This is a genomic window from Flavobacterium panacis (genome assembly GCF_024649945.1).
Lineage (GTDB): Bacteria > Bacteroidota > Bacteroidia > Flavobacteriales > Flavobacteriaceae > Flavobacterium > Flavobacterium panacis.
This window is the reverse complement of sequence record NZ_JANKMS010000001.1, coordinates 346,028-403,698: the sequence shown is the minus strand read 5'-3', so window position 1 is coordinate 403,698 and position 57,671 is coordinate 346,028. Positions and strand designations below refer to the sequence as shown.

General features: G+C 36.2%; 47 protein-coding genes (1 of these 47 cut by a window edge). 21 read left to right on the top strand and 26 right to left on the bottom strand.

Annotation, left to right across the window (positions count from 1 at the left end; all coding sequences use genetic code 11):
* Window positions 1-388: the 5' portion of a hybrid sensor histidine kinase/response regulator transcription factor gene (locus tag NQQ59_RS01870; protein WP_144213070.1), read on the bottom strand. The gene continues 3,662 nt to the left of window position 1, outside the view; only the first 388 of its 4,050 coding nucleotides appear in the window; the start codon lies at window positions 386-388; the stop codon falls past the left edge of the window.
* Between the two features lie 767 nt (window positions 389-1,155).
* Here NQQ59_RS01870 and NQQ59_RS01865 point away from each other — a divergent pair.
* From NQQ59_RS01865 to NQQ59_RS01840, 6 genes are all read left to right on the top strand, one after another.
* Entirely contained in the window at window positions 1,156-4,098 is a 2,943-nt protein-coding gene (locus tag NQQ59_RS01865; RefSeq protein WP_144213068.1) for a SusC/RagA family TonB-linked outer membrane protein, read from the top strand.
* Window positions 4,099-4,108: 10 nt separating this feature from the next.
* A complete protein-coding gene (locus NQQ59_RS01860; RefSeq protein ID WP_144213066.1) occupies window positions 4,109-5,716 on the top strand; it encodes a RagB/SusD family nutrient uptake outer membrane protein in 1,608 nt (535 codons plus the stop codon).
* 25 nt (window positions 5,717-5,741) lie between these two features.
* Window positions 5,742-6,809, top strand: a complete 1,068-nt coding sequence (locus NQQ59_RS01855) for a SusE domain-containing protein (protein ID WP_144213064.1) — start codon at window positions 5,742-5,744, stop codon at window positions 6,807-6,809.
* A gap of 297 nt (window positions 6,810-7,106) precedes the next feature.
* Complete coding sequence (locus tag NQQ59_RS01850) at window positions 7,107-8,204, top strand: glycoside hydrolase family 53 protein (RefSeq protein WP_144213061.1); 1,098 nt, start codon at window positions 7,107-7,109, stop codon at window positions 8,202-8,204.
* 3 nt (window positions 8,205-8,207) lie between these two features.
* The gene (locus NQQ59_RS01845) at window positions 8,208-9,236 is read left to right on the top strand and encodes a glycoside hydrolase family 53 protein (protein ID WP_257698115.1); all 1,029 of its coding nucleotides are present in this window, start codon (window positions 8,208-8,210) and stop codon (window positions 9,234-9,236) included.
* A 204-nt stretch (window positions 9,237-9,440) separates the two neighbouring features.
* Complete coding sequence (locus NQQ59_RS01840; RefSeq protein WP_144221462.1) at window positions 9,441-11,876, top strand: DUF4982 domain-containing protein; 2,436 nt, start codon at window positions 9,441-9,443, stop codon at window positions 11,874-11,876.
* Window positions 11,877-12,037: 161 nt separating this feature from the next.
* Here NQQ59_RS01840 and NQQ59_RS01835 read toward each other — a convergent pair whose 3' ends face one another.
* From NQQ59_RS01835 to NQQ59_RS01825, 3 genes are all read right to left on the bottom strand, one after another.
* A complete protein-coding gene (locus NQQ59_RS01835; RefSeq protein ID WP_144213059.1) occupies window positions 12,038-12,502 on the bottom strand; it encodes a VOC family protein in 465 nt (154 codons plus the stop codon).
* A 38-nt stretch (window positions 12,503-12,540) separates the two neighbouring features.
* Window positions 12,541-13,014 carry a GNAT family N-acetyltransferase gene (locus NQQ59_RS01830; protein WP_144213057.1) on the bottom strand — a complete coding sequence of 158 codons (474 nt, stop codon included), beginning with the start codon at window positions 13,012-13,014 and terminating at the stop codon, window positions 12,541-12,543.
* A gap of 88 nt (window positions 13,015-13,102) precedes the next feature.
* A complete protein-coding gene (locus NQQ59_RS01825; RefSeq protein ID WP_144213055.1) occupies window positions 13,103-13,741 on the bottom strand; it encodes an HAD family hydrolase in 639 nt (212 codons plus the stop codon).
* A 324-nt stretch (window positions 13,742-14,065) separates the two neighbouring features.
* On the opposite strand from NQQ59_RS01825, the gene NQQ59_RS01820 reads away from it, so the two are divergent.
* On the top strand, window positions 14,066-14,527 hold the full coding sequence (locus NQQ59_RS01820; protein WP_144213053.1) for a cupin domain-containing protein: 462 nt from the start codon (window positions 14,066-14,068) through the stop codon (window positions 14,525-14,527).
* A 19-nt stretch (window positions 14,528-14,546) separates the two neighbouring features.
* Window positions 14,547-15,428, top strand: a complete 882-nt coding sequence (locus NQQ59_RS01815; RefSeq protein ID WP_144213051.1) for a dihydrodipicolinate synthase family protein — start codon at window positions 14,547-14,549, stop codon at window positions 15,426-15,428.
* An 87-nt stretch (window positions 15,429-15,515) separates the two neighbouring features.
* On the opposite strand, the gene NQQ59_RS01810 is transcribed toward NQQ59_RS01815, so the two are convergent.
* Window positions 15,516-17,015 (bottom strand): S41 family peptidase, encoded by a 1,500-nt coding sequence (locus tag NQQ59_RS01810; RefSeq protein WP_144213049.1) that lies wholly within the window; start codon window positions 17,013-17,015, stop codon window positions 15,516-15,518.
* Window positions 17,016-17,072: 57 nt separating this feature from the next.
* Here NQQ59_RS01810 and NQQ59_RS01805 point away from each other — a divergent pair, with 57 nt between their 5' ends.
* The 4 genes from NQQ59_RS01805 to NQQ59_RS01790 all read left to right on the top strand — a co-directional run bounded on the left by NQQ59_RS01805 (window position 17,073) and on the right by NQQ59_RS01790 (window position 24,688).
* Complete coding sequence (locus NQQ59_RS01805) at window positions 17,073-17,453, top strand: hypothetical protein (RefSeq protein ID WP_144213047.1); 381 nt, start codon at window positions 17,073-17,075, stop codon at window positions 17,451-17,453.
* Between the two features lie 253 nt (window positions 17,454-17,706).
* Window positions 17,707-18,957: a PKD domain-containing protein gene (locus NQQ59_RS01800; RefSeq protein ID WP_144213045.1), complete on the top strand. Its 1,251-nt coding sequence runs from the start codon at window positions 17,707-17,709 to the stop codon at window positions 18,955-18,957.
* Between the two features lie 139 nt (window positions 18,958-19,096).
* Window positions 19,097-21,697: a glycosyl hydrolase 115 family protein gene (locus NQQ59_RS01795; RefSeq protein WP_144213043.1), complete on the top strand. Its 2,601-nt coding sequence runs from the start codon at window positions 19,097-19,099 to the stop codon at window positions 21,695-21,697.
* Window positions 21,698-21,982: 285 nt separating this feature from the next.
* Entirely contained in the window at window positions 21,983-24,688 is a 2,706-nt protein-coding gene (locus NQQ59_RS01790; protein ID WP_257698114.1) for a glycoside hydrolase family 2 TIM barrel-domain containing protein, read from the top strand.
* Window positions 24,689-25,217: 529 nt separating this feature from the next.
* Here NQQ59_RS01790 and NQQ59_RS01785 read toward each other — a convergent pair.
* The 6 genes from NQQ59_RS01785 to NQQ59_RS01765 form a co-directional block, all read right to left on the bottom strand.
* Entirely contained in the window at window positions 25,218-26,006 is a 789-nt protein-coding gene (locus NQQ59_RS01785) for a cation transporter (protein ID WP_167443817.1), read from the bottom strand.
* Window position 26,007: 1 nt separating this feature from the next.
* Window positions 26,008-28,188: a TonB-dependent receptor gene (locus NQQ59_RS01780; RefSeq protein ID WP_115887008.1), complete on the bottom strand. Its 2,181-nt coding sequence runs from the start codon at window positions 28,186-28,188 to the stop codon at window positions 26,008-26,010.
* A gap of 73 nt (window positions 28,189-28,261) precedes the next feature.
* Window positions 28,262-28,585 carry a DUF6660 family protein gene (locus NQQ59_RS25245; RefSeq protein WP_115887009.1) on the bottom strand — a complete coding sequence of 108 codons (324 nt, stop codon included), beginning with the start codon at window positions 28,583-28,585 and terminating at the stop codon, window positions 28,262-28,264.
* Between the two features lie 99 nt (window positions 28,586-28,684).
* Entirely contained in the window at window positions 28,685-29,920 is a 1,236-nt protein-coding gene (locus NQQ59_RS01775) for a hypothetical protein (RefSeq protein WP_144213041.1), read from the bottom strand.
* Window positions 29,917-30,354: a Rieske (2Fe-2S) protein gene (locus tag NQQ59_RS01770; protein ID WP_115887011.1), complete on the bottom strand. Its 438-nt coding sequence runs from the start codon at window positions 30,352-30,354 to the stop codon at window positions 29,917-29,919. Before NQQ59_RS01770 ends, NQQ59_RS01775 begins: the two co-directional genes overlap by 4 nt.
* Window position 30,355: 1 nt before the next feature.
* Window positions 30,356-31,561, bottom strand: a complete 1,206-nt coding sequence (locus NQQ59_RS01765; protein WP_115887012.1) for a di-heme oxidoredictase family protein — start codon at window positions 31,559-31,561, stop codon at window positions 30,356-30,358.
* 406 nt (window positions 31,562-31,967) lie between these two features.
* Here NQQ59_RS01765 and NQQ59_RS25310 point away from each other — a divergent pair, with 406 nt between their 5' ends.
* The 9 genes from NQQ59_RS25310 to NQQ59_RS01725 all read left to right on the top strand — a co-directional run bounded on the left by NQQ59_RS25310 (window position 31,968) and on the right by NQQ59_RS01725 (window position 43,274).
* Window positions 31,968-32,291, top strand: coding sequence for a DUF6660 family protein (locus NQQ59_RS25310; protein WP_115887013.1), 324 nt, complete (start codon window positions 31,968-31,970; stop codon window positions 32,289-32,291).
* A gap of 174 nt (window positions 32,292-32,465) precedes the next feature.
* A complete protein-coding gene (locus tag NQQ59_RS01760; protein WP_144213039.1) occupies window positions 32,466-36,782 on the top strand; it encodes a CusA/CzcA family heavy metal efflux RND transporter in 4,317 nt (1,438 codons plus the stop codon).
* Window positions 36,783-36,842: 60 nt separating this feature from the next.
* Window positions 36,843-38,132 (top strand): efflux RND transporter periplasmic adaptor subunit, encoded by a 1,290-nt coding sequence (locus NQQ59_RS01755; RefSeq protein WP_115887015.1) that lies wholly within the window; start codon window positions 36,843-36,845, stop codon window positions 38,130-38,132.
* Between the two features lie 261 nt (window positions 38,133-38,393).
* The gene (locus NQQ59_RS01750) at window positions 38,394-38,810 is read left to right on the top strand and encodes a Fur family transcriptional regulator (RefSeq protein WP_115887016.1); all 417 of its coding nucleotides are present in this window, start codon (window positions 38,394-38,396) and stop codon (window positions 38,808-38,810) included.
* 64 nt (window positions 38,811-38,874) lie between these two features.
* A complete protein-coding gene (locus NQQ59_RS01745; protein ID WP_115887017.1) occupies window positions 38,875-39,756 on the top strand; it encodes a bestrophin family protein in 882 nt (293 codons plus the stop codon).
* 28 nt (window positions 39,757-39,784) lie between these two features.
* Window positions 39,785-40,240: an MgtC/SapB family protein gene (locus tag NQQ59_RS01740; RefSeq protein WP_115887018.1), complete on the top strand. Its 456-nt coding sequence runs from the start codon at window positions 39,785-39,787 to the stop codon at window positions 40,238-40,240.
* An 80-nt stretch (window positions 40,241-40,320) separates the two neighbouring features.
* The gene (locus NQQ59_RS01735) at window positions 40,321-42,384 is read left to right on the top strand and encodes a heavy metal translocating P-type ATPase (protein ID WP_115887019.1); all 2,064 of its coding nucleotides are present in this window, start codon (window positions 40,321-40,323) and stop codon (window positions 42,382-42,384) included.
* A gap of 263 nt (window positions 42,385-42,647) precedes the next feature.
* Window positions 42,648-42,926 (top strand): hypothetical protein, encoded by a 279-nt coding sequence (locus tag NQQ59_RS01730; RefSeq protein WP_115887020.1) that lies wholly within the window; start codon window positions 42,648-42,650, stop codon window positions 42,924-42,926.
* Window positions 42,927-43,049: 123 nt separating this feature from the next.
* Window positions 43,050-43,274, top strand: a complete 225-nt coding sequence (locus NQQ59_RS01725) for a hypothetical protein (protein ID WP_115887021.1) — start codon at window positions 43,050-43,052, stop codon at window positions 43,272-43,274.
* 122 nt (window positions 43,275-43,396) lie between these two features.
* On the opposite strand, the gene NQQ59_RS01720 is transcribed toward NQQ59_RS01725, so the two are convergent.
* The 15 genes from NQQ59_RS01720 to NQQ59_RS01650 form a co-directional block, all read right to left on the bottom strand.
* Window positions 43,397-44,275 carry a diacylglycerol/lipid kinase family protein gene (locus tag NQQ59_RS01720; RefSeq protein ID WP_184162634.1) on the bottom strand — a complete coding sequence of 293 codons (879 nt, stop codon included), beginning with the start codon at window positions 44,273-44,275 and terminating at the stop codon, window positions 43,397-43,399.
* A 2-nt stretch (window positions 44,276-44,277) separates the two neighbouring features.
* The gene (locus tag NQQ59_RS01715; protein WP_115887023.1) at window positions 44,278-46,236 is read right to left on the bottom strand and encodes an LTA synthase family protein; all 1,959 of its coding nucleotides are present in this window, start codon (window positions 46,234-46,236) and stop codon (window positions 44,278-44,280) included.
* Between the two features lie 160 nt (window positions 46,237-46,396).
* Window positions 46,397-47,662 (bottom strand): sensor histidine kinase, encoded by a 1,266-nt coding sequence (locus tag NQQ59_RS01710; protein ID WP_223678184.1) that lies wholly within the window; start codon window positions 47,660-47,662, stop codon window positions 46,397-46,399.
* Window positions 47,659-48,333 carry a response regulator transcription factor gene (locus tag NQQ59_RS01705; protein ID WP_115887025.1) on the bottom strand — a complete coding sequence of 225 codons (675 nt, stop codon included), beginning with the start codon at window positions 48,331-48,333 and terminating at the stop codon, window positions 47,659-47,661. Before NQQ59_RS01705 ends, NQQ59_RS01710 begins: the two co-directional genes overlap by 4 nt.
* 392 nt (window positions 48,334-48,725) lie before the next feature.
* Window positions 48,726-48,932, bottom strand: a complete 207-nt coding sequence (locus NQQ59_RS01700) for a GDCCVxC domain-containing (seleno)protein (RefSeq protein ID WP_115887026.1) — start codon at window positions 48,930-48,932, stop codon at window positions 48,726-48,728.
* 1 nt (window position 48,933) lies between these two features.
* The gene (gene merTP / locus NQQ59_RS01695) at window positions 48,934-49,527 is read right to left on the bottom strand and encodes a mercuric transport protein MerTP (RefSeq protein WP_115887027.1); all 594 of its coding nucleotides are present in this window, start codon (window positions 49,525-49,527) and stop codon (window positions 48,934-48,936) included.
* On the bottom strand, window positions 49,524-49,880 hold the full coding sequence (locus NQQ59_RS01690; protein WP_115887028.1) for an ArsR/SmtB family transcription factor: 357 nt from the start codon (window positions 49,878-49,880) through the stop codon (window positions 49,524-49,526). The genes merTP and NQQ59_RS01690 overlap by 4 nt, the downstream gene beginning before the upstream one ends.
* Window positions 49,881-50,090: 210 nt before the next feature.
* Window positions 50,091-51,176, bottom strand: coding sequence for an ACR3 family arsenite efflux transporter (gene arsB, locus NQQ59_RS01685; RefSeq protein WP_115887029.1), 1,086 nt, complete (start codon window positions 51,174-51,176; stop codon window positions 50,091-50,093).
* A gap of 1 nt (window position 51,177) precedes the next feature.
* Window positions 51,178-51,792 carry an arsenate-mycothiol transferase ArsC gene (locus NQQ59_RS01680; protein ID WP_115887030.1) on the bottom strand — a complete coding sequence of 205 codons (615 nt, stop codon included), beginning with the start codon at window positions 51,790-51,792 and terminating at the stop codon, window positions 51,178-51,180.
* Window positions 51,793-51,822: 30 nt separating this feature from the next.
* Complete coding sequence (locus NQQ59_RS01675; protein WP_115887031.1) at window positions 51,823-52,296, bottom strand: DUF6428 family protein; 474 nt, start codon at window positions 52,294-52,296, stop codon at window positions 51,823-51,825.
* 32 nt (window positions 52,297-52,328) lie between these two features.
* The gene (locus tag NQQ59_RS01670; RefSeq protein WP_115887032.1) at window positions 52,329-52,814 is read right to left on the bottom strand and encodes a GNAT family N-acetyltransferase; all 486 of its coding nucleotides are present in this window, start codon (window positions 52,812-52,814) and stop codon (window positions 52,329-52,331) included.
* Between the two features lie 11 nt (window positions 52,815-52,825).
* Complete coding sequence (locus NQQ59_RS01665) at window positions 52,826-53,158, bottom strand: ArsR/SmtB family transcription factor (protein ID WP_115887033.1); 333 nt, start codon at window positions 53,156-53,158, stop codon at window positions 52,826-52,828.
* A 223-nt stretch (window positions 53,159-53,381) separates the two neighbouring features.
* Window positions 53,382-55,559 carry a TonB-dependent receptor gene (locus NQQ59_RS01660; RefSeq protein WP_144213035.1) on the bottom strand — a complete coding sequence of 726 codons (2,178 nt, stop codon included), beginning with the start codon at window positions 55,557-55,559 and terminating at the stop codon, window positions 53,382-53,384.
* A gap of 78 nt (window positions 55,560-55,637) precedes the next feature.
* Window positions 55,638-55,961: a DUF6660 family protein gene (locus NQQ59_RS01655; protein WP_115887035.1), complete on the bottom strand. Its 324-nt coding sequence runs from the start codon at window positions 55,959-55,961 to the stop codon at window positions 55,638-55,640.
* 81 nt (window positions 55,962-56,042) lie between these two features.
* Window positions 56,043-57,251, bottom strand: coding sequence for a hypothetical protein (locus NQQ59_RS01650; RefSeq protein WP_144213033.1), 1,209 nt, complete (start codon window positions 57,249-57,251; stop codon window positions 56,043-56,045).
* Between the last annotated feature and the right edge of the window lie 420 nt (window positions 57,252-57,671).

The window sequence follows — 57,671 nt, the reverse complement described above, 5'->3', positions numbered from 1 at the left end:
TGCCATTTAAAGGTTTGATTTTTTTATTGGTATCGTAATACTTCAATGGACTAAAAGAAGAGCGTTCGGCATTAAAAATAACCGGACCTGCAGTTGTTCCGATCCAAAGATTATTTGCGTAGTCACCTTCAATACAGCTTATTGCATTTCCTTGAATAGAGTTTGGATCCGTATGAATATTACGGTAAATTTTAAAATCGTTCCCATCGTATCTGTTGAGTCCGTCAAAAGTTCCAAACCACATATAGCCATTTTGATCCTGATATATAGATGCAACGGAATTATTAGAAAGTCCAGAAGAAATATCAAGATGCTTGATTGGGAAATTTTGTCCAAAAGCACTTATAGAAAGTAGACTAATAATAAGAAAGGATTTTAGCTTATCCATAAATGTTTTTTAAAATGCTTGCCGCTTTTAACATTAAAAAAATAGAAGCGTACGATCTGAAAGCCGGATCATTTTTAAATCAATAAATGTTGAATCTGTATAGGTTGCGAAAATAGTGATTTATTAGATAAGGTGTAAAAGCAACATTTGTTTTTTAGATGAAATGAAGGATGTAGTTTGTGTTTTTGCATTAAAATTAAACTGTAGGAACTTAATCTTTCCGATTTATTTTTGAAAAAAGGAGCGATTTTATGGTATTAGTTAAAGGATTATTAAATACATTATTAAAGCGGTTAATTATTTCTTTAGTCATTTTTTTAAGGGTAAAAAATTGACAAATATGTTTTTAATAAGCTTTGTAAATGTGCTTTTACGAAATTGTCCCCTTTTATAAATGAATTTTTCCCTGTCTTAAAAACTCGTTGTGCCCTTAATTTGCAATGTCTGTTGATCAGCTACAACGTTTGAAAAATAAAGACTTATTTTTTTGTAGAAAGCGAATCAATAAAACAAACTAATTATCTTAACCAAAACCACTTTAACATGACCAACACTTCAATTAAAATTTACAGGAAAACCTTTTTCTTCTTATTAAAAAAATAGTGTAGAATTAATTTGAGAAGCAGAATATAATCTTAAAAAAAAACAATTACTCCAGAACAGTTTTTTTGCAAACTCACTTTATTATAGATTATAAATTCTGCCATTAAATTGTATTTTATACTAATTAATGAATCTAACTTAAAACCAAACCCAATTAAAAAAGTATGAAAAGAATTAAATCCAAATTTTTACTTTTATTACTCTTGCTGCCTTTTTGTGTTTTTGCTCAGAACACAATAAGTGGTGTCGTTATCGAAAAAGGCACCAATCAGCCCATACCAGGAGTAAACGTAAAAGTATCAGGTGCCAATATTAGTACCTCTACGGACTTTGATGGAAAATTTCAATTACCCGGAGTAAAAGCAGGTAATCAAGTTACATTTTCTTTTACCGGTTTTGTCAATCAAACCATAACGGTTGGCGCCCAAAAAAATCTAAGCATTACTCTTGAAGAAGATACAAACCAACTGAAAGAAGTAGTAGTTCAGGTAGGTTACGGAAGCGTTAAAAAGAAAGATGCTACAGGATCTGTTACGGCACTTTCAACAAAAGATTTTAATAAAGGAAACAACATTACTACAGAAAATCTGCTTAACGGTAGAGTAGCAGGTTTAACGGTGAACTCAACGGGAGCACCAGGTTCTAGTTCTCAGATTAGAATTAGAGGAGGAAGTTCACTTTTTGCAAGTAATGATCCTCTTATTGTAATCGACGGATTGCCTCTTGATAACGCTACAAATACAGGTTCTTCTTCTTTTTTGGCATCATTAAACCCAGCAACTGTTGAGTCGATAACAGTTTTAAAAGACGCATCGGCTTCTGCAATTTACGGTTCTCGTGCTGCAAATGGTGTTATTATTATTACAACAAAAAAAGGAAGTAAAACTTTATCTGTAGATTATAATGTACAATATGCTGCAGGTTCACTGACTAAAACGGTAGATGTTTTTAGTGCAGATGAATTTAGAAGTGTTATCGCAGACAGAAGAAGCGATGATGTCAATAAATTAGGAACTGCGAATACAGATTGGCAGAAAGCAATTTACAGAAATACTGGTACAATAGATCAGAGTTTAGCTGTTAGAGGAAGTTTATTTAATAGTATTCCAACAAGTTTGACTTTGGGAAATACAGACCAACAAGGACTTCGTTTGACTAATAATTTTAAAAGAAACACAGTTGGTTTAGTAATGAATCCAGCGTTTTTGGACAATCATTTAAAATTGAGACTTTCGGCTAATTATACAGACGAAACAAACAGATTTACAGATGCTGTAGAAGGATCTGCTATTGGTTTTGATCCGACACAGCCTATTAAAGTGGAAGGTGCGCCTTATGACGGTTATTTTGAATATACAACTGGTGTAGATGCTAATGGAAATTATCCTTTGGTGGCAACCGCTGCAAGAAACCCTGTTTCACAATTGCTCAATACAAATGACAGAGGAACCAACAACAGGATTTTTGGAAATTTTGAAATTGATTATAAATTTCATTTTTTACCTGCTTTAAGAGCGGTTGTAAATGTTGGTTTTGATGAATCTAATGGAGAAAGAAGAAGATTAGTGGCTGCCAATGCTGGTTCTGCTCCTTCTAATAATAACATTCCATATGGAACAAATGAATATACAGAACAAACCAGAAGAAATAAATTATTAGATGGTTATTTAGTATATAACAAAACTTTTAATGCGTTGAATTTTGAGTTAACGGGAGGATATTCGTATCAGAAATTCCAAAGTTCAAAGTTTGAAACCGGAAACATTTTAAATCCCGATTTGCCATCTACATTTCCTGAAACAACTCTGGATACCGATGTTGTTTTAATAGGATTCTTTGCGAGAACAAATTTAAACTTTAGAGACAAATATTTATTAACGCTATCTTACAGAAGAGATGGTTCTTCAAGATTTGAAGAAGCGAATCGTTGGGGGAATTTTCCTTCTGTAGCTTTTGCATGGAAAATCAAAGAAGATTTCTTTAAAGATAGTCAAACGTTATCTGACTTAAAATTAAGGTTAAGTTATGGAATTACAGGACAACAGGATATTCCTGAGCCAAACGGTTATTTACAGAAATATCAGGTTGGAAGCGGGAATTCTGAATACTATTTTGGTGCAAGTCCAGTTCCCGTTGCACTTCCTTCAAAAAGAACAAATAACTTGAAATGGGAAGAAACTACTTCATATAATGCTGGACTTGATTTTGGTTTCCTAGACAATCGTTTATCAGCGGGACTTGATGTGTATTATAAAGAATCTAAAGATTTATTAGTAAATGCAGCAATCTCTGATGGAAGTAATTTCTCTAATCGTGTGTATCAAAACGTGGGAAGCTTTACCACAAAAGGTATCGAGTTTACGATTAATGCAAATGCCATTAAAACAGAAGATTTTAACTGGAACATGAATTTTAATTTTTCTAAATTCGAAAGAAGAATTAAAAATCTAGTTAACGGAACCGATATTTTTTTAGGAGATAATATTGCAGGTACAGGAACTCCAGGGCAAATTTTCAGAGAAGGTTACACGCCATATTCTTTCTATGTGTACAAACAATTGTACAATAATGAAGGAAAGCCAATCGAGGGAGCATATGTAGATTTAAATGGTGATAATGTCAAAAATGATTCTGATAAATACATTTACAACAACCCAGACCCAGATTTTACATTAGGATTTGCTTCAAACATGAACTATAAAAAGTTTGACTTTTCATTCAACTTAAGAGCAAGTATTGGAAATCGAATTTTTAATGCTGTTGATGCCAGCAGAGCACAATATGATGCTATGGAAAATGGTGGAGTTTTAAGTAATGCTCCATCTCAAATATTGCAAACCAATTTTCAGACGACCTCAAATGTTGTTTTATCAGATCTTTATATTGAGAATGCATCATTCTTGAAAATGGATAATATCACTTTAGGATATACATTTGGAAACTGGCTAAACAGCAAATCAACATTAAGAGTATCTACGGGAGTTCAGAACGTTTTTGTATTGACTAAATACAGTGGTTTAGATCCTGAAATTACAAATAATGGTGTAGACAAAACGATTTATCCAAGACAACGATCTATTTTGTTTGGTGTTAATCTTAAATTTTAATAACGAAATCATGAAAAAATATATAGTAACAACAATAGTTGCACTGACTTTGGTTTTTCAGTCTTGTACAGATGATTTAAATGTAGTTTCTAAAGATGACGACGTTCTTTCTTCTGATGTATTGTTTTCGACACCTGACGGATACAAAAAAGCATTTGCAGGAGTTTACGGAAATCTAACTTTAACAGGCGTACTTGGTCCTGATAATTCTTCACTTGAAGGTGTAGATGCTGGAACAAGTCAGTTTACAAGATGTTTATTGTACATGCAGGAATTAACTACAGATGAATTGGTTTGGAGTTATGAGAATGATGCGGGAACGGCAGAATTACAGCGTAATATCTGGACAGCGGCAAATCCTGTTATCTTAGGAATGTTTAGTAGAACAATGGTTTCTGTTTCTTATGCAAACGAATTTTTACGCCAGAGTACTCCAGAAAAATTAAGTTCAAGAGGTATTACAGATGCTGCTACTTTAGCTGATATTGCATTGTATCGTCAAGAAGTTCGTGTTTTAAGAGCATATGCCTATTACAACATGATGGATTTATTTGGTAAAGCGCCAATGTATACTGAAAATGATCCTATTAACTTTAGAGGACCTGAGTTTAACAGAAAACAGTTATTTGAATATATTGAAACTGAATTAAAAGCTGTTTTACCTGAATTAAAAGCTGCCAGAACAAACGAATACGGAAGATTAGATAAAGCTATGGCACAAATGATTTTGGCTAAAATGTATTTGAATGCCCAGGTTTATATTCAAGCGGATCGTTTTAATGATTGTATTGCAATGTGTAACGCAATTATTGATGGCGGTTATACTTTAAAACCAAAATATCTGGATAATTTCAAGGCTGACAACAATACTTCTCAAGAGATTATTTTCGGAATTCAATCAGATGGAGCAGTTTCTCAAAACTGGGGAGCGACAACTGTTTTAACAAACGGACAAATTGGTGCTTGGGAAAATAATGGAGCCGATTTCGGAATTGGTGGTTGGACAGGAGCACTTAGAATCAGAAAAGAATTTGCTCAAAAATTTGAAGGGGTAAAATTCAGTCAGGATACAAGAAATACAATCGGAAAAGGTGTTGCCGGCGATCCAGGAAAACAAAGATCTATCGATATTGATGATATTGGTGTGAAAACGCAAGGTTATATTTTATCTAAATTTTCTAATAAAACATCAACAGGAGTTAACGGAATTAGTTCTACTTACGCTGATACTGATTTTCCATTATTCCGATTAGCCGATGTTTATTTAATGTATGCAGAAGCTACTTTAAGAGGAGGAAACGGAACAACGACTCAGGCTTTAAATTATGTAAATGCTTTGAGACAAAGAGCCAATTCAAACTCAACTGTTGGAAATATTACTTTAGGCGAATTAACGCTAGATTTTCTTATTGACGAAAGAGCACGCGAATTACATTGGGAAGCACACCGTAGACAAGACTTAATTCGTTTTGGAAAATATACTGGAGGATCTTATAACTGGGCGTGGAAAGGAAACTCTTCAAAAGGAATTGCTATTCCTGCTTATATGAGTGTTTTCCCGATTCCAGAAGGATCTTTAGGAGCCAATAAAAATTTAACTCAAAATACAGGTTATTAATTTTTTTAACTTAAACGATATACAAATGAAACATATATATAAAATATTTATTGCAGTACTTGTACTGGCTGGATTTTCGTCTTGCGAAAACGAAGAAAATTTAATGATTTTAGAACCTCAAGAAGCAGCATTTTCTCTTATAACTCCCGAAAGTGGTTCTTCTACGATTTTAAATAAAGAAACACCAAACAATACCGCTCTTACTTTTACTTGGGAAAAAGTGAATTATGGAACTCCGACAATTGTAACCTATACCGTGCAATTTGCTGCTAGTAATACTGAGTTTGCAGCACCGGTAGATATTACATCTTCTACAAATACTCATGCCACAATTACAGTAGCAGAATTGAATACGAGAGCACTTGCACTTGGACTTACTCCAGATGTTGAAGGGACAATCGATGTGAGAATTAAATCTACTGTTGGCACAACGCTTTCTGAACCAAAACTTTCTACGCCAATTACAATTCAATTGACTCCTTACAGAGGTGTATTCCCTAAAGTTGATTTGTTTTTAGTAGGACCTGGTACCGCAGCAGGATGGAGTGTAACCAGTAATAATATGCCAATTTATAGAGATCCAAAAGAGCCAGCAAAACAATATTATACAGGATTTTTTAATAAAGACGGTTTTAAACTAATTGAACAAATTGGCATGTGGGCTCCAGCTTATGGAACAAACGGTGCGAAAGTACAGTACAGAGCAACAGAAGGTGACACTGATCCAGGTGTGTTCCCAACGGCTGCTTCAGGTTATTATAGTTTTGAAGTTAATCTTGAAGAATTGACATACAAAATCGAACCTTACACAGGGCCAATGACAACGTATGCTACAATTACTTTGGCAGGATCTGTATTAACAGGTGATGATACTGGTTGGAGTATGGATGTTCCTTTAGTGAAATCTGCTTTTGATGGTCATATCTGGAAAGTTACTCAAACCTTAAAAGCCGGAGTAATGAAGTTTAAAGCTAATGGTGGTTGGGATACAAGCTGGGGAGATAATGGCGGAAATATTAATGTTGAGGCTGGAAAATATGAAATCTGGTTCAATGATTTAGATGGACGTTATATGTTTATACCAACTCCATAAATTGAATTGAAAAGAAAGAAGCCTCAATAAGGTTATTTTTGAGGCTTCTTCTCAAGATTTAAAGAAAAGTCGTTTCATTCAATAAAATCAAATCTAATTTGATCTGCTGAAATCTTTTAAAATCTGCGTGAAATATTTTTTACACATCGATTTTTTCACGCAGATTTATATAGATTAGAGCAGATTTAAACAGATATAAATCTAAACTGATGAGAAAAATGGGAAAAAATAGTTTTGCCTAAAGGTTTAAGAAAGTATTTTTTTAATTCAATTGTTCATTAATTATTAATCTTATTTATGAAAAAATATATAAAGATTTTGGGGTTACTGGTTGTAACCGTAATTCAATTTTCGTGCTCCAATAATGATTCTGGAGATGCAGAAGTAGTTAATCCACCAGATGCGAATGATACTTTTATTAGAGCATCAGATGTTTCTTTTCTTCCGCAAATGGAATCTTTAGGAACTAAATTTTACAATAACGGTAAAGCAGAACCGATGCTTACTACATTAAGAAATGCAGGTTGTAATACGGTTAGAATTCGTTTATGGAAAAAACCTGTAAATGGTCGTTCTGGTTTAAGCGAAGTAAAACAATTGGCTCAAAAAGCAAGACAGGCTGGTTTAAGAGTTTGGCTTACCGTTCACTATTCTGACGATTGGGCTGATCCGGGAATGCAGACAACTCCTGAAGAATGGAAAGATTTGTCTTTTGTCGACTTAAAAACCGCTGTAACCGATTATACATCAACTATAATTTCAGAAATCAATCCGGATATTATTCAAATTGGAAATGAAATCAACAGTGGATTATTATGGCCACAAGGAAATCTAATTAACAACGAACAACAATGTCTTGCAATATTAAGCGCCGCAAGTGCAGTGGTTCGTAGTAAAGCACCAAACACCAAAATAATGATTCATTATGCAGGAGTAGATGGCGGCGCAACAGATTGGTTTTTCACTAAAATGAAAAATGTTGATTACGATTATATCGGACTATCTTATTATCCTGTTTGGCATGGTAAAGATTTAAATGTTGTAAAAAATACAATTGATGCTTTAGGAAAGAAATTCAGTAAGAAGGTTCTAATTGCTGAAACGGCTTATCCTTTTACTTTGTTGCATAACGATCAAACAAACAATATTGTTGGAACAAGTGATCAGTTGGTTTCTGGTTACCCTGCAACTCCTGCTGGACAAAGAACTTTTGTGATGGATATAAAAAATATAGTAAAAACATCACAATACGGACAAGGATTTGCTTATTGGGGGGGTGAATGGGTTGCTTTTAAAGGGCCACAATCAACAACAGGTTCTACATTTGAAAATCAGGCTTTGTATAGTTTTGATAATAATGCTTTATCAGTAATGCAAGCTTTCAGTAAAGACTAAAATATGAATAAATCATGTAAACTTATATCATCATTGATGATAGCTGCTATTTTATTTACTTCGTGTAAATCAAAAATGGTAAGCGAAAAAGATTCATTTTCAAAAGGAGCAGATATCGGCTGGTTGCCACAGATGGAAGCCACGGGATATAAATTTTATGATGCAGACGGTTCTCAAAAAGACTGTCTGCAATTATTAAAAGATCGCGGTATAAATACCATCAGATTGCGGGTTTGGGTAAATCCGACTGATGATAAAGCCAGTGGACACTGCAGCCCTGAAGAAACGGTTGTTATGGCGGTTCGTGCACAAAAAATGGGAATGCGAATTATGATCAATTTTCATTATAGCGATTCATGGGCCGATCCTGGAAAACAAAATAAACCTGCTGCATGGGCGAAACATTCTTTTCCAGAATTGTTAACCGATGTTTATCAACATACTTATGATGTCTTGAAAATGTTGAAAAAAGCAGGAGTCACTCCAGAATGGGTTCAGGTTGGAAATGAAATACCAAGTGGAATGCTTTGGCCGGAAGGGCATACAGATAATTTTAATCAGTTGGCGCAATTGCTGAATAAAGGATATGAAGCAACAAAAGCTATAGATTCAAATATTAAAGTTATTGTACATTTAGACGAAGGAAATAAAAACGAAAAATTCAGATGGTTTTTTGACAAAGCAACTGAGAACAATGTAAAATATGATATAATTGGTCTTTCCTATTATCCGTTTTGGCTAAAAACAGATTATAAAGAAAACATCTTAGATTTAGAAAATAATCTAAAAGATATGGTTTCCCGTTATAACAAAGAAGTGATGGTTGTTGAAGTTGGAGGTGATTATACATTAGAAGAAAACACTAAAGAAATGCTTGAAGCTACTATAAAAGCGGTAAAAAGCGTGCCTAATAATAAAGGTTTAGGCGTTATTTATTGGGAACCACAAGGCGAAAAAAGCTGGAGTGGCTATCAACTAAACGCTTGGCTTCCTAATGGAAAACCATCACCAGCATTGGATGCTTTTAAATAATAAATATTAAAATTTACCATTAAGGCATTAAGTTAATTAAGCTTAGCGTTTATTTTGTTATTAAAAATCAAGAGAATTAAGTCAAGCTTTGTGTTAGTTTGATTATTACAAATTAAGAAAGTTAAGCTTTGCTTAATTTTCTTGACAAAGCTTGACTTAATTAACTTAATGCCTTAATGGTGAGAAAAAAAATTAAAACAGAAAATGAAACGAATTTTTAAATCAACATTATTCTTATTTCTACTAGTTTTTTCATCAGGAAAAATGATTTCGCAATCCACTACTATTTTAAAAGATAACTGGCGTTTTTCTAAAGAGGTTAAAGGCGATGCTTTTTCTGTTGATTACGATGCTTCAAAATGGGAAAAAGTTACTGTACCACACGATTGGGCAATTTATGGACCTTTTGATAAAAAATGGGATCTTCAGACTGGAATCATTGAACAAAACGGTGAAAAAGAAGCGACTGAAAAAACAGGAAGAACAGGCGCATTGCCTCACATCGGAACAGGTTGGTATCGTAATACATTTTCTATTGCTCAATTCAAAAAAGGAAAAAAAGCAATTCTTATGTTTGAAGGAGCGATGAGTGAACCTCAAGTTTATTTAAATGGAAAAAAAATAGGAAATTGGGGGTATGGCTACAGCTATTTTTATATTGATATTACCAATGATCTTCTTATTGGGAAAGAAAATGTATTAGCTGTAAAATTAACGAATCTTCCATTTTCTTCAAGATGGTATCCTGGTGCTGGTCTTTACAGAAATGTTAGTGTTGTGGTAAAGGAAGAAGAAAGTTTTGCACAATGGGGAACTTTTATCACAACTCCAGAAACGAAAGGAAACAATGCAGTTGTTGATATAAAAGCTGAGTTTCATGGTTCCAATGCTTCAATGGTAACCGAAATAAAAGATGCTAACAATAAGATTATAGCAACTCAAAAAAGTACAGATTCTAAAGAAGGAAAATTTCATCAGACAATTAAAGTTGCAAAACCGAATTTATGGAGTCCTGAAACGCCTTATTTATATTCTGCAGTAACTAAATTATATGCAGCTGACGGAACTTTAAAAGACGAACAAAACATAAAATTTGGTATTCGATATATTAAATATGAAGCGAACAAAGGATTTAGTTTGAATGGTAAGATAACTAAATTTAAAGGAGTTTGTCTGCATCATGATTTAGGACCTCTTGGTGCGGCAATAAACAAAGCGGCGCTTCGCAGACAGTTGACGATTTTAAAAGATTTAGGTTGTAATGCAATCAGAAGTTCACACAATATGCCTTCTTTTGAACAGTTGGAATTGGCTGACGAAATGGGATTTATGTTTCTTGCTGAAAGTTTTGATGAATGGGCAAAACCAAAAGTAGAAAACGGATATAATCGCTTCTTTAAAGAATATGCAGAAAAAGACATTGTAAATTTGGTTAGAGCTACGCGAAATCATCCTTGTATTGTAATGTGGAGTTCTGGAAATGAAGTTCCAGATCAATGGGGAGCTGAAGGAGTAAAACGTGCCCAATGGTTGCAGGATATTTTTCACCGTGAAGATCCTACAAGACCTGTGACTGTTGGTATGGATCAGGTAAAAGCAACTATGGAATCTGGTTTTGGAGCTTTGTTGGATATTCCAGGATTAAATTACAGAGTTCATCTATATGAAGAAGCTTATAAAACATTTCCTCAAGGACTTATTTTAGGTTCAGAAACTGCTTCTACAGTAAGTTCAAGAGGAATTTATAAATTTCCTGTTGTGCAGGCAAAGAATAAACAATACGATGATTTCCAAAGTTCATCTTACGATCTTGAAGCATGTAGCTGGTCCAATGTTCCTGATGATGATTTTGTGCTTCAAGATGACAAACCTTGGGTTATTGGAGAATTTGTCTGGACAGGATTTGATTATTTAGGAGAACCAACACCTTATGATGAAAAATGGCCTTCTAGAAGTTCTTATTTTGGAATTTCAGATTTAGCGGGACTTCCTAAAGATCGTTTTTATCTTTATAGAAGCAGATGGAATACAAAAGAAAAAACACTTCATATTCTCCCTCATTGGAATTGGAAAGGTAGAGAGGGAGAAATAACTCCGGTTTTCGTTTACACCAATTATGACAGTGCTGAGCTTTTTGTAAATGGGAAAAGCATGGGAATTCAAAAAAAGAATAAGTCAACCCCACAAAACCGTTATCGTTTAATGTGGAATGATGTTAAATATGAACCAGGAACAGTAAAAGTAGTAGCGTTTGATTCTAACGGAAAAATAGCAGCTGAAACCGAGGTTAAAACTGCTGGAGATTCGTATAAAATCGTTTTGGAAGCAGATAGAAAAACTATTAAAGCCGATGGCGAAGATATCTCGTTTGTAACAGTTTCGGTTGTAGATAAAAACGGAATTCCATGTCCAACTGCAACTGATGAGCTTCAATTTAAAGTAACAGGTGCCGCTACGTACAGAGCAGCTTGTAATGGTGATGCTACTTCATTGGAAATGTTTCATGAAGATCATATGAAACTTTTCAGCGGGAAGCTTGTAGTATTGGTTAAAGCAGTTAAAAATGCAGGAGCGATTCAGCTTGAAGTAAAAGGAAATGGACTTCAGACTGGAAAAATTAGTTTAAAGTCAATACTTTAATAAAAATGATTTAAAAAGTCCTATAAGTACAAGTAAAGTACTGAATGTTAAATAGTAATAATTAATTTATAATTCAATAAGCCTGTCTGTAGCTTGGTTTACAGACAGGTTTTTTGTTGATAAGCTATTTTATGCATTTGAATCAAGTTTGAGTATTTTCTTTAATTGATTTGAGAAAATGCATCGTTCATAAAATTTTGAAGTCCTTCTTCTTCCAGTATTTCAATAGAGAATTCACCAAAACGTTTAGGAAGCCATATAATTTTTACACCACTTGGAGAGTTAAGGCTTTCTTTTGAAAGGGCATTTCCATTTTCGTCTTCAGGTTGTATGCCTTTGGCGAGAAGTTGATCAAATATCTTTTCAATATCAGGAGTAGAGTAGCAGTGGCGATAAATAGTACCTTCTCCTTTATCATCCAAAAGTTTTTTCAGGTTTCCGCTTACAGGCTGCACGAGCATAAAATGCTCAAGTCCTAGTCTAACTACAGCATAACTTACATGGAGATCGTCTCGTTCCCAAGTAAATTTTCGTGAGATTTTGGCTCCAAGCATTTCTTTATAGTAACTACAAGCCGTCTCAAGGTCTTTAACCAAAATATCGATATGACTGAATTTAAGTTCCATTGTATAGTGTTTGTGTTTTAAATAATTCGATATTCAATTTAATCTTTGTTTTCAATTTTTAATTCCATGTCTATTCTATGCATGCCTGGAGCATAGTAATCATCGGTTTTCTTTTTGGTTATAAATCCGTATTTTTTAAAGAAACCTTCAGAATGCTGTGTAGTATCAATAATCACTTTCGATTTCGAATCAAGTTGTTTGATTTTCTTCAATCTATAGGATAAAAGTTTCTCTCCAAATCCTTTATTATGAAAATCCTTGTGAACAAGTCCCCATACTAACGAAAAAAACTCATCGCTTTTGGCTTTTGCAAATCCTCCACAACCAATTATCTCCTGATTATATGCAATTACATAATAAGGAATGTCATCGATATCATTTTCGATTCTCTCTAAGAATTTTGTGAAGTCATCAATTTCTTGATGTGAAAAGTAAATAGGGACATTGCTTTTAAATGCTTCTATGCATTTATTTTTATCTGTATTTAGATATTCTCTAATTGTAAATTCCATTTTTAGTTATAAGTGATATACAGCATTAAAACTTTAAGATCTATGATTTCAAAAGTGTCACTTTACGCTATGAAAAGTTTATTGTTATCTACCAATAGTTATCGACAGAATAACGATGCAGTACATGATCTGCTATATCAAAAGTTAAACTTTCATTGCCATTGGTGAATGCAACGAGGGTCATTCCTGCATTTTTACCAGCTTGCATCCCATGATAAGAATCTTCTATTACGATACATTTTTCAGGAGAAACGTTTAATTTCTTGGCTGTTGTAAGATAAACAGCAGGATTTGGTTTTCCTTGTTTTTCATGTTCAGAAGAAGAAATGGCATCAAATAAATCAATCAAGCCGGTTCTTTCCAAGCTGATAGAAATAAATGATTCAGGAGAGTTTGTTGCAAGACCAATTTTGTAATCCAATTTTTTTAAATGTTCTATAAAAGGTTTTACATTTTCTATAAAACAATCTTCAGTACGTATTAACTCAACAACCCTTCTAATTACCATTTGCTCAACTTCTTCTAAAGAAACAGTATCCCAAGGATATTTTGCAAACCAGAAATCTGTTACCTCTTTAGTTGTCATGGTCTGTGTAATCAGACAGTCTGAGTGAGAAAGTTGTACTCCTAACGAACTGAATATTTCATTTTCAGCCTGCAACCAAAAATGCTCGCTATTTATGACTACGCCATCCATATCGAATATCACAGCTTCTTTATTTTTCATGTTTTAGAATTTATAAATATCTCAATCTAAGTCTGAAAATTAGATTTTTTTTAGACTTTTAATGTTTAATTAAATGCTAATATACAAAACTGGCTGTAATGACTGGTTTTATTAGCTTTAAGGATCATTTCTGATGAGAATTTTAAGGTTTTTGAAAAATAAAATGAAAATCGCTAGAGTGAGTTGAATATAGTTTATCTGTTTGCAAATTTCCAAGATTTTAGTATCTGGACTACCTATTAATATTAAAACTGTATCATTTAGGTAATCCAAAGTCGCAATATTTTTGCCACGCAATGATGCACTAAATAAAATAAATTTAATATGGAAACGAACGAAAAAAAATTCTCATCTAAAGACTTTCATCAAACTTTTGCACGACCAACTTTTGTTATGCCTGACAAATTAATCCACCGAAACGTTGAAAATGCAGGAGAGCACAACCAATTCTCTACTGAAAGAAAACACCCTGTATTTTTTGTGGATCTTCCAAGTAAAAATGTTAGTATGACTATTGGCGGACTGCTTCCAGGGCAGTTGACCAACAGACACCGTCATACTTATGAGACGCTTTTATATGTTATTGAAGGATCAGGATTTACAGAAATTGAAGATCAAAAAGTAGAATGGAAGGCAGGAGATGCAGTGTATATTCCAGCTTGGACTTGGCATAGACACCAAAACTTAAGCGATACTGAAAGTGCAAAATATATTGCTACAGAAAATGCTCCTCAGCTTCAGAACCTGGGTGTAGCTTTAAGAGAAGAAGAAGGAAGAGATTTATAATTAAAAACAAAAGTAAAAAATGAAAGATACACAGTTCAAAGGTATTATCGCCTATCCAATCACTCCATTTGATCATAATGAAAAAGTAGATATTCCCTTATACAAACAGCTATTAGAACGGTTGATTGCTGCAGGCTCTCACGCAGTTGCTCCTCTGGGAAGCACTGGAGTAATGCCTTATCTTAATGATGAGGAAAAATTAGCAATCACCAAAGCTACGGTTGAACAGGTTGATGGCAGAGTTCCAATTTTAGTGGGAGTATCGAACCTTACAACTGAAAGAACAATTTATCATGCAAAGGAAGCTGAAAAAGCTGGTGCTGATGCCGTGATGATTATTCCTATGAGTTATTGGAAACTTAGTGATGATGAAATTGTGAAACATTACGATGCAATAGCAAAAGAAATTTCTATTCCGATAATGGCTTACAATAACCCTGCAACGGCGGGTATTGATATGTCTCCAGCTTTACTGAAAAGGATTCTTGAAATTCCTAATGTCACAATGATTAAGGAAAGTACGGGAGATGTACAGCGAATGCATTACCTTAAAAAAGAACTGGGAGAAAGCGTTGCCTTTTATAACGGGTCTAATCCACTGGCGCTTTCTGCCTTTGCCGCAGGTGCGACAGGATGGTGTACTGCAGCTCCAAACCTGATTCCTGAATTGAATATTGCTTTATATGACGCAGTTCAGAAAAACGATTTTAACGAAGCTCAGAAATTATTCTACAAACAAATCAATCTTTTAAGATTTATTGTAGAAAAAGGATTGCCTAGAGCAATTAAGGCAGGTTTAAATCTTCAGGGGATTGACGGCGGGCAATTAAGAAAACCACTTCAGCCTTTAAATGACCAAGAGGTTGCCCAGCTGAAAGGCATACTTGATTCACTTCAATAGATTTTAGTTTAATAAAAAGGAACAGTAGCATTTTGCGTACTGTTCCTTTTTTATCTAGAAATTTTGTGATAGAAATAAACCAATTATTTATTGTTTTTTCAACCTTTTAAAATCCTCTATATATAAACCTTTTGCAGTATTTGTAGGGTTGAATGCCGCAAGATTGTCAATTTTTAATGATACAGAAGAATTATCATTTTTTTCTGCAGTTCGCATAGTTTGACCTGTAATTAATTGGAGAGCTTTATTCAAATAAGGATCTTTTACGTTTCCAAATTCGACCAGATTTAAGAAAATGCTATATGGATTAATTTCGTAATCAGGTGTAATTTTCGTTGGATTTGGATCTTTGTCTTTGTTATAATAGGAAAATGTAATCGGCTGCAATTGCCATTTGTGTTTAGTGCTTCGATTGGCATAGGAGGTGTAATTAGAAGCAGGGGAATCGTATAGTGTGTTGGATCCTACAAATTTGCCAACCGTTTCTTCGCCTATTGTGACTACGTTAATATATTTTTTTAAACATTGTATGGTGAGCTCGCTGGCAGAAGCGGTTTGAAAACTTACCAGAACATATATATTGGTCAAAGCAAGGCTGTTTATAGTTTCTTCTCGCTCAAAAGTTGGTTCGTTATCTACTAACTTGAAAATGTTTACTTTTTCGGAAAGATTTTCATAGCCGTCTTCATTATTGTGTTTATTATTGAAGTCTAAGTAAGCATATGGTTTGTTGGTAAAACTTCCGTTAATCATTTGCGCCAGAGCAACAGCAGTTTCTAATGAACCCCCTCCATTGTATCTTAAATCTAAAACCAATTCGTTAATTCCATCTGATTTCATTTTAGCGAAAGACGCATTGAGTTCGTCATTAAAATCTGACTTGAAACCATTAAAAACCAGATAACCGATGTTCTTTGCTCCATATACTTTCTTTTCGTAATAAGCAATCGGGTTTTCATCAATATCAGATTTTGTTACAGTTACAGTTCCTGCTTTGTCTGTGGTTACCAAACTACTGCTAGTAAATTGCACGCTTGATGCCAGAGTAATGGTGATTTGTGTGTTTTCTAGTTGGCCGTAATTACTTGAAGTAAGCTGGCTTCCATTTATTTTTGTAATAACGTCTCCTCTTTTCAATCCCGCCAAAGCTGCTGGTGAGCCAGGTACAATGTAGTTAATTAAGGCTACCATATTTGTATTAGATGCATCTTTAGGATAAATCGCATAATTAAAACCGCCTTTTTTTTCAACTTCTGCAATTTTTGAAACCTGAACTATTTCATTACTGTTTTCAATCCAGGAGAATCTATCAATAGTTCCTCTTTGATATAGAAGTGAATAAAAAAGTGCATCGGGAGTTTTTCCGTTGATAAAATTGTTATATGCAGTGGTAGAAGTGATTTTGTTATCAGACAAATCGGCAACGTTGGATTGCCAGTAATACCAAGAATTCATAGCTTTCCAAACAAAGTTGTTGATCTCGTCAGGCGTGGTTGTGGCTTCTTTAGAGTCAGAATCAGAATCTTTGCTGCAGGCTGTAAAAACCAATACTACAATTAATATTTTGACAATATATTTTGATTTCATTATTTTTTGAATCGTTTAATTTAAGTTAAATTTGTTGGGTATAAAAACGATAAAAGTATGAAAAATAGTATTCCTAAAGCCGTCTTTTTATTATTTTCTTTTGGACTTTTTTTCCTTTTTTCCTGTTCCAGACAACTTTTAGATATTAAAAATCAAACATATAAAAGTTATAATAGTAATAGTGAAAAAGGATATATAGTGAGTTTTAAATTAAATGACACTGCTGTTGTTCCTAAATCGGTTGTGATTAATGGTATTATTCAGGATATATCTAAGGCAAATAAAACTGGCAATACTTACCAAGTAAATGTTATTGCACAAACTGCCTTGATTCATAATTATAAAGTAAAATTAGATAAAAAAGAAAATGGAATTTACTTTGAGAAAAATTCAAATATATTTTTTCAACCTGTAAAATTCAGGTTAATCACAGACTAAGATTTCAAACCATTCTTCAGTGTCAGTTAAATCTGTAATGAAGCTACTTTAAGACGGTTTTTTTAAACAGGCTAAAAAAAATCGAACCTTAAAATATTATTCCTTAAAGGCTTTAAAAATCTACATATTAGTTAACGGATTGTTTATTCCTAATAAAATTGACCGTTTTCTTATAGATTATTTTTGACCCTAATTCATTATTTTTGTTTTAACCAAAACCTGCAGATAGGAATTATTTGCATGAATTTACAAAATGGACAAGCGATTACAGCTAAAAGTTATAATTAAACAATGCGAACAAAAGTTTGGTCGTGGTAATTCTGAAGATTGGAAACACAATGACTATCTTGATTTCAGTCAATCCATTTTTGAAGAAACCAAAATTAGTATCAGCCATAACACATTAAAACGTATTTTTGGAAAATTAGCAACAGACAAGTATTATCTTCCGCAACAAGCCACCTTTAATGCATTGATAAACTATTCTGGTTATAATGAAAACGAATTTCAGATAGCAATCCCAAATAGTGAAAATTTTCTTGTTGAAGCGGAAACGGACAATAAAAACCGCTACATAATAATGGTATTGCTTATTATTACATTGTTGACCTGTATTCTTGCTTACATGTATTTTTGTTGCTCGGATTTTAATGTAAATGAGAGTAATGTAAAGCTATCTTCTTCAGAAGGAATTTTGCCCAAAACTTGTTTTTTTACTATTTATAATAATCATGCAGCGGATAGTTTATATATTGACTTTGGCGATAAAACTTCACCAGTTTATTTAAATCCAAACAAAAAAACTATCGCACATACCTATTTTATTCCGGGAGTCTTTGACGTTAGTCTTACCAATAGAATAAAGGAAAATAGAGATAGAAAAGCAAGAATCTATGTAACCACCAATAAAAAATGGTATGCTTTGGGATTTCAAAGACAACGCCTTATACCGAAAAGGTTTTGTGCATTTTTTGCTTATAAAAACCAAGATAGTTTATTTGCTATAACAAACAGAGAATTGCATAAATACAGTATTGATACCTTACAGCCATTTTTTACCCGTTTGTGCAATTATACGCCGCTTAAACATAATGCTGATAATTTTATTTTTGAAACAACTTTCAAAAAAGATTTTCGACATCAAGATGTGACTTGCAGTAGTTTGGTTTTTAAAGTTTCAGGTGCTAATAATGATATACGTTTTCATTTTGTAAACTCAGGTTGCAGCAGCATAGTTGCAAATATAATTAGTGAAAAAAGAATAAATGGAACTGATAATAATCTGGCTCCTTTTGTTGTTGATTTTAAAAAAGAGAATACAATTAAATTAATCAACAATAACAAAAGACTTATTTTGCTCGTAAATGGTAAACCAATTTATACTGGAGCTTATAAAGAATCTTTGGGTGATTTAAGAGGTGTTTTTGTAGAGTTTGAACGCAATGGGTTTATTAAAAAATGTCTTTTAAGCTCGTTGGATGGCAGCATTTATTATAAATTCTAAAATTTGGTAACTCTCTATTATTAAAGGTTTTAATTCTGTACAGAATTATGGACGTACTTTGATTAAAGTCAAAATGTGCATTAAATTCAAGGTTTTTTATTTTTGACCGCTACAAAGAAAAAATCAAATTTGTGCTGTTATGAATTTTAACCATTTACTTTTAAATTTAAGGAAAGAAAACTTTAATTCGGGTACTGTTTTCTGTTTTGTCATTTTTCTTTTTACAAGTATCTTTTGTGCTCAAATTTGGGCACAGCGAAAAGAAAATCAATTAACTACTGCTCTCAAAGCAACTCCTGCAGCTTTTCCATTAATCAAAAACGGAAGCGTGCCGTCAATTCTTACCGATAAATCAGATGCCGAAGTAGTAACACTTGTAGCAAATGCTGTTTCTAGTGACTTGGAATTGGTTTGCGGAATAAAACCCGATATCTTTCACGATTTGAATAAGCATGAAGACTACTTGATTATCGCTGGAACAATTGGTCATTCCAAATACATTGATCAATTGATTAAATCCAAAAAAATAAATGTCGCTGCTATTCAAAATAAATGGGAAACCTATATCATGTCGAAAGTTAGCGCTCCAATAGAAGGTGTAAAACAAGCCCTTGTAATTGCCGGAAGCGATCGTAGGGGGACAGCTTACGGTTTATTTGAAATATCAAAATTGGCTGGTGTTTCCCCTTGGGTCTGGTGGGCTGATGTAAAACCAAAACCTCAAAATGAACTGTATGTTTTGGCTGGAGATGTAGTATCAAAAGAGCCTTCGGTAAAATACAGAGGTATTTTTATCAATGATGAGGATTGGGGGCTGCATCCCTGGGCGGCCAAAAATATGGATCCGGATATCAAAGATATTGGCCCAAAAACGTATGCCAAGGTGTTCGAATTATTACTTCGTCTCAAAGCAAATTTGATCTGGCCAGCTATGCATGACAGCACCAAAGCTTTTTGGTACTATCCTCAAAATCCTGTGGTAGCCGATAAATACGCCATTGTAATTGGTTCCACGCATTGCGATATGATGCTGCGAAGCAACACCTTCGAATGGCAAGTAGGATACGAGCAGGAATACGGACGCAAACCGGGAATTTACCGCTACGATACCAATAAAGACGAAGTATACAAATACTGGGAAGATCGCGTAAATGCGGCCAAAAATTATGAAGCGATGTATACCGTAGGAATGCGCGGAATTCGTGATGGCGGTATTACTGGTCCGGAGACCAAAGAAGGAAAAATTGCTTTGGTAGAAAATATCATCGATGATCAAAGAAGTATTTTCAAGAAGTATTTTGGTACTCCATCAAATGCACTTCAAATATTCTGTCCTTATAAAGAGGTTTTGGATTTATATACTGGGGGTTTAAAAGTCCCTGATGATGTTACTTTGGTCTGGACGGATGATAATTTTGGATATTTACGCCAGTTATCAAACACGGCAGAACAAAAAAGAAGTGGTTCCAGCGGAATTTACTATCACTTGTCCTATTTAGGTGGACCTCACGATTATACTTGGCTTTCGTCCAATTCGCCTTCGTTAATTTCGTATGAAATGACTAAAGCGTATCAATTTGGAGCCGATAAATTTTGGGTGGTCAATGTTGGTGATATCAAACCTGCCGAACTGGAAACGCAATTTTTCTTGGATATGGCTTGGGATGCAAAAAAATGGACTCCCGAAAATGCATCCCAATACGTTTATGATTGGGCAAAATCAACTTTTGGGAAAGAGTTTGCAACTGATATTGCCCTTATCAAAAATCAATATTATCAATTGACACAAAGCGGAAAACCGGAACATATGGGTTTGCTGAAATTTGATACAGTAACTCAAAAACAGCGACTTGCAGCTTATAATGATTTGATAGAAAAAGTGGATCAACTGAAAACTCGTATTCCGCAGTCACTCAGAGATAGTTATTTTCAGTTGATAGAGTACCCTTCAAAAGGAGCGGCTTTGATGAACCAAAAATTCTTCTACGCGCAAATGAGTCTTGAAGCAGCAGAAACCGATAAAAAATTGGCTTTGAACTATTCGCAGAAAGCAAAAAATGCTTTGGAGCAAATCATAACATTAACCCATCATTATAACAAAGAAATAGAAAAGGGTAAATGGGACGGCATTATAACTCATGCTCCAAGGAATCTGGAAACCTATGCAATGCCCAAGATTTCAAACCCTGAAATTTTAAGTGATTCGCTTCTTGGTCCCGCTCCATTCGACCGTAGATACTTGGAAAAAGTAATCACTTCTATAGATGGGGCAAGTTCGTCCAATATTGTTTCGTTGAATCCTTCAGATTTCAAAACAAAAAAGGAAATCCTTTTGGAAAAAATTATTGTTGTTAATGGTTTAGGAATAGGAGGCAAGAGCATTTCCCGCTATCCTTTTACCGGAAAATCTTTTAAAAATGATGAATATCTCCATGCGCCTTATGTAGAATATAAAGTAAATTTGAAAGCAGGAGAATACAAATTATCACTTAAAAGTCTTCCGACTGATGCCATAAACAACGAACGAAACCTGAGTATGGCAGTGGTTGTAAATCGAGAAGTTCCTCTATTTATCGATACTGATAATTCCAAAAAAAACAAAAATTGGACAATGAGCGTAGTTAGAGGCTATTTTGAGAAAGTGCTCCCTTTTAAAGTTGAAAAGACAGGCGAAACCAAGATTCGGATTTATCTGCAGGATACAGGATTGGCTTTGAGCCGAATTGATATTGTGAAGTAAATTTAAACTTCCTCACGGAATCAATTTATCTAAAAAGCAATGTCAAGCTTTATTGAAAATCTCAAAATTGTGAACTGCAAACGGAATAGCATTAAAACTCCATTAAAAATTGATAATGTAAAAAACTATTTAAAAAGAATGCAACTAACTATTTATTTGAAACCAATGAACCTTTTTTTTATTTTTAAAAATTTTAATGTCACGCTATTATTGCTAACTTTTTTAACTTCATTTGGCCAATCCAACGTCCAAAAAGAAATTCTGTACCTTTCTGGTACCGATGTGATGCATACTAAATCCTGGGATTTCTATTGCACAGGTGGCCGTAACAGCGAAAAATGGACTACTATTCAAGTACCGTCAAATTGGGAGCAGCAAGGTTTCGGCAATTATAATTTTGGACGTGATAATGTGAATTATGGGAAAAATTTTCAGTTTGCCGATGAAAAAGGGCTGTACAAATTAAAATTTGAAGTGCCTGCCAATTGGAATCAAAAAGAGGTGTATATCGTTTTTGAAGGTTCAATGACAGATTCAGATGTCAAGATTAACGGGAAATCGGCAGGAGCAGTTCATCAAGGCGCTTTTTATCGTTTTAAATATAATATTAGTGACAAAATACAATATGGATCCGCTAATTTATTAGAAGTGACGGTCAGTAAAATGTCGGCAGACAATTCGGTCAATGGAGCGGAACGTTTGGCAGATTACTGGATTTTTGGAGGTATTTACAGACCTGTTTATTTGGAAGCTGTTCCAAAAGAGCATATTTCATGGACTGCAGTTGATGCAAAAGCAGATGGGAATTTCAATATGAATGTGCATCTGAATAAAGCTGTTTCTGATGCCGAAATAGTGACCGAAATAATTGATGCTAAAGGCAAAACAGTTGAAACGACCGTTACAAAAACAGGCAACGATTCTGTGGTTGCCGTAAAAACTAGAGTGCAAAAACCTCTGTTGTGGAATGCCGAAACTCCAAATTTGTATCAGCTAAGAGTTCATCTCAAAAAAAGAAATGAAACGATTTATACTACCAATGATAAATTTGGTTTTAGAACAATTGAAGTAAGAAAACTGGATGGAATTTATATCAACGGCGTAAAAGTAAAAATGAAAGGTATCAACCGCCATGTGATGTGGCCTGAGTATGGTCGCGCCACTTATCCTGAAGCCGATTTGTTGGATGTAAAATTGATAAAGGGAATGAATATGAATGCGGTTCGTTGTTCGCATTATCCGCCGGATAAAAATTTCCTTCGCGTCTGCGATTCTCTTGGACTGTATGTGATAAATGAATTGGCAGGCTGGCAAAAAGCTTACAGTACCAAAGCTGGAACACCATTGGTAAAAGAAATGGTTGTCAGGGATGTCAATCATCCTTCGATAATTTTTTGGAGTAATGGTAACGAAGGCGGGCATAATTTCGACTTTGATGCTGATTTTGGAAAATACGACCTATCAAACAGAACTGTAATTCATGCGCATCATAAACCAGGTAATGCCATAAACGGCATTGATTGCAATCATTATGAAGGTTATGAGAGCACCAAAGAATTAGTGAGTGAAAACAGTGGAAATATTCACATGCCAACTGAGTTTTTACATGCTATGCATGATGGCGGAGGTGCTGCTACATTGGCTGATTATTGGGAGTTGCAGTGGAATGGAAAGCTCGGCGGAGGCGGTTTTATATGGAGTTTTGCAGACGAAGGAATTATGCGTACTGATTTCAATAATATGATTGATGTAAATGCTAATAATGCCGCTGACGGAGTCGTTGGCCCGCATCGTCAAAAAGAAGCCAGTTATAATGCCATCAGGGAAATATATTCGCCCGTTAAAATAACATTGAAAGAACTGCCTGATAATTTTAAAGGAGAAATCCCAGTAGAAAGCCGTTATCATTTTACGAATCTTAAGGATTGCAGTTTCCGTTATGAACTTATAAATTTTCGCAGCCCCAATGATATGGAACCTGGTTATAAAGTAAGTCAAAGCGGTACAATTAAATCGCCTGATATTGATCCGACTGCAAAAGGAAATTTACAGATAAGTTTGTCAAAAGACTGGAAGAATAATGATGCGTTGGCAGTTGCTGCTTATGATCCAGATAATAATGAAATTTACCGTTGGGTCTGGAAAATAAAGTCTCATAAAGCTTTAGTAACATCCCTGTTAATTGAACCTGAATCTAAAAAAGGTATTATTTCAGCTAAAGAAGAAAATAATGTTCTGACTGTGAAGGGCGGAGAAATTGCTGTGAGTTTTGATACCAAAACAGGAATGATATCTAAATTGACAAATGACAAAAGTCCGGCTTTGCCATTTGGAAATGGTCCTGTTTTGGTGAGTGGAAATGCAACGGTGACATCAGTTAAGCATTTCAAAGAACAAGATTATTATATTGTAGAATTTAATTATAATGGTGACCTTTCTTATGTACGTTGGAAAATGCATGCTTCAGGATGGTTGGAGATGGATTATAGATATACGCTTAGCGGAAGTTATCCTTTCACGGGAATAAGTTTTGATTATCCACAAGGATTAGTAAACAGTGTAAAATGGTTGGGACAGGGACCTGATCGCGTCTGGAAAAATCGCATGCAGGGTGTTACCACAAATGTGTATCAAAACATGAACAATAATACCGATACAGGCAGTATTCCTTGGATTTACCCTGAATTTAAGGGCTATTATGCAGATATAGTGTGGATGGAATTTAACACACAAATGGGAAGATTTACAATTGCTTCTCCAGATAAGGATTTGTATGTACGATTATTTAATTTTTACGGAATAAATGGGGATAAAAAAACACCTATATTGCCTACAGGAGATATTTCGTTTCTGGATGTTATTCCGCCTATCGGCTCTAAAAATAGCGTTAGCAATAATGCGGTTAAAGAGCTGGGGCCATCAAGTGATTTGAATAATATCAAGGAAGCCAAAGAGCGTACTGTTTTTTTCTTTTTTGGTACACCAAAATAAGGTATCTCTTGAATTTTCTAGTGAAATGTAGACAAAGATTTTAATAAAATTTCTTTTTTTGAAAGGTGAATAATCTTTAAAATTCTTGTGTTGAAGAAAAGTTATCAAAAAGAACTCAAACTCATTTATTAATAGGATATATGAAAAAAAATGGCGCCAATTGTCTTCAATTGGCGCCATTTGGCTTTGTGACGTTTAGTTCACAATTTACAAATCATTTTATGAACGATTTAAAGAAATTAGCTTATTTTAAAGTGAATTTGTAAGATAATTATATGAAATATTACTTTTGAGGCGGATTGTATGTATCGTAAGGGTTAAATGTTAAAAAATGTTAATTCATTCCCGTGATTTATAGTAAGAAACAAATTTTGAATCACCTGTTATTTTAAATCTAAAGATTAAAGACTGTCTCACAACATGTGAGGCAGAGCCTCTTTTTCTTTTATTATTTTCGGATTGCTTTATTGGGCAACGATATCAAAAGAACAATTTTGAAAGGCTTGCTATTTTTTTTAAATTACCATTATCATAACTGTAAAATTTTTAATGCTCCTCTTGCGACTATGAAAAATACACAAACTCCAATAATAAGATCGGGTACCATTGAATTAGTAAAGTATACTAATATGCCAGCAATTATGACTCCCATATTAATTACAACATCATTTGAGGTAAAAATCATACTTGCTTCCATATGTGCCTCTTTGCTTTTAGATTTTTGAAGCAGGTAAAGGCATAACGAATTGCCTACAAGGGCAAATAATGAAACTACTATCATAGTTCCGTATGCAGGAATATGGTCAAACTCTACAAATCTTCTTATAACTTCAATAAGTCCTAAAATTGCAAGACCAATCTGAAAATAACCACTTATCTTTGCTACACTTCCTTTTCTTGTTGTTGTACTACCGACAGCGAACAGAGCTAAGCCATATACAATACTATCGGCGAACATATCCAAACTGTCTGCAACCAATCCCATCGAATTGGATATAAAACCTGTAATAACTTCAATTATAAAGAATGAAAAGTTTACAATGAGAACCTGCCATAATAACTTACTTTGCTGAGAGTCATTATTTTGCTCTACATAATCAGATGTATGTTCTGTTGCCATCAGAGTGCTATCCAGATTAAGAGTATTAATTGCATTTGTAATAAGAGTGTTGTCGTCCGTATGATAGACGTTTAGTTTTCTGCCTGCAATGTCAAAATCAAGCTGTTTAATTTGTTCTAAACCTGTGAGTTTCATTCTTATTAATTGTTCCTCACTAGGACAATCCATCTTTTTTATATTATAAATACTTTTTTTCATATCACTGTATTTTAATCTTAAAACCCGCATTTACAACAAATCCATCTAATGGAGCATATATATCTTTGAAAACGGGATTTGAAATAGTTCCTGTGTATATGCTTCCAAATTTTGTCTGTCTGGTATCTGTAAAATTTTCAAAATTAGCGTAAACCGAAAAGTTCTCCCAAAGCCTCTCTACCATAAAACCAAAAATCCAGTAGTCTTTTCCAGTTGTACCATCACTTAATTTTTGCGGACTGTAATAATATGCTTCTAAACCTGCTTTCCATTTTTCTTCAACTTCATACATCAAAACATTGTTTAATCGGTGTTTTGCCGTTAAAGGATTTTCAGATTTTATTCCGTTAGTATCTATGGAAGCATCCGTATAGGTATAACCCAGAAATAACTTAAAATCTTTGTATCCTAATTTCACATTTGTTTCAGTTCCTTTTGTGTCCAAATATCCGTTGACGTTTACAAACTGATAAATATTATCTGGAAGGGAATTTAATATCAGCGGATTATCAATATTGGTATAGAAAAATAACTGATTCCACGATAAAGAAAGATCTTCTGTAATTTTAGTTTTATAATTTAAATCAAAGTTAAAACCGTAACTTTTTTCAAGTTTATTGAAATCGCTGCTAATTGGCAGTACATTTCGATACTGGATACGCTCGCTTTCTTCAGTAAAAATAGTCGGCGTTTTATAGCCAAGACCTCCACCGATTCGGGATGTTAGTTTAGGATTAATTTTAAATAGAGCGGAAACTCTTGGTAGCAGAGAAAAACCATAGTCAACAACATAATCGCCTCTCAGACCAGTTTCTATCTGTAGCCATTCTTTGGCTTTAACTGTGTTTTGAAGAAAAGCTCCATAAGTAATCTGATTATAGTTTCTTAATGGGAAAGATGTATGGCTGTTTTCAGTAAAATTGTCGGTATATAAGTTTGCACCGGCAACCCATTCTGCAATTTCGCCGTTTTTAGAATAGCTTATTTCAGAAAAAGTACTGTTCTGCAAACCGTCAAAAATATAATCAGGAATTGTGATAACACGACTGAAATTATTAAAACTGTTTTTAACCGTTATCGATTCCTGCTCATTAAATTTATGCGTGAGAGCGAATTGAGTATTTATTCTCTGAGTTTTATTTTTTTCGAAATAACTATCAGGATATTTACTTTGATCTTTGATATAATCAATATTTCCACCTAAGCGGTTTTCAAAAACGGTATTGACGCCAAAATTAAGTTTGGTGTTTTCATTAAAATTGACAAAAAGTTTAGGATTAAAATTAAAACGCTCAAATTTTGGTATAGCTGTAAGCTTTATATCTGCTGGATCATAAGGAGCGTTACGATCGTGAGAAGCAAAAACAGTTACACCAATTTTGTTAAACTGTTGGGAATAAAATCCATTTATATCCAATCCAAGAGCCGAAGTTCCATTAATTAAAAATCGCAACTCCTTTTCTTTGGTTGGGATTTTAGAAACAAGATTTACTAATCCGGCTATTGCTCCTCCGCCGTAAAGGGTAGAGGCAGAACCTTTGATTATTTCAACCTGCTTTAAATCTAATGGAGGGGTCTGCAGTAATCCAAGCCCGCTTGACGCGCCAGAATATAAAGGAAAACCGTCTTTTAGAATCTGGGTATATCTTCCGTCCAACCCTTGAATCCTAATAGAAGAATTTCCTGAAGTTGCAGAAGTCTGCTGGGTCTGGATTCCTGTACTTTCGTTAAGCATCATGCGAATGTCACCCGGTTTCATATTAGCTTTTTCTTCAAGTTCTTCTCCGGCAATAAATTCTACCCTGGTTGGAATATTGCTGATCGTTCTGGTGCCTCTGGTGGAAGTAACAATTATTTCTTCCATTTCTTCAGCTTCGTGATCTTCGCTCTGCAATGCAATTTCTATAAAATTTAAGCTGGAAGGCACTTTAAAAACTGTTTTATTTGGAGTGTAGCCTTCATCAGAAATTGATAAGGTATAATTTCCATCTTTTAGATTTTCTACACTGATATTTCCATCATTATCTGATTTGAAAACCGAATTTGTTTCTTCAATTTTTGCAGAAACTCCTTTTACAGGTTCGTTAGTTTCAGCATTCTTGAGACGAAATTTGATAGTATTCTGTGCTTGTGCAGTGCCAATAAATGCCATTGTCACAATCAATAAAATATATTTAAACATTTATGATTTCTTAATATTAATAATAAATAATAGACCCGCATAATGAGATGAATGCAGGGATAAACTTTTTATATTAAGAAATTTTAGGAGGCTGCCAGATTTTGCAGATGAATGAAGAGTTGACAAATTTGTTGTATGATGGTGTTTGTGAGACTTCATCAAGGTTAAATTCTAATTTTTCATTTAGAATTATTGAATCAAAGTTTATCGTAAAGCCTATACAGATTCCACAGGAGTAGAATGGAGAACATTTTCCGTTACATTCATTACCGCAGTCATGTGAATCATTTTCACAATTTTTCTCTACACCGCATTCTGAGTGTTTAGCAAATGCGGAGCATGGAACTGTAGAAAGAAACAGTACGATGAATGAAAGTATAGTTACGAAAGTTTTCACATCGCAAATTTATCCTTTATTTATTAATAAGCCTTATAGGGGTACAAGTTTTATTTTGTAATACTGGTATATGCAGGGTTATTATAGCTGTCAAAATATTTAAAAGTAAGTTGAAATTCCTAAGTTAAACCCGTCAGTAATAGTAGGTGGGTTGGAAAAAATATCCCGTTGTTTCAAATATCGATAATTAAGGCGGATCACTGTTTGGGAGGTCGGCCTAAAACTAACAGCAGGCATTATGCTCCATAAATCTTCCCCAATATTACCACCGGTTTCTTTAAAGCTTCCAACATTCCAATCTACATATTCCAATCTACATGCAACATTTATCGCAGCTTTCTGCCAGCCTAAAATTGTTTTTGTCAATATAGGTTGCACAATATCTATAAATCCCCCTTTCTGTTTTTTGCCAAATTGTTGCGAATAAGTATCAGGTACATCAACATAAACCCATGCAAATTCAGAAGTGATAAAAGTTTTTATTCTTGGAAGCGTTGTATTAAAATCTAAAGCAAAAACAGATACACGTCTCTTCTTATCTATTGTAATGCCATCATCCTCAAATTTATTATAGATACCGCCCATATAAGAAATTCCAAGTTCTCCGACTTTAGTATTCCGCAGAGCAATTTTTCCCGTAAACAAGGGTTCTCCACTATTAATTTCTTCAAATCTTTCAGGGTTTTCTTTTGCCGCGGGTAAGAAAGTTTTGTTTTCTGTATTTTCAATTATTGAGTTATCAAAATTTCCGGAGAGATAGGCCTCATAACCAAACATCCATTTCTCAGAGTATTTTTTTCCAAAAATGCCAACCCCGGCGTTACTGAAAGTTGCTGGCAACATTTGAGTGGAAGAAATAGGTCTATCTGTAAAATCCCATTTTGGGCCATCATGATTTTGATTGAAAGACCCAATAGGATTTAAAATGATACCTGCGCGAAGATTTATCAACGGGTCAAACTCTACATCGACGGAAGCGAATTCAATAGAGATTTCTTTGCCACCGTCTTCAAACTCAATCTCGCTCAAAAATTTAATTTTTCTGCTAATGGAAGATGATATAAAAATAGATAGTCTTCTAGCTTGAAATTGATTGCCTTCGGAAATTCCGTCAGTTGTCATTTTTTGCCAGTTCATTTCAAGATAACCTCCTATTGATATGGGAGTCTTATTTATCTTCAAAGCCGGTCTGTTGTAAAGAGCATCCATGTTTAAGATATTTTTTACAGTATCTTTAGGTACTCTTTTTAATAAACTAGGATCGATCTGTGAATAGCAATATGTAGAAAAGATTAAAATTAACAATGCGGGTATTACTTTTATTTTCAATCTCATTTTAAAGATATTTTTAAAATATTGTTTTCTATTGTGACCGGGAATTTTCTTAAGTCTGTATCTGCGGGACCGGTCTCGATGTTCCCGCGATTGCTGAATTCGCTTCCATGAGCCGGGCATTGAAGTTTATCTCCAAAAACTTGTAATTCAGCACCCTGATGCGTACATAACATAAACATGGCACAATAATCACTCTCACTAAATCTAAATACACATATTGGGGCTTTTAATATGTCATTTTGAATTACTATATACTTTTTAAATGCAGATTTTGTCCCTTTTTGAATTATAAAATCAGAAATTGGGACTAAGAGATCAGATTCCTTTATTTCTCTTGAAATTTGGGAAGAAGAGCAGCCTTGCAGTATTGTCGTTCCTGATATTGCAGCAAGACAGCCGAAACCGCATGCTTTTAGAAATTGTTTTCTGTCCATACTATAATGATTTTATAAATTTCAGCAAAGCCTGTTTATCTTCTTTAGAAAGCTTTTCAAATGCATATTTACTTTTCTGTCCCTCGCCGCCATGCATTAGTATCGCCTGCTCTATGCTTTTTGCACGGCCATCATGCATTAAAAACAAATTACCTCCCTGCGAGTTCTCGGAAAGGCCAATGCCCCAGAGGGGAGGGGTTCTCCACTCAGAAGTTTTTGCGCTGCCTTCTGTATAGCCATCATCCAATCCTGGACCCATATCGTGTAGGAGCAGATCAGTATAAGGTGCAAAAGTTTTATTTGAAAGCGAGTTAATTGGAGAATAACTTGTTTTTAATTCTGATCTGTGGCAGCCTGTACAACTTATTTGATTAAAAATAACTTTGCCTCGGATAACGGCAGGATCGTTTTGGCTTCTTTGGATGGGAGCCTTTAATGTTTTCAGATAAAACACAACATCATTTACTTTTGAAGTAGCGATTTCAGGGTCAATTTCTAAAGCAGAGTAGTGGTCAATAGGATTAAATATAGAAGTAATGCCCATATCTTGGTTGTATGCATTAACTGTTTGATGAAGTAGATCGAATGCTGAAGCTTTCTTGCCATATCTTCCAATATATTTGCCATTTTTTGATATGGCATTAGAACTTACAATAGCATAATCAGGTATGTTAATCCAGTTTACATTCCCTGAAATTCCGTCATCATCAACATCTTCAGGGTCAGTCATTGCAATTAGATCGGCATCTGAGACATACTGTAATAATCCTAATCCTGTGATAGATGGAGGCATAAAGGTGGAGAATGATGTGCCTGAAGGGATTTCTTCTGGAATAAAACCAGGTAGTGCACGGTTTTGAAGCTGCGGTCCTCCTAGTTTAATGAAATGATTGCCTGTTTCGTCAATTTGTCCAAAGCGAACTAAGCTGGTAAAAGGATGCCCTTTTCCGTCTCCTGCATGGCAGCTGATACAACTGGTACTTACAAAGGTTGGACCAAGGCCGGATGCCCTGTTAAAAACTTCATTAACTGCCTGGTCGCCTTTTAAAAATTGAGTTGATTCAGAAGCCGATAACCCTTCGATTGAGCCGTCTAAAAGTTTATCATCTTGCGGTAAATCTACAAAGCTGGTTTCACAGGAAACAAGCCCTATGTTTAAGACTACTAGTATGAAAGATGTCTTTAAAAATATATTTATATTTGCCATTATTTATTTTTTAGACAAAGCTAAAAATATTTTTAAAACAATTATGATTTATATTTGAATATTTTTTTTAATATTTCGATACTCTATGGCAGATGCTACTGCGTAAATAATAATTAATTTGAGTAAATTAGGTTTACCAATAGAAATTCAGAATTAATACAAAATTGTAAGTTTCCTTTGCATTAGCAGACGATATATAAAAACATACAATTATTTAAAACAATATTTTTTAATAAATGATTAAGTTTAAAATACCAGTGATCAATCAAATCAGGGTTTAGTTTTAACCGTTTAAAAATAATTTATAAATTTATATAAATGTAAAATATTGTTTTTTAGGTGTTTAGGTTGATTAAAGTAAATTTGCAATCCAATTGCAGAAACTATTTTGTAAATTTGTCTTAATATGAGATGGAAAACAACAATATTATTAGTATACATTCTTGGACTGCTTGCAGTTCCATGCAGTGACGTCTATAATACATGTCTTGAAGCGAAGTCTCAGAAGAAAGAACTGGCTCATAATCACAATCAGGATCACGATGACCATTGTACACCTTTCTGTCAATGTTCATGCTGCAGTGTTTCGGCTGTAAAATTTAATTTTAAGATGCCGGAATTTAATTTTCCCCAAAATATAATCAATGTTAAACATGCGGTTATAAAAGACTGTCAGGTAATTTCCAGCTATTTTGGAAGCATATGGCAGCCTCCCAAATTTTTCGTTTAAGTTTTTTGAATTGTGCAATTGATGCATAGTAATTATTGGTATTCAATAATGGCTTGCGAGACGCTACGTTTTCGATTCCTGAATGTTTTCAGTGATTGATCTTGCACATTCTAATTTTTCTCCAGTATTTGCTGGCGATCACATTATTTTCTAAACGTTAAAATTAATTACATTGTGTTAGATAGTATAATTAAATTCAGTATTAAAAACAAAATCATTATTGGTTTAATGACTTTGGTCCTAATAATATGGGGCGCCTGGAGCGCAACTAAACTGCCCATAGATGCCGTACCTGACATCACCAACAATCAGGTTCAGATTATAACAGCATGTCCAACTCTTGCCGGTCAGGAAGTGGAGCAGTTGGTTACCTTTCCAATTGAACAGAGCATTGCCACTGTTCCGAAAATCGAGGAAATCAGAAGTATTTCCCGCTTTGGGCTTTCGGTTATTACTGTGGTTTTTGACGATGAGACCGATATTTACTTTGCCAGACAGCTTATAAGCGAGAGGCTGAAAGAAGCGGTAGACAGAATACCGCAGGGAATCGGAACACCGGAAATGGCTCCTGTGAGCACGGGTCTAGGGGAGGTTTACCAATATATCATCCATCCTAAAAAAGGAAGCAAAAATAAATATAATGCCAAAGATCTGCGTACCATGCAAGATTGGATTGTGGCTAGACAATTATACGGAACCCCTGGAATTGCGGAGGTAAACAGCTTTGGAGGGGAGCTGAAGCAGTATGAGGTCGCGGTAAATCCCGATAGGCTCCGCGCAATGGGAGTAAGCATACCGGATATTTTTACGGCGCTGGAGAAAAACAACCAAAATACCGGCGGCGCATATATCGATAAAAAGCCAAATGCATATTTTATAAGGGGCATTGGTCTGGTAACTTCTCTTGACGATGTCAAAAAGATCGTGGTTAAAAATACTGGCGCAGCTCCTGTTTATGTAAGCGATGTAGCCGAAGTGAGATTTGGCAATGCAGTGAGATACGGTGCCTTGACATTCAATGGAGAAGTTGATGCAGTGGGCGGTGTCGTGATGATGCTTAAAGGAGAGAACAGCAACGAGGTTGTCAAACGCATTAAGGAAAAACTGCCAACTATCCAGAAATCGCTGCCTGACGATATTGTTATTGAGCCATACCTTGACCGTACAGACCTTGTGGGCCGTGCTATCAGCACCGTTGAAAAGAACCTTGTTGAAGGTGCATTGATCGTAATATTTGTACTGGTATTATTCTTAGGGAATTTCCGTGCAGGACTTATAGTTGCCTCTGCTATTCCTTTGGCTATGCTTTTTGCCCTTGGACTTATGAACGTTTTTGGGGTAAGTGCCAATCTAATGTCACTTGGAGCCATTGATTTCGGTTTAATTGTTGATGGAGCGGTAATTGTGGTTGAGGCTACGCTTCATCATCTGGCTATGCGCAAGTCGCTCAAAAATCTTACCCAGGATGAAATGGATGATGAAGTTTTCGAGTCTGCTTCTAAGATCCGTACCAGTGCTGCCTTTGGAGAAATTATCATTTTAATTGTATATATCCCGATCCTGACCCTTGTCGGCGTTGAAGGAAAAATGTTTCGCCCGATGGCGCAGACAGTGGGGTTTGCAATATTTGGAGCATTAATATTATCTCTTACCTATATCCCGATGATGTGTGCTTTGTTTTTATCTAAAAAGCCGCAGCACAAAGAAACATTCAGCGATAAGATGATGAATAGAATCCAGAGCGTATATCAGCCTCTTCTCCAGAAGGTGATTGACTTTAAATATGCTGTGGTGGGTGCTACCGTTTTAATTTTCTTTGCGGCTGTCTTTTTCTTCACAAGAATGGGAGGGGAATTTATTCCGCAGCTGCAGGAAGGGGATTTTGCGTTCCACTGCATCCTTCCGCAGGGAAGTTCGCTGAACCAGAGCATTGAGACTTCGATGCAGGCATCCAGAATAATCAAAAAGTTTGATGAGGTCAAGATGGTCGTTGGTAAAACAGGTGCGGCAGAAGTTCCAACTGATCCGATGCCTCCTGAGGCCAGTGATTTGATGGTGGTGCTGAAACCGCAGAAAGAATGGAAATCAGGAAGAACCTATGATGAACTTGCTGAAGCTATCAGTGAGGAGCTCGAAGTGATACCCGGCGTTTTTTTTGAAAAGAACCAGCCGATCCAGATGCGTTTCAATGAGCTTATGACCGGTATCAGACAGGACGTTGCCGTTAAGATATTTGGCGAGAACCTGGATACTCTTTCACAGTACGCCAAAGAAGTGGGTGCAGTGATCCAGAGCATTCCGGGGGCTACTTCGCCGCAGATTGAAAGAGTGAGCGGCCTTCCACAGATCAATATTGAATATGACAGGACCAGAATTGCCAACTACGGACTTACGATCGAAGATGTGAATGGCGTTGTCAGCACTGCATTTGCGGGAAAAAGCACAGGACAGGTATATGAAAACGAACGACGTTTTGACCTTGTTGTGCGTCTTGACAGCGTCCACAGAACCAGCATAGACGATGTGAGCAACCTGATGATCCCTACCAATACAGGAATACAGGTGCCTTTATCTCAGGTAGCTAAAATCGACTATAAATTAGGTCCGGCACAGATCAGCAGGGAAGCGGGCAAAAGAAGAATTGTAATTGGATTTAATGTGGCTGGCCGTGATGTACAGAGTGTGGTGCAGGACATCCAGAAAAAGCTGGCTGAAAAAGTGAAGCTTCCTCCAGGATATTATTTCACTTATGGTGGACAGTTCGAAAACCTGCAGGCGGCAAGTGCAAGACTTATGATTGCAGTGCCGGTTTCGCTTCTTTTGATCTTCGGGCTGCTTTATTTCACATTCCGTTCTTTCAAACAGGCTATGCTTATCTTTACCGCTATACCAATGAGCGCCATTGGGGGAATTTTTGCCCTTATGCTTAGAGGGATGCCTTTCAGCATCAGTGCCGGAATTGGATTCATTGCATTATTTGGAGTAGCGGTGCTGAATGGTATCGTGCTTATCGGAACTTTCAACCAGCTTGAAAAGGAAGATATGGATAACATTTTTGAGAGAGTCAAAGAGGGGACAATCACAAGGCTTCGCCCCGTTCTTATGACGGCAATGGTGGCATCACTGGGATTCCTGCCGATGGCGATGAGCAGCAGCGCAGGTGCGGAGGTTCAGAAACCGCTTGCAACAGTTGTAATCGGAGGTCTTGTTACAGCGACATTCCTTACATTGTTTGTGCTCCCATTACTCTATATAATCTTTAACACTAAATTTGATTTTAAAGAACGATTTAAAATGAGAAATGCAACAGCCGTACTTATACTGCTGCTTGCAGGTCTAGGATCTGCAAATGCGCAGCAGAGGATTCCAATTGACAAAGCTGTTGAAACCGCCTTACAAAGCAATCAGCAGCTGGATATTAATAAAACTGAAATCCAAGCAGCTGGACTGAATGTAAAAACTGCCGTTGACATGCCTAAAACAGGTATCTTTGCAGAGAATGAAGATTTAAGACCTTCAGATAAGACAGGGATTTTAAAAATAGGAATTTCTCAAAGTTTTGCATGGCCGGGTCTTTATGCCGCTAGAAAAAGCTATTTCAAGGATCAGTTGAAGTACACCCAGCTTAATACAGCTCTACTTAACGCAACGATCAAAAGAGATGTACGTACGGCATATTATAAACTTTGGTACCTTCAGGATAAACAGCTTTTATATCAGCGTCTGGACAGTATTTACACGCTCCTTTCAAAGACTGCAGAAGTGCGTTTAAAAGCCGGGGATGTCGCACAGCTGGATAAAATTGCGGCAGATGCAAAACTTCAGGAATTAAAAGCCTTTTCGGAACAGAACAAGAAAGACATGACCGTTCAGCAGCAACAGCTTATGATGCTTCTGAACCTGAATGAATGGCTGCTTCCTTTGGAAGCACCTCTTGGTAAAGCAGAGGTAAATTTTTCTGAAAGCAACGGTATGCATCCGTTGCTAACACTGCAGGAACAGAATGTAAAGATAGCATCTTCAAATGTTTCGATTATGAAAAACAGCAATATGCCGGAGCTTTCAGGAAGGGTTTTCAGCCAGAGGCTCTATGGGCTGGATGATCCTTATACAGGTTTTTCAGCAACTGCATCATTTCCTCTTTTCGGTGCCGTATCAGCGCATAACAAGGTAAAAGCGGCAAAAGCGGAGAAAGAAGTGCAGGAGAAAAATCTTGTATATCAGACTCAGCTTCTCCAGACCCAGAAGGCTTCTTCTGCAGCGGAAATTGAAAAGAACCTTTCGCTTCTGAATTTTTATGAGACCTCTGGACTTAAGCAGTCGGAAGATATTATAAAAGCTTCAACTCTAAGCTACCGCTCGGGTGAAATCAGTTTTGCGGAACTTGGACAATTTTTAAGCCAGGCTGTTGGGATCCGCCAGAACTATCTTGATGTTTTAAATCAATTTAACCTTTCAGCGGTGCAGTTTGATTATTTCAATAATAAATAAATAATGTAAAACCTGTGGGAGATACATAATCTCACAGGGTAATTTTAAAATAGAGTATAAATGAAAGTCAAAATTCAATTATTAATCGCGGTTGCGGCGATATTCTCACTTGTAAGCTGTGGGCAAAAAAGCAATGCAAGCGAAAACGGAGCCAAAACTGAACAGGCAGAAGGAGCAAAAGAAGAAGGACATGGTGAGGAAGAAGCTGCGGTAATTGCCGTATTAACCCAGGATCAGATTAAAGCTGTTGGGATAACACTGGGAACTATTGAGAGCAAAAATCTAACTGCTGCAATAAAAGCCAACGGGGCTTTGAGAGTTCCTAATAATAATAAAGCAAATGCTACATCATTATATGGTGGAGTAATTAAAACCCTAAAGGTACAGCTGGGAGACCATGTACGCAAAGGGCAGGTTATAGCAACTATTGAGAATCCGCAGTTTATCCAGCAGCAGGAAGAATACATTACAATCAACAGCAGAATTATCAACGCAGAGCAGGAACTGCAGCGCCAGCGAGATCTTCAGGCAGGAAATGCAGGAGCACTAAAAAACCTGCAAAATGCAACTGCAGAAGTAAATGCGCTTCGTGCACGCAAAGCGTCACTGCAGAAACAGATCCAGCTTATGGGAATCAATCCGGCGACTGTATCTGCGTCGAATTTAAGGTCGGCATTAACAGTTACAAGTCCGGTTACTGGTACAGTAAGTGCCGAATTTGCTAAAATTGGAAGCTACGTGGATGTTTCTTCTCCTGTTGTGGAGATTGTTGACAATCAGCTGATCCACTTAGACCTTCAGGTGTTTGAGAAAGATCTGCCTATGATAAAGGTAGGGCAGATCGTAAACTTTACACTGACTAACAATCCTACTGCTTCTTATACGGCAAAGGTTTTTAATATTGGTTCTTCTTTTGAAAATGAAAGCAAGACTGTGGCAGTTCACTGTACTGTTACAGGGAACAAAACAGGACTTATTGATGGAATGAATATTACAGCAATGGTTAGTGTTGGTACAGCTCTTACAACTGCAGTTCCAAATGATGCCATTGCAGAGGCAGACGGTAAATTCTACATCTTTGTTAAAACAGATAAAAAACCTGAAGAGCACGAAGAAGCAGAAGGCGGGGAAGGAGCCGAAGCTGGCGAAAAGCATAGCCCGGAAGAGGAAAAGAAAATTGCTGCAACAAGCATGAACTTCGAAAAAGTCGAGGTTAATAAGGGTGTTTCAGAGGTTGGATACACTGCGGTGACCCCTGTTAAGGAAATACCTGCAGGAACGCCAATTGTGACCAAGGGCACTTTTTTCGTCAATGCCAAACTAAGTAATTCGGGAGAGCACGAACACTAGAAATATCAAGAATTTATTGCAGGCTCCTGTTTGACATTGATTAACTATGAATGTAAAGAATTACCCCCTTACTTCTTTAATTCCTAGTTCTCGATTCAGGGCCTGCATCAATTTAAAGTACTTTTTATAATAGCAATACGTACGTATTTAATTGTTAAAAATTAAACCAATTAGCTGAGGTTAAAAATAAGCTTCGTAAATTTACTAGAGTAGGTGCCGAATGCAAATATTTCCGGTTTTCTTTTTAAAGTGAAAATTTATATGAAAAAAGTAACAGAAGCCGTCTTTGAAAGTAAAAAGATACGTCTCACAACGATGCGTATCCTAATCTATGAATATCTGGAAACCGTTACGGCTGCGCTATCTCTGGCAGAAATTGAGAAATTTTTTCATAAGGCAGATAAAGTAACAATTTACAGGACTCTTCAGACATTTCAGGAGAAAGGCTTGGTTCATAAAATCCTTGACGAAAATGTCGTTAAGTACAAACTTTGCGCGGACTCTTGCGGTGAAGATTACCACAATGACAGACACCTTCACTTTTACTGTAAAAAGTGCAATGAGACAACCTGCAGAGATGAAATTATTCTGCCCAAAAGCTTGGAAGAAAGTTTTCAAATTGATGAGGTGCAGATATTAGTAAAAGGAATATGTGAGAAATGCCTAAAATCAGTTTAGATAAAAGAATAATTAGGAGTAGAGAATTTAAAGAGAAATTGTTGAATTTTTATTACCAAATTAAATGTTGTTAGATAAAAAAATATCAGTTATATATTTTCTTAAACAGATTAAGTCTCAGATAATTCTCATTGTGGTATTTGCAGTGGCAATAGGCCTTCTGGATATGATGCCTGTATTCAAGGAGATAGCCCTCCCCCTTAGTATTCCTGCTTTGGTGGGAACTGTAGTTTCACTGCTGCTTGCCTTTAGGACAGCCCAATCCTATGAGAGATGGTGGGAAGCAAGAACGGTGTGGGGAGCGATAGTGAATGATTCCCGCACTTTGATCAGACAGGTAACGCAGTTCACTTCAAAAGATAATAAACAAATTGCAGATCAATTTACGGAAAGACAGATTATCTGGGTTTATGCCCTTGGTGAAGCGCTTCGCAGAAAGCCTTTTTCCCCAAAGGTTTTGACCTATCTTAATTTTCATAAGATAAATGGAGGCAATATTCCAAATGCACTTCTTGACAAACATTCCGATGATATTGCCCTTCTGGAACAGAAGGGAATCATTTCAGATTTTAAACAGGTGCAGTTAAATGAGACGCTTGCCAGATTATGTGACAGCATGGGTAAATGTGAGCGAATTAAAAACACCGTTTTTCCTAAATCTTACAGTCTTCTGGTACATACCCTGATATATGTTTTTGCTGCCATACTTCCTTTCGGGCTTGAAGATTCCCAACTGGCAGTAGAAGTCCTTATCACAATCCTGATTCCCCTGTTGTTCATTTCAATTGAGAAAACTGCAATTATCATGCAGGATCCATTTGAAAATACACCAGTCGACACGCCGATGACTTCACTTGCCCAGACCATTGAGATCAATCTTCTTGAAATGACAGGTGCGCAGGAAATTCCTGTAAAACCTAAGAATAATGAGTATTTCGAGATGTAAATTATTATTAATCTAAAATTAGCCTGCTATGGATATCGAGTTTGAACTGCTGCTTTCTGCCAAATTACTGCTTGCTGTTATTCTTGGGGGAATTATTGGTCTTGAAAGGGAACGCGAGCAACAGAATTCGGGAGTAAGAACCTTTGCCTGCATATGTGTCGCGTCGTGCCTTTTCGTCTCGATTTCGGCGCATTTGACCGCCGATAAATCGGCAATTGCCAGAATGCTGGCTGCAATTGCGACAGGACTTGGATTCATAGGTGCAGGACTAATTTTCAGGGATGATAAAAATCTGCCTAAAGGACTCACTACCGCATCTGGTCTGTGGACCACATCGGCAGTGGGAATGGCTATTGCACTTAACATGTTTGTCATTGCTGTGGCGGCGACCCTTATAATACTGCTTATTTTCACCATAAATCAGTTTCCATGGTACAGAAGATTAGTAGACAGATTGATTAAGAGTAAAAAGAGGACTAACTGAACCAATGTATTTCCTTTTATAGGTATCACAATCTTATGGACAACGATACCGTATTTTTTAACCTTATAAATTAAAATAACATGGAACACAAACATAAATATGATAAAGACGGAAAGCAAATCTGCTGTACTCAGACAGAGAAAGTGTATGTTAAGGCAGGTGCAAAGGAATTGCTGAAGGGCCATAGTGAAAATGACGGCCATAATCACGCGCACACTAAAGACGACGGACACAACCATGCCCATAGTGATGATGACGGACACGACCACAGCAATGTAGAAGGAGGTCCTTTCAAAATGTTCCTTCCTTCCATCATTTCGCTGGTTATGCTGCTTCTGGCGATTGCTTTTGACAACTGGATAAAACTGCCTTGGTTTTCGGGTGCGGTCAGGTTTGTATGGTATCTTGTTGCCTACCTTATTGTCGGTTTTCCGGTAATCAAGGATGCTTTTAAAAGTATCACAAAAGGCGAAGTATTCTCAGAATTCCTGCTTATGAGTATAGCTACAGTAGGAGCATTCATTATTAAAGAATACCCCGAAGGTGTCGCCGTTATGCTTTTTTATGCAGTAGGAGAGGTATTCCAGACACTTGCCGTTTCCAGAGCGCAGAGAAATATCAAAAGCCTTTTGGACCAGAGGCCTGATGAAGTGACTATACTTGTTGACGGAAAGCCTAAAACGGTAAAAGCGGAAGAAGCTGGCATTGGTGATATTATCCAATTAAAACCAGGTGAAAAATTAGGGCTTGACGGAGAACTGTTAACAGACGGTGCATCTTTTAATACTGCTGCACTTACCGGAGAGAGCAAGCCTGATACCAAATCAAAAGGAGAGACGGTTCTGGCAGGAATGATCAATTTAAATGTTGCGGCACAGGTAAAAGTCACTGCAGCTTATACAGAAAGCAAACTGAGCCGAATACTGGAGCTTGTTCAGAATGCGACAGCCCAAAAAGCGCCTACAGAGCTTTTTATAAGACGATTTGCAAAAGTTTATACGCCGATTGTTGTTTTTCTGGCTATAGGCATCTGTCTGCTGCCTTACTTCTTTGTAGACAATTATGACTTTAACAGCTGGCTTTACAGAGCCCTTGTATTTCTTGTTATTTCCTGTCCTTGTGCACTGGTGATTTCAATACCCCTTGGTTATTTTGGTGGAATCGGTGCAGCAAGCCGAAACGGCATATTATTCAAGGGAAGTAATTTCCTGGATGTAATGGCTTCGATCCAGAACGTGGTCATGGATAAAACAGGTACTATGACCGAGGGGGTCTTTAAGGTTCAGGAAACGGTTTTCAAACCGGAGTTTGATAAGGACGAAATTTTAAGAATGGTCAATGCTGTGGAGAGCCAGAGCTCTCATCCTGTTGCCACTGCAATCCATGAATTTGTTGGTGAAGTTGACAGTTCCATTAAGCTGGAAAGCACCGAAGAGATTGCAGGCCACGGACTGAAAGCTGTAATCAACGGCAAAGAACTGCTTGCAGGTAATTTCAAGCTTATGGATAAGTTCTCCATCAGTTATGATGTTGATCCCGCTTCTATAGTTTATACTACAATTGCAGTAAGCTACGACAAAAAATATGTCGGTTATATAACAATAGCCGATAGTATTAAGGAAGACTCACAGCTGACAATCGATCTTCTTCATAAGCTGAACATTAAAGCAACAATGCTGAGCGGTGATAAGGGCAGTGTCGTAAAATTTGTTGCTGATAAATTGGGAATCGACAATGCTTACGGAGACCTATTGCCTGAAGATAAGGTAAACAAAGTCAAGGAAATCAAGGCGCAGTATGGAACTGTAGCCTTTGTCGGCGACGGAGTGAATGATGCCCCTGTTGTTGCTTTGAGTGATGCCGGAATCGCGATGGGGGGACTTGGAAGTGATGCGACTATTGAAACGGCAGATGTTGTTATTCAGGATGATAAACCGTCCAAAATACCAATGGCAATAAATATTGGCAAGCAGACAAAGAAAATCGTCTGGCAGAATATTACACTTGCATTTGTTGTCAAAGGTATAGTCCTCATTCTGGGAGCCGGCGGACTTGCCACGATGTGGGAAGCGGTATTTGCCGATGTTGGTGTATCGCTTATTGCGATCTTAAACGCGGTACGCATTCAGAAAATGAAATTCTAAGAAAAGAAAGGCAAGAGTTTCTAAATTCTACATTTTAAAAATCCTAATTTTTTTGCTGCCGGCCAAATGAAATCCTTAACCGGATATTCAGTTGGTCAGGACAGCAAGGTCTAGGCTTGCCTAATTTCAATGGGTCTAATCTTTTAAAAAGCAACCTGCAGACGTAAAATGCTACATATTAAACAGACAGTTTTACCGGTAGCTGCCATTGCACGATAGCTAATGCTACAGGTTTAAAACTCTCATTTTGAATTTTACTGGAAATGAAAAAAAGGAATAAAAAATATTATCCAAATGTGCAGAAAACAGGAAGAATGCAGAAGGGAAAGCCTGTAAAAAAGAAAAATAAATTTTCCGTTGTAAATATTGGAAAGACTATTATTCTTGTAATTCTGGGACTTGCTATGGTTGTTGGAATTATCATCAGAGCCCGGCATTTTATTTTGTATCACCTGATGAGTAAGCCAGAGGAGAAAACTATCAAAACGATACCCGCCAAAGAGGGCAAACCCAATACTTTGAAAAAAAATGGAAGCGACTAAAATTAAAGCAGAAAAGGTTAAATAGTTAATTCCCGGCCGCAGTTTCTACAGGACTGTGACAATTTTTATTTTAGAATATCATTTACAAAACTGTCTGTTTTATTGACCTAAGACAAATTGAATATGAAAAGAAATGTAAATATTTCGGGTCTGGTTCTTCAAATTCTTCAGGATAACAGAGGAAGATTATTTAAGCTTGATGAGCTGGTCCAGATTATTTATCCCTCAGACGGAAAAGGGCAGGAGAAGGAAAATCAAGCAATTATCCTAGATATCCTTATATTTTTGGACGATCAGAAAATGCTTGTATTGGATTTTGAAACCGATGAAAGTTCAATACCTTTATAATTGTCCATTACACAAATACGGGAGGCAGGAATTGTATTTTCAATTCTGGCTGTTTGAGAAAAATATTTCCCAGATAACCTTCCCCGTAGGGAAGGAAAATCTGAAAAATCCAAACTAAATCTTTATACGAGCACATTGAGCGCTCCTGGAATTACTGAAATTTTGCAGAAATTGGTTTTAAGGTTATAGTGTTCCCCGTCTATCTGTGCATCGGTATAGATTTTCAGGGGCATTTCTATCCTTAGGTTCTGCACCTGATGGTGCTGGGCTTTTGCAAATCTACCGACAGTTCCCTGCAGGACATGAAATCCTAAAGCGATTTTCTCTGTAAAGGATAATTCCGGAATTAAAATCAGATCCAGTAATCCGTCCGTCAGCATTGCATTAGGTGTAAGACTCATACCGTATCCCATTTCATTTGAGTTGGAAATAAATATCATGAACGTTTTTAGGTTGATGATTTTATCATCAAATGAAATTACAGCCGGCTGCGTCCTGTACTCAAAACTGGAAAGAATCGCGGCCTTAATGTAAGAATAGAGTTTTCGGCCCGAAGAATGTTCATATTTCTTTATAATCATTGCATCAATGCCGATTCCGGTATTGCTGAAAAAGTAATTCTGATTGATCTTTCCTGCGTCAATGAGTATTTTGTTTCCGTTTTTAATAATTTCCAGAGATTTCTTAAGATCCCGAGGTATGTTCAGGTGCGAGGCCAGGCCATTTCCTGAGCCCACCGGTATGATTCCAAGTTTTATATTGGTTCCCAAAAGGCAGGAGGCTACTTCATTGATCGTACCGTCCCCTCCGCAGGCCACAATAATGTCCGGGTGCTTCGATGCTGCTTTTTTGGCAAGTTCAATAGCATGTTTCTTGTTTAAGGTATAGTCTGCCTTTATTTTATATTTTTCAGGCTCGAAGAACTGCTTGATGAAAAACTCGGAAAGATGATGTTTTCCTCCGCCTGAAACGGGATTGATTATGAAATGTATATAGATCATTATTACTTCAAAAGTTTGTTTGTAAATAGATAATCTGCCGACTGATACCATGCAATGGTCTCCTGTAGAAAAGATTTATCCATAGGAATTTTGACAAGGCTGTTGTCAGTTTTGTTCCAGTCATAGAAGGCCTGTTTTTTCTGATCGGAAAGAATCATTACTTTTTCTTTTTTCATCAGCGCCAGCTTGCGGTATGTTCCCAAAAACGCGCGCTGTTCAAAGTCTGAAGCAAGGACGTCCTTTCCAAAGAAATCAGATTCGTAATGCCAGTTGAATAATGAAAACACCGTCGGCCAGAGGTCGATCTGAGAACATTGTTTCTGAATTTTTTGATTGTGCTTTTCAGGCATATTGACAATAAATGCGGGAATATGATAGTTGGCGACATCTATTTCGTCTTTACCGGCACTGCTTGCGCAATGATCTGCGATGATTATAAAAACGGTGTTTTTGTACCAAGGCTTGGTACGTGCCTTGTCAAAAAGCTGCTTCAATGCGTAATCGGTATATTTTACGGCCCCTTCGCGGCTTGTGCCTGAGGGAATGTCGATTTTTCCTGACGGATAGGTAAAAGGCCTGTGATTGGAGGTGGTCATGACAAAATTGAAGAAAGGTTTCCCATCCTTATACTGCTTGTCGGCAACGGTGATCATTTTATTGAAAATATCTTCATCGCAGATTCCCCATGCATTTTCAAACGTTACTTCCTTATCGGGAATATTGTTACGGACTGTTTTGATCTTATCGCTGAGAACGCTTCCGCGCCCCCTGTCATATATCGTGAATCCATTGCCCCCGAAATATGAATTCATATTATCAAAATACCCGTCCCCGCCATAAAAAAAGTTGCAGTCATAAGACTTTGATTTAAAAACATTACTGACTGTATACAGGTTCTGGTTATCTGGTCTTTTTACTATTGACTGTCCCGGTGTTGGGGGAATGCACAGCGTAACAGCTTCCATTCCTCTTACGGTTCTGGTTCCTGTGGCATATAAATCATTAAAGAAGATGCTTTTCTGAGCCAGACTGTCCAAAAAGGGAGTTATGTTTTCTTTATTTCCAAACTCCTTGAGGAAGCTTCCGCTGAAACTCTCCATCAGGACAAAGACAACATTTTTACGCTGCAGTGCAGACTGGCTGTCCCTGATGCTTCTGTGAATAGAGTAGCCCGTAGTAGTGAAAGTTGTAGTCGAATCTTTTAATTTATTTTTGACTATCCCAAAGGCATTGTCATTGTCAATCGAGGTATAGAAATCAGGGTATTTCATCTGATTATTTCTAAATGCCGCAAAAAAGGAGTAGATGCCTGATTTGGATATTTCCGAATTATATCTGTTGGAAGACCATTCCGCATGGTTGTTTGAAATAAAAGAAGTAAAAAACAAGGCAGCCGCCAGGGATATTCCCAGTACTGCCAGCCTAAGCCTTATATCAGAAGTAGATGAGAAAGTCTGCTTGAAGGCACCGCTTCTAAAAAATAAGTACAATACCATCAGCGAGAAAAAAAGTACCCCTGTAATAAGTGCGGGAAGAGGGTAGGACTGCTGGATATTGGCAACTACCTCATGGGTGTATATGAGATAATCGACAGCAATAAAATTAAAACGTGTCTTGAACTCATCCCAGAATGTCAGCTCGGCAAAAAAGGTAAATACCAAGATGAATATATTTAAGGATGTAAAAAAAGTAATTACTATTCGATCAGCAATAGAACCGGCCCATTTATCAGGCATAAATGTATAAAAAAGTATTCCAGGCAGTGATATGAAAATAATGGTGCCGGTATCAAAAAATAGACCTGTTAAAAGTGTTCTCAGCACATCTGTAATATTCCATGAAACTTGATCATACTGCCAGATAAAAAAAACAATTCTCAAGATTTGTGAAACGATTAAAAACCAGATCATAAAATGAACCAGCAGTGCGTACCTGCCGGTTCTCAAAGACAATTTACTCATAAACTTATTAATAACGCAACAAAGTTTACAACCCAATTTTGTAGTAATCCTGAATTTTGGTTTTTATTAAGAAATTCTGTAATTATTTGTAATAAAATTCATCTTTTTTGATGTAGTCCGGATATATGTTTTATCCTGTCTATGGATATGAAACTGATTTTCAGAAATGAATGCTGAATGAATGAAAATTATTGTAAAAGGAATAATTGACTTTCCAGCCGTTAAGTTCAGTAATCTTTTTTATGATCGAAAGTCCAAGTCCGTTTCCATTCGAAGAGGATCCGCTGTTAAAAAAACGATTAAAAAGTTTGTCGATAGGAAGTGGCTTATCGTCTCCTGTATTCAATACCTGCAGTTCGTTTTCCATTATCCTTATGATGATGTTGCCTTCACTGCGATTATGTCTTATGGCATTAAGCAGAAGGTTGTTAATTAAAATTTCAGTAAGGATAAGATTTCCGCTAATCTGCAGCTTTTCAGGAGCCTGAACATTTATTGCTATATTTTTAAGTTCAGCCTGTTCGGTAAAAAAATTAAGGTGTTTTTCAATATGATTGTTAATCGATATTGTATTTTTTTCCAGATAAATTTCGTGTTCAATTTTGGAGAGAAGCAGTAGGTTTTTGTTCAATCGGTTTAACTTGACCACATCCCTGCTTAATGATCCCAAAACCTGTGTTTGTTCCTTGTTGAGTTTCATCTGAAACAAAACATCGATTTTGTTCTGAAACAAAGCAAGTGGTGTCTGGAGTTCATGCGCAGCATTCTCAACAAATTCACGCTGGCTCTTATAAATAGCCGTATTCTTCTCAATGAGTGCCTCCAAGCTTTTATTTAGGCGGTCAAACTCATCGATGTCAGTTTCCACAAAATGCGGAGGTTTGTTTTTATCGATTTCAAATTCATGAATCTGATCCAGTGTGTTATAGAAGGGCCTCCAGCGTTTGGATGCCGTCTTCTTTGAAAGCCATACAATGCCAATAAAAAGTATTATAATTATGAAAGTAAACATGCCGGCAATACTGTACACAAGACGTTCCATTTCCAGAAGATGTATTTTTTCTGTGTATGTGTATTTCCTGCCTGCAATTTCTACAGGCGCGTAAATAATTCGGAACGGTTCTTTTTCTTCTGCAATCGGGTCCTCGATTGTTGTCCCTACAATAGAGTCCTTAGTAAGTCCCATGTCCGGCAGAATGGTAAAGTGCAGATTGAATCTGTTCCAGGTTTTGATATCGTCGGATGTGAAGTTCTTACTGCTCTGGTTAACAAAGGCATTTTTGTGCTGCTGGAGCACTTCTTCTGTTTCATAAATATACAGCCACTGGCTTACATAATAGAAAATGGGCGCACATATGAAAAGGATAACGGCTGCCAAGGCAAGGAAATCGCGTGTTGTTTTATGCAGTAATTTATTTTTGTTCATTTTTCCCATTTATATCCTTCACCGTAGATTGTTTTAATGTAGTCTCCAGATCCGGCTTTAGCCAATTTCTTTTTTAGATTCTTGATATGCGCGTATATAAAATCGTGGCTGTCCAGCATATCGGCCATATCTCCTGAAAGATGTTCTGCGATCGCCGCCTTGGAGAGTACTTTATCGGTATTACCTATTAGAAACAAAAGCAAGTTGAGTTCTTTTCTGGTGAGATCGAGTTTTTTACCTTTTACCACTACAGTTTTGGTAAAAACCTCAATTACAATCTCATTGAAAACAATAGAGTTGCTTCCTTTAAAATTTCTTCGTCTTACAAGTGCCTGCATTCGGACAAGCAGTTCAGCTAGATGGAAAGGTTTGGTAAGGTAATCGTCAGCACCAAGGCTGAAGCCTTCGATACGTGTTTCCAGATTTTCTTTCGCTGAGATTATAATAACACCATCAGTTTTATCTTTTTTTCGAAGTTCTTTTAGAATATCAAAACCATTGCCGTCAGGAAGTGTCAAGTCCAGAAGAATACAATCATAATCATAATTGTCAATTTTGTAAGCGGCCTCGATGTAATTATGTACAGTTTCACACTGGACTCCATTTTCCTTGAAATAACTTTTTATGCTTTCAGCAATCTGTTGCTCATCCTCGATAATTAAAATTTTCATGCTGGAAATTAAATTAACTTAATGACTTATGCGTCTATAAATTTAAGAAATTAAGCCCAGAGATTCTGTGTAAAAACTAAATTTAAAAAATTGGCACGTCATTTTTTATTAACTTGTAAAATTACAATTCGATTTTGAATTAATTCTGAATTTTCAAAATGTATTATTTCTGTGGACTATAGTATCGAATCAGTTTATATAAATTATGCTTTACCACTGGAAAATTTAAAATTGTTAAGTCCCCAGAATGATAGAATTGAAGAAAAATAAAAGATTAACCTATACTAAAGTCATGCGAAGGATTGTTTTTTGAGTTGTCTCTGTTTTGATCAAAAGGAAATTGGCTTTTAGAAAGATTTAGTTAAAAAGATTACTGTTTAACCAGATTCACTTTAGCAGCATTTTTTGTTCTGTTGGATTGGTGGACACGGCACACTTCCAAAACTACAATAAACACAGCAGTCTCCTTGATTTGGCTTAAGAGTTTGTTTGCAGTTTTCACATTCGTAGAAAAATTGGCATGCATCTGTCGGCATTGTTTCTTCTTTGCTGTGGGAGCAAAGAGGGCAGGTTATTATAGATTGTAGAACGATTTTCATTTTATTTTTTGTTAGTTACTGTATAGCCTGTTGAATTAATTGCTTTTTCAATTTCGGCAATTGTGATTTTGGAATTATCAAATTCTACAACAGCATTACCATTGGTATAATTTGCATCTGAATTTATTATTCCTTCTAATTTGTTTACTTCATGATTCACATGTTTTTCACAGCTGGCACAAGTCATTCCGCTGATTCTAAACTCAGCTTTTTGAGTGCTGGTTTCTTTCGCGACCAAGATTTTCTTTTCTGTATTTGGATAAAAAATGTTTGAGTAGTATGGAAACGAAAGCATAAGGAATGTAAATACTGTAATAATTCCTAGAAACATTTTTGAATTAACGAATTTCGGCTTTTCTTCTAAATCGCAGTTACAGTCTATCGGCTTTTTAGTTTTCAGCTTTTGATACCAAGCAAAACCAATAATTAAAACCGTCAGGCCGATGAAATAAGGCCTCATTGGTTCAAGCCATGAAAAAGCAGAAGCAATCCCGCTTGTTCCGGCAACTAATGCTAATATGGGCGTAATGCAGCACAATGAAGCAGCTACTGCTGTGAAAAATCCAGCTCCGATCATTTTATTCTCTGTTTTCATATTTTCTCTAAAATTTCGAAGAAAGGTCTTAGCATTTTTTCATACTCCTTTGTTAATGAATAGAAAATGGTCTGCGCTTCCCGTTTAGTTTCAATAAGTTTTCTGTCTTTTAGTTTCCGTAAGTGCTGTGAAATTGCAGAAATACTCATGTCAAGAATATCACTTATGTCACAAACACAGAGCTGTTTTTCTTCATAAAGCAAAAAAAGAATTCTTAATCTCACATTGTTGCCAGCCAATTCAAGCCCACTTGATAAATAGTCAAATGAGGCATTGAGTTCTGATACTCTGTCTTTACAGCGGATTATTTGTTTTATATCTGCCTGTTGCCGTATACAAGTTATATCTTCCATAATGCAAATTTATACTTTTTGCTTATTTAAGCAAATGCTAAAATACAAAACATTTGAATTAAATTTATGAATATTCCTGCGCATAAAAAAAGGCAACTTTTTGAGTTGTCTTTTAAGCATTAGGGTGAAAAAAAACTTTTTGCAATCCTTCAGAGCACAAGTTCCAGAATCGTCATGACAGCAATGCGTTGAACATTTCTCATATTTCTACTAAGCAGCTTTTGCAGATACCTGCTTTGTAAAATGCTTCTTTCTGAACCAGAATGCAAGATTTACCAGTGCAATAAGAGCAGGCACTTCTACCAGAGGACCTATAACACCTGCGAAAGCCTGGCCGCTGTTTATTCCAAACACTCCGATTGCCACAGCAATGGCAAGTTCAAAATTATTCCCAGTTGCTGTAAATGCTATAGATGTTGCTTTTGAATAGTCTGCCCCAAAATATTTACCAGTGAAAAAGCTGATGACAAACATCAAAGTAAAATAAATCACAAGCGGTATTGCAATACGCACAACATCCATAGGGATCTGAACAATAAGTTCCCCTTTCAGGCTGAACATTACAATGATCGTAAAGAGAAGTGAAATAAGAGTAATCGGCGAGATAAAAGGCACATACTTAGTTTCGAACCATTCAGAACCTTTTAAAGCTATCAAAGTGTAACGGCTTATGATTCCCAATGCAAAAGGAATACCTAGATAGATACCGACACTCTCAGCAATCTGTGCTATGCTGATGTTCACCTCAAAACCATCATATCCAAAATAGGGAGGGAGAATGGTTATAAAAATATAAGCGTACACACTGTAAAGCAGCACCTGAAAAATACTGTTAAGGGCAATAAGTCCTGCTGCATATTCACGGTTTCCGTCTGCCAGATCGTTCCATACCACAACCATTGCGATACAGCGTGCCAGACCGATCAGGATCACCCCGATCATGTATTCAGGATATCCGCTTAAAAACAGGAGCGCCAATAAAAACATCAAAACAGGGCCTACAATCCAGTTCAGAAATAAAGAGGCACCTAAGACTTTTGTGTTTTTGAAAACCTGTCCCATCTGCTCGTATTTTACTTTTGCCAGAGGCGGGTACATCATCAGGATAAGTCCTATTGCCAATGGAATGTTTGTTGTTCCGCTGGAGAAAGAATTGATGAAATCTCCGCTGGAAGGAATAAAGTATCCTATTGCCACACCTATAGCCATAGAAAGGAAAATCCAAAGGGTCAAGAAGCGGTCAAGGAAGCCTAGTTTTTTGCGTCCGACGGCTGGTGCACAGTTATTTGCTGACATTTTATTTTTTTATTTGTGAGAATACGTAAAACATTTCAGTTCCTATCTGCAGGCTTCGCTCCAGATAAGTTTCCTTCTGCTGGGGCGTTCCGTCGGAAATTTTTGGATCTACAAAAGTAATTGGGATCCTTTTCTCTGCGCCAGCTATAAACGGGCATCCGCCGTCAGCCTGCGAGCAGGTCATTATTGCGGCGAATCCGCTTTCAGGATTGAAATCATCATCATAGGTTTTAGAAAAACCTATAACGGGAAGTTCATCAGCTGAATATTTTATTGAATAAACAGGGTTTGATCCCTTTGAAAGCGTTTTGATATTGAATCCTGAATCCTTCAAAGTCTCCGCTGCCATCGGGAAAAGGGCAGTAGCCTCGGTTCCTCCTGAATAGCATGAAACGTTTCTGATGCCGTAATAGGCAGCGGCAGTCTGCGCCCAAACCTGCGATAAGTGGCTTCTTCTGGAATTGTGCGTGCAGATTAGGTTCAGTCTGGTTTCCAGCTTACTGTCCACTTTGGTCTGAATGAAGTCGATTAATGGCTGCAGGACTGCTTTGCGCTCTTCTGAAATCTGCTTAAAATCAAATGATTTAACTGTATTCTCAATTTGTGGATATAACATAGTTTTTGGCTAATAGTTTATGGTTAATGATTAGCAGCATCCTCCGCCTGGAGTGCATGAAGAACCGCTATCAGAATTTAACTGAGATAATTTTACTTTAGGCTTGTCTGAAGGAATACCGCACTGCTCCTGAGCAAGGCAGGCTGTCTGCTTGTTAAGCAGAGTGAAATTTTTACCGTTAAAATCCAAATCGTATTTGCCGATAGTGGTGTTCTGGTATTCCACTTCAATTTCATTGTCTTCAATTCCCAATACTTTTTCTGAAAGCTCAATGATGTGGATCAGCTTCTGAGGCTTAAGCCTGTGCTCGTAGTCGTTGGCATCCCAAAGCTGGAAGTTTACAACAGTCTCTTTTCTTACTGTTCCTCCGCAGTCGATGAAGTTTTTGGTAACAAGACCCACTTCTGTTACGTGGAAATATTCCGGTACAAATGTTCCGTCCGGCAGTTCAAAATTTACAGCTTCTACTGTTTTAAGCACTTCTTTAATTTCTGAAAGTTTCATAATTTCTTATATTTAGTTATACTATATTTTTATTAAATAATAAGGGAGCTTCTTCTTTCAAGAAGCGCAGTATCTCTCCAGGTACCATTTTGTTTTCCGATTTTCTCCCTTGTTCCAAGTATCCTGAAACCTGCTTTTTCATGAATGCGGAGACTTGCCGTGTTCTCAGGAAAGATCCCTGCCTGAAGCGTCCAGATTCCTTCTGCTTCGCTTTGTCTGACAAGTTCATTTAAAAGGGTTAGCCCGATTCCTTTTCCTGAATGTGCGGGATCCACATATACGCTTACTTCTGCTACCCCTGCATAAACGCAGCGGGAAGAAACAGGGGTAAGGGCAGCCCAGCCAATCACCTTGCCATCTTCCTGCATTGTAATTCTGCAGGATGCCAGATGTGAATTGTCCCAGTCTTCCCATGAAGGGGCGCTGGTCTGGAAAGTGGCATTGCCGGTATCTATCCCTTTTTGGTAAATTATTTTTACCTGATCCCAATCTTTGGCCGAAAGTTTTCTGATTTCCATATCCTTTTAAATTAACAGCATTCGCTTTTCTTTTTGGCAAGATGATCTGATATGTGCTGAAAGAAACCTTTTATTTTTTCAAGTCCAGGTTCATTGATGCAGTAGCAGATAGAATTTCCTTCGATGCTCCCTTTAATCAAGCCTGCATTTTTCAATTCTTTCAAATGCTGTGAAACCGTCGGCTGTGAAAGGGGAAGTTCATTTACAATATCCCCGCAGATGCAGGCATCTACTTTTAATAAATATTCCATAATTGCAATACGCGCAGGATGGCCTAGTGCTTTGGCTAAAACAGCCAGCTCGTTCTGGCTTTCTGTAAAGTGATCTGTTTTTGTTGCTCCCATCGTTTTATATTTATATTGCAATATTACGATATAAAATTTAATTATCATGCAGTTGAATAAGAAAATTTTCTAAAAGTGCGTTTGTGTGTTTTGCAACATATTGTATATCATATATATATGAAATAAAAAAGACCTTGGAATACCACTCCAAGGTCTCTGAAAATATGGCAATCTTTAGGCGTAATTCCGTAGTCCGAAAAATTGACTGCCACTGTATTTCGCTTTAAATTTTTATCTTTATTCCTGCATTCACAACAAATCCGTCCAGAGGAGCATAGATATCTTTGAAAACAGGATTTGAAATAGGACCTGTATATATGCTTCCAAATTTAGTTTGCCGGGTATCAGTAAAATTTTCAAAATTGGCATAAAGGGAAAAATTTTCCCAAAGCCTTTCTGCCATAAAGCCAAAAATCCAGTAAGCTGTTCCGGTCGTGCCATCACTTAATTTTTGATTGCTGTAATAGTAAGCTTCTAAACCAGCTTTCCATTTATCTTCAACTTCATACATTAAAACATTATTTAATCTGTGTTTTGCGGTAAGAGGATTTTCGGATTTTACTCCATTTGCATTTATAGAAGCATCAGTGAAGGTATACCCCAGAAATAATTTAAAATCTTTATATCCTAATTTCACATTTGTTTCAGTTCCTTTAGTATCCAAATATCCATTAACATTTGCAAACTGATAAAGGTCATCAGGAAGAGAATTTAATATAAGAGGATTATCAACATTCGTGTAGAAAAATAACTGATTCCATGATAAGGAAAGGTCATTGGTAATTTTAGTTTTATAGTTTATATCAAAGTTAACACCGTAGCTTTTTTCAAGTTTATTGAAATCGCTGTTAATAGGCAATACATTTCGATATTGGATGCGTTCGCTTTCTTCTGTAAAAATCGTTGGTGTTTTGTAGCCTAGGCCTCCTCCAATTCTGGATGTAAGCTTAGAATTGAATTTAAATAATGCCGAAATTCTCGGAAGGAGAGAATATCCGTAATCAATTACATAATCACTTCTGAGGCCTGTTTCAATTTCCAGCCATTCTTTTGCTTTTATGGTGTTCTGAAGGAAAGCCCCATATGTTATCTGATTATAATTTCTTAACGGAAAAGCGGTTGGACTGTTTTCAGTAAAGCTGTCCGTATATAAATTTACACCAGCAGCCCATTGAGCAATTTTGCCGTTTTTAGAATAACTGATTTCAGAAAAGGTACTATTCTGCAGACCATCAAATACATAATCAGGAATGGTGATGACACGGCTGAAATTATTAAAACTGTTTTTAATTGTAACCGATTCCTGCTCATTAAATTTATGTGTCAGGGAAAATTGCGTGCTTATTCTCTGTGTTTTATTCTTTTCGAAATAACTGTCAGGATATTTACTTTGATCTTTGATGTACTCAATATTTCCGCCTAAACGGTTTTCAAAAACGGTATTGATGCCGAAATTAAGTTTGGTATTTTCATTAAAATTGACAAAAAGTTTAGGGTTAAAATTAAAACGCTCAAATTTAGGAATAGCTGTAAGCTGTATATGAGCGGGATCATAAGGAGCGTTGCGATCGTGGGAAGCAAAGACAGTTAATCCAATTTTATCAAACTGCTGAGAATAAAATCCATTTATATCCAGTCCAAGAGCTGAAGTTCCATTAATTAAAAATCGCAGCTCCCTTTCTTCGGTCGGGGTTTTAGAAACAAGATTTACTAAACCAGCGATTGCTCCTCCACCGTAAAGAGTAGAGGCGGAACCTTTGATTATTTCAACCTGCTTTAAATCTAATGGAGGAGTCTGCAGTAACCCAAGTCCGCTTGACGCGCCAGAGTATAAAGGAAAACCGTCTTTTAGAATCTGGGTATATCTTCCGTCTAAGCCTTGAATCCTGATGGAAGAATTTCCTGAAGTTGCAGAAGTCTGCTGGGTCTGAATTCCGGTACTTTCATTAAGCATCATACGAATGTCTCCGGGTTTCATATTGGCTTTTTCTTCCAGCTCTTCTCCGGCAATGAATTCAACTCTGGTTGGAATATTGCTGATGGTTCTGGTACCTCTTGTTGAAGTAACAATAATTTCTTCCATTTCTTCAGCCTCTTCTTCCTCGCTCTGCAATTTTATTTCTATAAGACTGACAGTTGAAGGTACTTTAAAAAGCGTTTTATTTGGGGCAAATCCTTCTATTGAAATGGATAATGTGTAATCTCCATCTTTTAAATTTTCAATAATGATGTTGCCATCATTACCAGATGAGATAACGGAATTGGTTTCTTCAATTTTTGCTGAAGCACCTTTTACAGCTTCATTATTATCAGCATTCTTTATATGAAAAGTAATTTTATTCTGTGCCTGCGCAGTGCCAATAGATGTTATTGCCACAATCAGTAAAATATATTTGAGCATTTAGATTTTTCTTAATGGTTAATAGACATAATAGCCTTACATGATTAAAGAATCATGCAAAATAACACTGTTTTTAGACTAAGAAATTTTGGGAGGCTGCCAGATTTTGCAGATGAATGAAGAATCAACAAATTTATTGTAAGTTGGTGTTGGCGAAACATCGTGCAGAATAAATTCTAATTTTTCAGTAATAACTGCAGAGTTAAAATTTATTGTAAACCCCACACAAGTCCCGCAGGAATAAAAGGGGGAGCATTTTCCATTGCAGTCATTACCGCAGTCATGTGAATCATTACCGCAGTTTTTCTCTACTGCGCATTTTGAGTGTTTCACTAATGCAGAGCATGGTACTGTTGAAAGGAACAGTACTATAAACGATATTATTGTTGCCAATGCTTTCACACTGCGAATTTAAATATAAATTATGATTAAAAATGTATTTTTATTATAGTCATTCTCCAAGCAAATGCATTAAAAAATACTTTAATTTAAGTGCTTTTTTTTAAGTGTCTTTAAATTTAGGGCATTAAAATTATACGAGACCATAAGATAGCTCCAAAGAGCCAGCTTATTTTCATCTTGTATTTTTGGCAGGTACTGCATAGCCCCTGATGACTTATAAAATGAAAAGGCATAATTTATTTCTATTTCTCTGACAGGCATGTATTTTATTGAAAAATCATTTTCAAACCCAAGAAACTTTGACATTTCCTGACCTGAATTATTTAAAAGGGGATATTGGGTGTAAAATAAGTGAAAATCGGAGCGAAGTGTTAATTTATTGTTTAGCGGAATTGTTGTAAACAAATAAGGATTTACCAACCCTTTTCCATTAACATCATTTGGAAAACGTGTAAATACATTCATGTTTCCATTGAATTTCCATGTAACCCCATACAATACATCAAAATCCCCAGACCTGCTGCTAGACAATTTAGATTTGCTTCCGCTAATTATTTCAGCACCTAAACGCCAGGTAGATTTTAACAGCGACAATTTAATCTCAGGCTGAAAATAGTACGCCAATAATTTTTGACCTTTAACATTACGGCCAAACTGCAGATAGGAATTTAGGGTATAATACCATTGCTTATTTCTAAAATCTATCCGGCCACCCATCGTTGCACGAGTATATAGTTGCTGCGAATTTGCGTTCTCTAAAAAATCAACTGCATTTAATGAGTTAAATGAAAATCCTTTACTAGTATTGTAAATAAGGCTATTTGCCAGCAGATATTTATATTTATTGGAAGCTACAGGTGAATAGGCCGGCTCAAATCCAGTATTGTAATCTCTGGTAAATAAAAAGAAAAAGTCATTAGAGAGATGTTTTGAATATTTCATTATTCGGATTCCTTCATGAGCTCTTCCTTGCTGTGCCCAGGGCGCATCAGAGAACAGTCTGCCATTATCTAATAAAATGCTTTGCCTTCCTAATCGTACATTTAACGATTTAAATTTAGTTTCAAAATACAACTGAGAAAAATTGATGCTTTCTACTTTGGAGGCCCTGTTGTTTTGGTCCCAAAGATGAATTTCCTGCAAATCAGATTTTATTAGCCATTTTTCTCTTGCATACTGCATAGAAAACCTATTTCTCTGCGTGATGTAAAAATAAGGATCGGCAGAGTCGTTTGGAGGCAGTACATAATTTGAAGTGTACTCGGCTCGTGGCCTTATTTCTATGTTCATTAAAAACTGCTGAGATATGGTGTCTTTTTCCTGAGCACTTAATTGAATGATAAATAAAAAGAGAAAAAACAGTAGGTGTTTTTTTTTTGCTGCCGTTTTAATTATCATACTTCTTATATCCTATAGAATTAGTATGTAAAAGTAATAATTGTAATTTTATTTCCAATATTCTTTCTCAATGTCTTATTGTTAATTTACTAAGTATTTTGTTAAAATAATTTTTAAAGATTGTTTTAATTCTTGAAGCGGCATATTTAAAGCATACTATCACAAATCCTCATCTTACTATAAAAAGAAGGATCTGTTTTATAGTCTAATAAAAGAATGCCAATCTTTAATTTAAGATTGGCATTCTTTAATTGATAAATAAAGTTGTGATATCAGCGGCACCTTCTAATGATCGAGTGTCGGTTTAATCCA

Coding starts and splice junctions, on each gene's coding strand:
- NQQ59_RS01800 (WP_144213045.1), top strand. CDS start 17,707: ATGGACAAGCGATTACAGCTAAAAGTTATAATTAAACAATGCGAACAA.
- NQQ59_RS01720 (WP_184162634.1), bottom strand. CDS start 44,275: ATGATCTATATACATTTCATAATCAATCCCGTTTCAGGCGGAGGAAAA.
- NQQ59_RS01755 (WP_115887015.1), top strand. CDS start 36,843: ATGAAAGTCAAAATTCAATTATTAATCGCGGTTGCGGCGATATTCTCA.
- NQQ59_RS01765 (WP_115887012.1), bottom strand. CDS start 31,561: ATGGCAAATATAAATATATTTTTAAAGACATCTTTCATACTAGTAGTC.
- NQQ59_RS25310 (WP_115887013.1), top strand. CDS start 31,968: ATGAGATGGAAAACAACAATATTATTAGTATACATTCTTGGACTGCTT.
- NQQ59_RS01660 (WP_144213035.1), bottom strand. CDS start 55,559: ATGCTCAAATATATTTTACTGATTGTGGCAATAACATCTATTGGCACT.
- NQQ59_RS01730 (WP_115887020.1), top strand. CDS start 42,648: ATGAAAAAAAGGAATAAAAAATATTATCCAAATGTGCAGAAAACAGGA.
- NQQ59_RS01830 (WP_144213057.1), bottom strand. CDS start 13,014: ATGGAATTTACAATTAGAGAATATCTAAATACAGATAAAAATAAATGC.
- NQQ59_RS01675 (WP_115887031.1), bottom strand. CDS start 52,296: ATGAAACTTTCAGAAATTAAAGAAGTGCTTAAAACAGTAGAAGCTGTA.
- NQQ59_RS01795 (WP_144213043.1), top strand. CDS start 19,097: ATGAATTTTAACCATTTACTTTTAAATTTAAGGAAAGAAAACTTTAAT.
- NQQ59_RS01665 (WP_115887033.1), bottom strand. CDS start 53,158: ATGGGAGCAACAAAAACAGATCACTTTACAGAAAGCCAGAACGAGCTG.
- NQQ59_RS01845 (WP_257698115.1), top strand. CDS start 8,208: ATGAATAAATCATGTAAACTTATATCATCATTGATGATAGCTGCTATT.
- NQQ59_RS01740 (WP_115887018.1), top strand. CDS start 39,785: ATGGATATCGAGTTTGAACTGCTGCTTTCTGCCAAATTACTGCTTGCT.
- NQQ59_RS01860 (WP_144213066.1), top strand. CDS start 4,109: ATGAAAAAATATATAGTAACAACAATAGTTGCACTGACTTTGGTTTTT.
- NQQ59_RS01750 (WP_115887016.1), top strand. CDS start 38,394: ATGAAAAAAGTAACAGAAGCCGTCTTTGAAAGTAAAAAGATACGTCTC.
- NQQ59_RS01745 (WP_115887017.1), top strand. CDS start 38,875: ATGTTGTTAGATAAAAAAATATCAGTTATATATTTTCTTAAACAGATT.
- NQQ59_RS01790 (WP_257698114.1), top strand. CDS start 21,983: ATGCATACTAAATCCTGGGATTTCTATTGCACAGGTGGCCGTAACAGC.
- NQQ59_RS01855 (WP_144213064.1), top strand. CDS start 5,742: ATGAAACATATATATAAAATATTTATTGCAGTACTTGTACTGGCTGGA.
- NQQ59_RS01690 (WP_115887028.1), bottom strand. CDS start 49,880: ATGGAAGATATAACTTGTATACGGCAACAGGCAGATATAAAACAAATA.
- NQQ59_RS01780 (WP_115887008.1), bottom strand. CDS start 28,188: ATGTTTAAATATATTTTATTGATTGTGACAATGGCATTTATTGGCACT.
- NQQ59_RS01815 (WP_144213051.1), top strand. CDS start 14,547: ATGAAAGATACACAGTTCAAAGGTATTATCGCCTATCCAATCACTCCA.
- NQQ59_RS01835 (WP_144213059.1), bottom strand. CDS start 12,502: ATGGAACTTAAATTCAGTCATATCGATATTTTGGTTAAAGACCTTGAG.
- NQQ59_RS01650 (WP_144213033.1), bottom strand. CDS start 57,251: ATGAACATAGAAATAAGGCCACGAGCCGAGTACACTTCAAATTATGTA.
- NQQ59_RS01775 (WP_144213041.1), bottom strand. CDS start 29,920: ATGAGATTGAAAATAAAAGTAATACCCGCATTGTTAATTTTAATCTTT.
- NQQ59_RS01850 (WP_144213061.1), top strand. CDS start 7,107: ATGAAAAAATATATAAAGATTTTGGGGTTACTGGTTGTAACCGTAATT.
- NQQ59_RS01820 (WP_144213053.1), top strand. CDS start 14,066: ATGGAAACGAACGAAAAAAAATTCTCATCTAAAGACTTTCATCAAACT.
- NQQ59_RS01700 (WP_115887026.1), bottom strand. CDS start 48,932: ATGAAAATCGTTCTACAATCTATAATAACCTGCCCTCTTTGCTCCCAC.
- NQQ59_RS01715 (WP_115887023.1), bottom strand. CDS start 46,236: ATGAGTAAATTGTCTTTGAGAACCGGCAGGTACGCACTGCTGGTTCAT.
- NQQ59_RS01785 (WP_167443817.1), bottom strand. CDS start 26,006: ATGAAAAAAAGTATTTATAATATAAAAAAGATGGATTGTCCTAGTGAG.
- NQQ59_RS01865 (WP_144213068.1), top strand. CDS start 1,156: ATGAAAAGAATTAAATCCAAATTTTTACTTTTATTACTCTTGCTGCCT.
- NQQ59_RS01725 (WP_115887021.1), top strand. CDS start 43,050: ATGAAAAGAAATGTAAATATTTCGGGTCTGGTTCTTCAAATTCTTCAG.
- NQQ59_RS01735 (WP_115887019.1), top strand. CDS start 40,321: ATGGAACACAAACATAAATATGATAAAGACGGAAAGCAAATCTGCTGT.
- NQQ59_RS01825 (WP_144213055.1), bottom strand. CDS start 13,741: ATGAAAAATAAAGAAGCTGTGATATTCGATATGGATGGCGTAGTCATA.
- arsB (WP_115887029.1), bottom strand. CDS start 51,176: ATGTCAGCAAATAACTGTGCACCAGCCGTCGGACGCAAAAAACTAGGC.
- NQQ59_RS01705 (WP_115887025.1), bottom strand. CDS start 48,333: ATGAAAATTTTAATTATCGAGGATGAGCAACAGATTGCTGAAAGCATA.
- NQQ59_RS01805 (WP_144213047.1), top strand. CDS start 17,073: ATGAAAAATAGTATTCCTAAAGCCGTCTTTTTATTATTTTCTTTTGGA.
- NQQ59_RS01680 (WP_115887030.1), bottom strand. CDS start 51,792: ATGTTATATCCACAAATTGAGAATACAGTTAAATCATTTGATTTTAAG.
- merTP (WP_115887027.1), bottom strand. CDS start 49,527: ATGAAAACAGAGAATAAAATGATCGGAGCTGGATTTTTCACAGCAGTA.
- NQQ59_RS01810 (WP_144213049.1), bottom strand. CDS start 17,015: ATGAAATCAAAATATATTGTCAAAATATTAATTGTAGTATTGGTTTTT.
- NQQ59_RS01840 (WP_144221462.1), top strand. CDS start 9,441: ATGAAACGAATTTTTAAATCAACATTATTCTTATTTCTACTAGTTTTT.
- NQQ59_RS01670 (WP_115887032.1), bottom strand. CDS start 52,814: ATGGAAATCAGAAAACTTTCGGCCAAAGATTGGGATCAGGTAAAAATA.
- NQQ59_RS01710 (WP_223678184.1), bottom strand. CDS start 47,662: ATGAACAAAAATAAATTACTGCATAAAACAACACGCGATTTCCTTGCC.
- NQQ59_RS01770 (WP_115887011.1), bottom strand. CDS start 30,354: ATGGACAGAAAACAATTTCTAAAAGCATGCGGTTTCGGCTGTCTTGCT.